The organism is Rheinheimera pacifica (genome assembly GCF_024809855.1).
GTDB classification, from domain to species: Bacteria; Pseudomonadota; Gammaproteobacteria; order Enterobacterales; family Alteromonadaceae; genus Alishewanella; species Alishewanella pacifica_A.
Window position 1 is genome coordinate 115,174 of the sequence record NZ_JANUEM010000005.1, and the last position, 56,033, is coordinate 171,206.

Here is a 56,033-nt window from a genome sequence, read left to right on the forward strand (position 1 = left end):
CAGCAGATCCGCGCCGTGAAGGCAGTGTGGCAGGTAAATAAGGCAGAAATTTATGAGTGATATTACCCAACAAATTACGCAGGGCGTATTGCAGCTTAGCCTGAACCGGCCACACAAAAAGAATGCCCTTAGCCAGCAAATGTACCGTGATCTTAACCAGGCTTTAATGCAGGCTGCAACTGATCCTGCAGTTAAGGTGGTACTACTGCAGGGCAGTGCTGATTGCTTTAGTGCCGGTAATGATCTGCAGGATTTTATTGGCGCAGGCGAGTTAAACAGCCAGCACCCGACAGTACAATTCTTGTATATTCTGGCCCAGTTTTCCAAACCGGTAGTGGCTGCAGTTGCCGGTCTGGCCATTGGTATTGGTACTACAGTGTTACTGCATTGCGATTTAGTCTATGCCGCTGACAGCGCCCATTTTCAGTTGCCGTTTACCCAGTTGGGGTTATGCCCGGAAGCCGGTTCCAGCGTGCTGTTACCTAACCTGGCCGGGTATCAGCGCGCGGCACAATATTTATTACTGGGGGAGGCTTTTGGTGCAACCGAAGCCGTACAGATAGGGCTGGTTAATCAGGTGGTAACTAATACTGAAGTGGCGGCGCTGGCGCTGGAAAAAGCAGTTAAGCTGGCGGCGTTACCAGCCGATGCAGTGCAAAGCAGCAAAGCGTTGTTAAAACGTAATACACTGCCGCTAACGCTGGAAACTATTGCCACAGAACTGGTGCAGTTTCAGCGGTTACTAAACACCAATGAAAGCCAGCAGCGCATCAGTGCCTTTTTTAAGCGTTAGCCGGAATAAGTTTAGCGGGCACTGCTGCTAAACTTATCCACCTGAACAGTTTTTACTACCCAGCGGCTATTGTGTTTAACAATTTCGACAACTCTGAGTTCATCAACCTGTTTCCCATCGTGTGGGCCGGTAAGCAAAATGGCAATTTTAGCTTCATTTTCATATTGTTCACGCAGGTTGCCACCACTGCGGTTAACCCTGACTTCAACGGAATCAAATGACATATTCATCAGGGTACGGCTAACCTGACGTACAGAGCCGTATGACTCCATCAGGGCGGCGTATTCAGGTGTGCTTAGCTGCTTGGCTTTTTCCAGATCTTTTTCGTTATACAGCGCATTAAAAAACTGGGTGGCAATGTATTCCGGTGTGCCCCATTGGGCGTTTACCTGGGGGGGGCTTTCGCTACAGGCAACCAGTAACAGCAAAAGTGGCAGTATCCAGCGTAGCTTCATCTGTGGCTTCCGGTAAAAAATAAGCGCTCAGTGTGGCTCTTTTTTCTCCGCCTGTAAAGAAAAGGGCTGCAAAAGCAGCCCTTAATACGGTGCATCATGTTGATTACGCTTGCAATTCCTGCTCGGTAAACACGCTGGCAAACAATGGGCTGGTTAAATAGCGCTCGGCAGCGCTGGCCAGGATCACGACAATATTTTTACCGGCATTTTCCGGCTTTGCCGCCAGACGCTGCGCGGCTACCAGTGCTGCACCCGATGAAATACCGGCCAGAATACCTTCTTCACGCATTAAGCGCAGTGCGCCGGCGATGGCTTCGTCGCTGGTAACGCGTTCAACTTCATCTACCTGGGTTAAATCGAGGTTGCCCGGAATAAAGCCAGCGCCAATACCCTGAATTTTATGCGGGCCGGGCTTTAACTCTTCACCGGCTTTTGCCTGAGTGATCACCGGCGATTCTGCCGGCTCCACTGCCACCGTTAATAACGGTAACTTCTTCTCGTCTTTCAGGTAGCGGCTAACACCGGTAATGGTGCCACCTGTGCCTACACCGGCAACAAAAATATCAACCTTGCCGTCTAAATCATTAAAAATTTCCGGCCCGGTGGTGTCAAAGTGAATTTGCGGGTTAGCCGGGTTTTCAAACTGACCCAGAATTAAATATTTATCCGGGTTAGATGCCTGAATTTCTTTAGCTTTTTCAATAGCACCTTTCATGCCCTTCGGGCCTTCGGTAAGCACCAGGTTGGCACCTAAAGCTTTTAGCAGCTTACGCCGTTCCAGGCTCATGGTGGCAGGCATGGTCAGGGTTAATTTATAGCCACGGCTGGCAGCAACAAAGGCCAGGGCAATACCGGTATTACCAGAGGTAGGCTCGACAATTTCTTTATCAGCCGTTAAGGTGCCTTTTTTCTCGGCGTCCCAAATTAATGCGGCGCCTAAGCGGCACTTTACGCTAAAGCTGGGGTTGCGTGCTTCAATTTTAGCGTACACATTCGCGCCGCCTTCAATAGTCCGGTTTAGTTTGACCAGCGGGGTGCGGCCGATAGACAATGAGTTGTCTGCATAGACGTTTGCCATAAAAAAACTCCGTTTACGATAAATTGGTTATAAGAATACGCCAGCGCGGCAAAAATTACAGTAGCTTTTGGCTATAAGATATTACGTTTCACCACAAGCCTGTCAGGTTGTAAAAAGAGCAGGTTTGAACACTAAACATAGAGGGTAGTAATGGCCTTTGTAAGCACCGACAACTATATCGTGTCTGATGAACTAGCATTGGCGGTAAACGCCGCCGTAACGCTGGAAAAACCTTTGCTGATAAAAGGTGAGCCGGGCACCGGTAAAACCCGGTTGGCCGAAGAGCTTTCAGCAAGCTTAGGCACCGAGCTTATTCAGTGGCATATCAAGTCAACCACCAAGGCACAGCACGGCCTGTATGAATACGACGCGGTGTCCCGCCTGCGTGACAGCCAGTTGGGCAGCGACAAGGTGCACGATATTAATAACTATATCCGCCCCGGCAAACTGTGGCAGGCTTTCACTGCCGCTAAGCGACCGGTGCTGCTGATTGATGAAATAGATAAAGCCGATATTGAGTTTCCCAATGACTTGCTGCACGAGCTGGATAGGATGGCGTTTTACGTGCACGAAACCGGCGAGCAGATAAGCGCTGTGCAGCGGCCGATAGTGATTATTACCTCAAATAATGAAAAAGAACTGCCGGATGCCTTTTTACGCCGCTGTTTTTTCCACTATATCCGTTTTCCGGATGCCGATACCCTGCGTGCTATTGTTGCCGTGCATTACCCGCAAATCCAACAACAGTTGTTAAGCGTGGCGCTGGAGGCGTTTTTTGAGCTGCGCGAGCTGCCTGGTTTAAAGAAAAAGCCATCAACATCGGAGTTGCTCGACTGGTTGAAGCTGCTGCTGGCCGAAGATATTCCGGCAGAAGTATTAACCGACAAACAGCAGAAGGGCGGTTTAATGCCGATGTTTGGTGCTTTGCTTAAAAACGAGCAGGATGTAGCGCTGGTTGAAAAACTGGCGTTTTTGGCGAAGAGACCGGGACGATAAAAGTGACTTACTTTGAGTTACCGGCGAAGGATCAGAAGCTTGTTCCGGTCGGCGCAGAGTGTCTGAGCCCTGCCGCAGGCAGCAGGGCGAGTTGCTGCGACGAGCCGGGGCAAGGTTGTGGGCCGCAGCCTGCGGCAAACGAGTTTCCAGTCTCACCCAGCAGCATGAGTAAGCCCAATTTATATGAGCAAGCAGTATGCTAATTGACTTCTTTTTTACGCTGCGCAAATACGGCTTAAAAACCAGCATTACCGAACTGCTGGACCTACTTAATGCACTGAAACAGCAGGTAATCTTCGCCGACACTGAAGCTTTTTACCAGTTAGCACGGCTTTGCCTGGTAAAAGATGAAACCCAGTACGATAAATTCGATCGTGCTTTTGCCGATTACTTCGGGGGTATTGCTGAAGTAGATATCGCGGCCAGTATCCCAGCTGAGTGGCTGGTGCCGGAGGTGCTGCGTAAACTTAGCGACGAAGATAAAGCCAAACTGCAAGCCTTGGGAGGGTTGGACAACCTGCTTAAAACCCTGCGTGAACGCCTGGCCGAGCAGCAAAAAAAGCATAGCGGTGGCAATAAATGGATTGGTACCGGCGGTACCTCACCTTTTGGGGCTTACGGCTATAACCCTGAAGGTGTACGCATAGGCCAGCAGGGCAGTGGGGCACGCCGTGCGGTAAAGGTGTGGGATAAACGTGAATTTAAGGATTTAGACACCGACGTTGAGCTAAATAACCGCAGTATAAAACTGGCATTAAAGCAGTTGCGTAAATTTGCCCGCAGCGGCGCAGAAACCGAGCTGGATTTACACGGTACTATTCAGGCAACGTCTGAGCAGGCCGGTTGGCTGGATTTACGCTTTATGCGCGAGCGGCATAATGCTATTAAACTGTTGGTGTTTTTTGATGTAGGCGGCTCAATGGACGACTATATCGACCAATGCCAGAAACTGTTTGCTGCGGTAAAAAGCGAGTTTAAACATCTGGAGTTTTTCTACTTTCATAACTGCGTGTATGAGGGCGTGTGGCGTAACAACAAACGCCGTTATACCGAGCAGATAAAAGTGGACGATATTATTCACACCTACGGTAGCGACTACAAACTGATCTTCGTTGGTGATGCCACTATGGGCCCTTATGAAATAGAGTATCCGGGCGGCAGTGTTGAGCATTTTAACGGACTACCCGGCAAAGTATGGTTGCAGCGGTTATTAACACAATACCCCAAAGCCGTGTGGCTAAACCCACAGCCACTGCAGTGGTGGGGGCACTACTATTCGATTGGCATTATTGAGCAGATTATGCAAAAACGCATGTATGCGCTAACGCTGGATGGCTTGGCTGCGGCAATAAAACAGTTGGTGTAAGCCGCAGGGCTTAATTGCAGCAACCAACAGCTTGCTGTAATTTGTATACCAAGAAAAATAACGATATGGTTATTGCATGTTTGAAACCCTGACCCAGATTGGTTTACCCATAGCGCTGATATTGATTATGGCCGGTGTTGGCTTAAGCTTAACACCGGCAGATTTTCAGCGGGTGCTTCGCCAACCGCGCGGTTTTTTGCTGGGCGCCTTTGCCCAAATGCTGTTGTTGCCGCTGGCTGCGGTGGCGATTATCGCGCTGTTTAAGCTGGAAGGTGAATTGGCAATAGGCTTATTTATTCTGGCCCTGTGCCCCGGAGGCACCACGTCAAACTTATACAGCTATTTATCGAAGGCGGATGTTGGCTTGTCGGTGTCGTTAACAGCGGTAATTGGTTTTATTGCTCCTATTACTATTCCGTTGCTGGGTGCCTGGGCGATAGGTTATTACAGTGATGCCGAATCAGTACTTAGCCTGCCGGTGCTAAGTACCTGGTTTAAGCTGATGATCATTACTGTATTGCCGGTGTTACTGGGGATGGCGCTGCGGGCGAAATGGCCAGTGTTTGCCTGCAGGGCAGAGCCGCTGATCAGCAAGTTTTCTGTACTGGTGCTGGCACTTTTGATTGTGTCTATTGCACTGGATTTAGGCGATGCGCTGTGGGTTTATCTGGCTAAAGCTGGCCCGGCCGCGCTAACGCTAAACCTGCTGACCATGCTACTGGGATATCTGCTGGGTAATTACCTGTTGCACAGTGAAGCTCAGGCGCGCACGATTTGCCTGGAAGTAGGGTTGCAAAACGGCACTTTAGCCCTGCTGGTAACCACTGGCGTTTTACAAAACCAGCCTATGTCGGTGGCACCCAGTGTGTACAGTTTACTGATGTTTGTTAGTGCCACCTTGTTTACCTTGCTGGTGCTGCGTAAAGACAAACTGGCTGCTCCGGCAAATACCACTGGCTAGTATCTGCCAGTGGTTGCCAGGTATGGCAGAGCTGCTTAGTGTAGAAACTCTTCAATACTTTCATCGATATCAGTCATATTTTCCATTCTTACGTACAGGGCCGACAAATTCAGGTGCAGGCTGTGTACCAGTTTGGCAGGAAAATCATCAAAAATGCCTTGCTCAATTTTGGCTTCGTTATCCAGCATATATTGGGCAATAAGAATGCTGCTGGCATATCCTGATGGCTCTTCCTGAGCTCCCGGCTGCTCCTGCCAGCGAATAGCCGTAACGATATCTTGTGGGAAGTGCCAGTAATCGGCCAGTTCACTGCCGGCTTTGGCAAAATCAAAACCTAGTAATTGTTGCTCCAGCCGGGAACGGTTTTCACCTTTGGCTACCCGTTTATCTATTAAAATGGCTTCTTCGGGCTTTACTAAGTGAATAAGATACTCACCAATGGCATGTAGTAAGCCACAGGTATAGGCCACTTCCGGGTCTGTTTTAAGCGATTTAGCCAGCCACTTGCAGCGGTTAGCCACTTTAAACGACTTTAGCCAGAAAGCTTTTATATTAAAGCCTTCGGGCGCTTTTAAGGTTGAGACAAAACCTACAGATAGCACCAGGGTGCGTAGCGAGTCTATACCCAGCACTATTACTGCATCTTTTATTGAACCGACTTTACGGTGGCCGCCATAGCGCACCGAATTAGCTATCCGCAGTACTTTGGCAGATAAGGCCTGATCGCTGCTTAAAATTACCGCTATGCGGTCACTGTTTACTTTTTCGTTACTAAAACTGGCAATCAGCTCTTGTACTACTTTAGGGATGCCAGGTAAATTTGTCGCTTTTTCAATCAGTAGCTTCATAGTCGTGCTCTTGTTTATACCGGTTCAAAATTATTTAGTGTATTGCAACATAACCATAGCTCAGCTATTGCACCTTGTGGTTGTTTTATATCTGAAATAATGTGGACAGGTATAAAAAGCAGAGTAACTGGACAGCCTGCAGTGCTGGCTTTATATTGGCTGTTACCAGATGTAACTGTTTAGCTGTAAGGACAGTACGTGAGCAGACAAAGCCAGAATATTAATTGCGCCAAAGATTTACAAAGCCTGTTTGCAGCCCAGCCAATTTTTGATCGCAATAAACAACGCTATGCCGTTGAATTGCTGTATCGCAGTGACACCGGTGTTACTGCGCTTGAAGTGGGTGATGTAAAAGCTACCACTGAATTGCTGTATAACCTGTGCTGCGGCATTACCGAGCAAATTGAGCAATACCGCGCCCCCGTGTTTATCAACGTTTGTGCACGATTTTTGTTATCGCGCAGTTTCCTGCCGCTTGACCCCTCACAAGTGGTTATTGAGTTGATTGAGCGTATTGAGCCCACCCCGGAATTTATTGCTGCGGTTGCCAGTTTTAAGCAGCAGGGCTTTCGTTTCGCCCTGGACGATTTTGAGTTCAGCGAGCCCTGGCTACCCTTGCTGGAGCTGGCAGATATTATCAAGATAGATGTACTTAACAGCAGCCTGGCTGAGATAGAGCGTTATAAAGCGCAGTACAGCAGGCCTGGGCTGATTTGGCTGGCAGAAAAGGTTGAAACTGAACAACAGTTCACGGCCTTTAAAGCATTGGGCTGCGAGTTGTTTCAGGGCTACTTTTTAGCCAAGCCTTTATTGATCGCCGGTAAAAAAATTGAACCCAGCGTGCTGCGGCTGGCAGAAATTATTGCTTGTCTGTTTGCTGATGAGCCAAACATTAATCAGTTGGTTTTATTGCTGCAGGACGAACCGGCAATAGTGATGGGCATGCTGAAAATTGTGAACAGCCCTTTGTACCGTAAAACCCGCGAAGTGAGCTCGGTAAAAGAAATGGTAACCCGGCTAGGGCTGGAGTTGGCCCGCAAATGGGTGCTGATGTATGCCGTCCTTAACAATACTGCACCAACAGCAGCAATAACGGTATTAACCCGTGCATATACCGCACAGCGTATTGCCAAACTGTGGCAGCTTAGTAACGAGCAATGCCATCAGTATTTTCTCGCCGCGCTGATTTCCGGCTCCGATATGTTGTTTGGTGTGGAGTCAGAGCGCTTTTTGCAGCATTTAAATATTAACCCGGATATAAAACAGGCTATCAGCTGCAACAGCGGACGTATGGCAGAGGCATTGACCATAGTGTGTAATATCGAGCGTGGTTACGCGTTAAAATTAGCCGCCAGTGCTGCTGAGCTACCTTATATCAGTTGTTATAACCAGGAACTTGCCGATGTACAAAAACGGCTGGCGCCAGTGTTGTAATAGGTTTTCTGATAGCGAAGGCTTTTGGCCATTGATAATGCCTGCGTGAACCACTGACAGTGGCTAATACTACAAAGTGCCTGTATTGGGATCCGATATGAAAGCAATTGCAATCGTTAAATATTTATTCACCTTGGTTGGCTTCGCTATGCTGGCGGGTGCTCTTTTTGCCTACAACAACACCAGCTCATTTTTAAAAGAAGCCGTAATGGCAGACGGCACTGTTATTGAGCTGCTAGCGTCCCGCTCTGATAATTCAATTACCTATCGGCCGGTAGTTCAGTTTCTGTCTGAACAAGGCCAGCTAATTGAATTTGTGTCATCCACTGGTAGCAACCCTGCCAGTTATTCTCAAGGTGATCAGGTAAAGGTGTTGTATCTGCCAACGCGGCCGTCAGATGCCAAAATTAATGGCTTCTTTTCACTATGGGGCGTGGCAATTATTTTAGCCGGTATCGGTGCGGTGTTTTTTCTGACAGGCGCTGGCATTATTGTTTTTGTCAGGCTAAAAAGCCGACAGGATGAAATGCTAAAAACCAGTGGCGTGGCGATAGAAACCCAGTACCAGAGTGTTGAGCAGAATACGGCCTTGTCGGTAAATGGCAAACATCCGTTTCGGGTGTTAACGCAATGGCAAAACCCGGCTACGTCTGATATTCATATCTTTAAAAGTAACAACTTGTGGTTTGACCCGTCCGCTTATATCAAGCAGGAAACGATCAGAGTATTTATCGCTAAAGGCAACCCGGTAAAATACTACGTCGATTTATCGTTTCTGCCAAAGCTGAAATAGGAGGCAACATGCGGCGGCTTATTTGTTTACTGTGACCCGTCCTAAATAAAGTTGACACTTTCCAGCTTCTTTTTGGAGAGTGTAATGAAAACAAGTACTGCCTGTATGTGCATCTGCGGATGTCAGCCGCACCAGCGGCGATATGCAATACCGTTTTGGTCAACCCGGCAAAATAACCACAAAAATTTATATTCGGGCGGTGAGGTAACATGCAAATAGCGCTTAACAACGAGAAAGAACATCTTTCAAAAGTATTCAGCAAGTTATCTGCGATAAACCAGGAAATTTGCAATATTGAATTTGAAGATTGTCACTTTCAGGATTGCAACTTTACCGACACTACCTTCAAACAATGCCGCTTTATTGAATGCACCTTCAGCTGCTGTAATTTAAGCGTGATAAAGGTTACTCAAAGTCAGTTTACTGATGTCGTGTTTGAAGAGTGCAAATTGGTTGGTGTTGATTGGACACGGGCCGCATGGCCGCGATTAGTTTTTTCAGTGTCACTCAAGTTCAATAAATGCATTATTAATGATTCATCTTTTTTTGGCCTTAGCCTGGACGAAGTAGTTATTGAAGAATGCAAAGCGCATGATGTTGATTTCAGGGATGGCAGGTTCTGCCGGGCAGTTTTCACCTATACCGATTTCAGCAATAGTTTATTTGGCAAAACGGATCTGTCTGGTGCTGATTTCTCTGAAGCCACTAATTACGATATTGATATCTTTAACAACAAAATAAGCAAAGCAAAATTCAGCCGCGATGAAGCTGTCAGGCTGCTAAACAGTGTAGATATTGAGTTGGTTTATTAGCAGAATACTTAAAAGGCTCGTTGTCAGGCATAGGCCACCCAGCCTCTGAATCCTAATCCAATATAAAAGGTGCTGATGTTTGAAAAACCGGCCTTTCGCATCAGCGCTTCATCTTGGGCCGGCGAGAGAATCGGCAATTGCTTGCCAATTGCAACTGCTGAGGCTTTTGCCTGTTCAGCAGCAATACCAGATAAAATAGCAAATTCAGCACATCGGGACAGCCATAAATTACGTTCTGCACTGTGTTGAGAAATACTGTAATGCACGGCAACAAGCGCGCCACCGGGCTTTAAGCGCGTATGAATTTCACAAAGTGTTCTGTAGCGTTCAGCTTCGTTGGTAAAGTGCAGTGTCAGTAGGCAAGACGCCGCATCAAATGGCCCCATGGGCGCAGCATCAATAAAGCCATGATGCAGCTGCACACGCGACATCAGCGATCCCAGATTTGTTCTTGCCATATCGAGCATTTCTGCTGAGGGATCAACGCCATCAAATGTCCAATTGGGAAATAACCGGGCGAAGACATTAAGTTCCATGCCGCCGCCCGCACCAACAACTAAAACATGGCCGTTAGTACGTGCGCGTTCAGCCAGCAGTAGAGCTGCCATGCGATGTATGTCATGCAATCCGGGAACACGCCGGATGGCGTTTTCTGCATAGCCGGCAATGGCCTTCTGATCTGAAAAAGATGACATGCTGTAACTCCTGACACCCATTAAAGGGTTGATAATAGTTTTCTAAATGACTGTTCAAACAGAAGATGCGATGAGAATATGACGCAAATCTATTTCTCAAACATGCTAACGTAACAAACATGGTTACATAAAATGCCAATTACTGCAATTCATGTAACTTTTAAAATTTCTTGATGGTGAAAATAGGGTTACTGCTACGCTGTTGGAGAGAAGAATGTTAATCAGGGCAGAGCAGAATCTGAGAAGGGGAGAATATGCAACCAAATAACTGGGACAACTATGGGTGGTAAAACCGCTGTTGCTGCGTTAAAAGGCCGTAAAAATTGAAGTTAGTGCTATTACCCGGAATGGATGGAACCGGAATATTATTTGACCCGCTGCTGGCAAATATTCAGAGCGTGGAGGTAGTGGTTTTACCCTTACCCAATGAAGGTGAGCAAGATTATAAATCTCTGGCAGAGTACATATTAAAACGTCTTCCGGATGAAGACTTTATTCTCGTTGCCGAGTCATTCTCCGGTGGTATTGCCGCATTCCTATCACAGCTGCCAGTACCGCATTTAAAAGGTATCATCTTCGTTGCTTCGTTCTTATCGGCGCCGAAAAAGTTGCTGGCGCACTTTGCCTCGTTGTTACCAATACGCCAATTAGCCCATTTGCCGCTGTCCGGCATTGTCTACAGGCTACTCTTTCTGGGGAAAGACGCTGGCAATAAAGAAATTGAATTGTTCAGACGCGCTATAGATGCTGTTCCAGCTCGCGCTGTTAAATTAAGGCTTAAAGTCATCGGCCAGGCAAAATATAACGGCTTTAAGTCTGTCGTTCCGGCGGTATATATTTGTGCTGCAAATGATATGTTGGTAAACCCGCAGAAAAGGTTGGAATTTGTTCAGGCATATAGCGACATTACATTTGCACAGCTTGAAGGCCCTCATTTTATTCTTCAGGCTAAACCCAAAGAGGCTGCGACAGCCATTATAGAGGCTGTATGCCTTTTAACCGGCAAAGTAACAAAAGCCTGATAACAACCGCAGCTTTGAGCGTTAAGGACCGCTGCGATAAGAACAGTGTCAAAAAAGGAGCAATGAATGTCAGAAGTATTGTTTTTCCCAGTTATCGAAACTGATCGGTTAACATTGAAACCTTTAGTATCCGATGATTCTGCCTGCTTACTGGAAATATTTTCTGATCCTGAGGTAATGAAGTACTGGAATACTGCACCCTGGTCTGACATTCACGATGCTTATCGTTTCGTAGATAACAGCAACGCTGCAATGCAGCGTCAAGAATCACTGGTGCTTGGCGTATATCTTAAGTCTACCGCTGAGTTGGTTGGCAAATGTATGTTGTTTAGTTATGACAAAGAATCGAAGCGGGCTGAAATTGGTTTTGGTTTAAGCCGGGCCTGTTGGGGTAAGGGCTATATTACTGAGGCTGGTGAAGCACTAATTCAATATGGCTTCAATTCTCTGGGCCTTCGCCGGATTGAGGCTGAAATAGACCCGGATAACCAATCCTCAGCAAAAGCATTAGAAAAGCTCGGGTTCTGCCAAGAGGGCTTACTGAGGCAGCGCTGGGAAATCAATGGTATTGTTTCTGATTCAGCACTATTTGGAAGGTTGGCCAGTGATCCTTCACCACAGCATATCAAAGCCATGCACACCTCAAACGCCAATGCAGTGTAAGCAGGCTATGACAGTGATTACGTTTCAACCTGCTAAGGATTTAGCAAAGGCTGCAGAGTTAACCCTTACCAATATGCGTTCATATTACGCACAGTACTCGGTAGAGTGGGATAAGGCGCAAATCGAGGAAATGACTCAGGAGTTGATTAACTGGGACATTTTAATGGCTGGTAAGGTGGTAGGCGTTATCAGATTATCTTTTGACAGTGAGGGCTGCTACCTGCGGGATTTGCAAGTGGATCAACAGTTTCAAAACCGCGGCATTGGTGCTGTAGCATTGGCAGAGGTTGAACGGTTAGCCAATGCCTCTGACGCCCGTTTGCTTAGATTAAGAGTGTTTAAAAACAGCCCGGCTGTACAGCTTTACCAACGCCACGGCTTTAGCGTAAATGACGAGGACGAGCGATTTTACTATATGCAGCGTAGCGTTTGCTGATAGCTGGTTTAATACGCCATGTGCTTAACCAGGAGAACATTTTTTGATAAACATCGAAACCAACCGTTCCGTGGCACTACTGCAGTCGGATATTCGTTGCTTTTACCATTTTGCAGTTAGCTGCAAACCCATACCATTTAAACCAGCTGTTGGAGTTAGCTGCACACCATAAAACGGTTCGGCGAACCAGTAGCTTGCGGCTATGCCGATCAATGCGCCAGCTAGTACATCGCTGGTGTCGTGATGATCATTGTTTACCCGGCTATAGCCGACATAGGTTGCCAGCGCATACGCCGGGGCGCCGTATTTCCAGCCGTAGCGGCGCTGCACAAAGGCTGCGCCCTGAAACGCCATAGAGGTATGGCCCGAAGGAAAGGCGTCATTGTCTGAGCCGTCTGGGCGGTTTTTATGGATAGCTGTTTTCAGCGCGTAAGTAGCGGCTATCGTACTGGCAAAGCTGTAGTAAAACTGTGTGCTGCCCTCGTCGTCGGCAAAATATTGCGTCATGCCCCAGGCTGCAGCAGGCAGGGCCACGCGCAATACATCGGCTGCGGTATCTTCGGTGCTGGCACTGGCATGTTGCAGCGGTAACAGGCTTAACAGTGCAGCGGTTGCCAGGCGGCAAAAATAGTTATTCATTGTACGTCCATTATACGTTGTTGCTTACAATTCCAGATACTGCGGCCAGCCGAGTAGCGGGTTAGTTAAACCTTGTTTGCCTTCAAAAGCATCAAGCTTTTCCGGCGAAGCGTCGGTTTGTGCCATGGCTTTATAGTCTTTAGCAAATTTTAACGTTCGTAGCAGTGCCGGAATAAAATGCTGGCCTAAGTCAGTTCGTATTGCGTCGGCATTGGCGGCGGGTAGCTCTGCCAGAGTGGCTTCGGTTTGTAGCTGGAAAAAGGTGTCATTAAACCAGTGCGGTTGCAGCTCAATGCTGCGGATGCGCTTTTTTAAATCCTGCCGTACTTTATCGCCACCGGTGAGGGCCCGGTAAAATACCACTTCAGCCAGTACTTCTTCCAGGCTGAAATGCTCAAATTCGTCAAAATGGCTGCGGGCATAAAACTGTTGCTGCAGTAACTGCATTGACTGAGTGCGCCGGTGCTCTTTCAGCGCCTGCTGGTACTGCGCCCAGCCGTTCCATTCTTCGGCATCTGGCGGTGTGGAAATACTTTGCAGCAGTTGTTCTTCTACATCGCCGTACAGCGAGTTTTTACCGGTTTTTTTGCTGACGGTGCTTAGCATGCTCCAGCCTTTTTGAAACGGCTTGACCACGCCCTCCGGCGCCAGTAACAGTGTTAGGGCTCGCTGTGGGTCGTTATCGCTAAGTTCCTGCAAGCCTAAGCTTACCACGCCGATAATGTCGTGCGCGGCCTGTTCAAGCAGGTGCATTTTGTACTTATTGTAGAATTTGTCGGCAAACTTTAAGCTCATCAGCACGGCTTTACTTTTAATTTGCTGCAACTCTGCAGAGCTGAGTTTATCGTCGGCTTGCGCCTTATCCAGTACCTGAGTTAAAAACGGGCCAAAACTGCTATCGCGTAGCATTAACTGCATGACGTTATTCCTTAGTCGAGAAAGCTAAACATGTCGTCTACTTCGGCGTATTCGTCTGTGGCCTGGTTTTTCTCTTTTGCCTGCATTACCAGCTCGGTAGCAAATTTACTGATAATACCTTCCCAGCCGGAGTTTTCGTTACGAATAAGCGCTTTAATGGCTTGCTCTACCTGCGGTGCTAACTGGCGTATTAAGGCCAGTAAACTGCGTGGATCGTCAAAACCCAGGCCGTGTGCGTCTTCGCTTATTTGCCGCTCGGTGTAGCTGAGCGCTTCTTCTAAATCTTCCTCTTCTTCGTGCAGGGTGTCGGCGTAAAAGTCTTCATCGGCAAATTGTTCGCCGCGGTAAATTTCAATAAACGGAATAGATAAATAAAACAGCCCGGCAGGGTCTTCTGCTATGCATTCTAAAATAGCGGTTTGTTTGTCTTCGTTATCCTGAGTGCGGATTAAATACGTTAAAAAATCAAAGGTATGCTGCTTGAGTTCTTCAGCATTGTTTTTGATTTTTTCTTCCCAGTACAACGGCTGCTGGCAAACGATATCGCGAATACGCTCGGGCGTCATCAGCTCAGAAATAATAGAAGGGAACGAAATATCATGTTCGCTGTTAATTTGGGTAAGCGTAACAATATCTATATTTTCAATCACTTCTACCAGTTGCTCGTCGCTCATGGTGTTGGCAATCAACTCAAATTTTTTGCTGGCTTGCTTAGGCTCTACTACTGCCAGTTGTTTTATTTCAGCTACGGCAATCTCAATTAAGTTGGTCGTCATTAAGGTTTTTCTCCGTTAAAGCGAATATCATCGTACTGATCGTCGTAACCTTCTTCGTCGCTGTCATCGTCATCACTACCGTAATCGTCACTGTCGTAGTCGTTGTGGTAGTTGTCAGTTTCTTCGTCATCAGTGTCGTAGTTTGGATCTTCGTTGTAGGTTTCGCTGCCATTACGGCGCTTGGCGGTGATTTGGCCACCTTCAAGTAAAAACAGCACGGCACAGGCTTCAATTAACTGGGCTTCAGAATATGCACGAATGGCTTTTACCAGTTCAACATCGGCGTTATTAAAGGCAACTGAGGTTTTAAACTCGTCCCAGAGCGGGGCTGTACTGCTATTTAGCCATTGCTGCCAGCGCGTTTTGGCCGCTGGTGGAAACTTAACCCGACCGTACAATGCTACCGGTAAATACTCAGGCACGGATTCAAGCATTTGTGGATCAGCCAGTAAAATGGCTTTCATCTTTGCAGTAAATTGCTCCAGCGCTTTGGGTGTGTCCGGATCCATATAGGATTCAATATTTTCCAGCGCATCAGTTTGCAGGACGCGAATACGCGCCATATTCAGTTTGTTTGCCATAACCTGTTCACGACCATGATGTTTTATGAATAGTACTGATCCCACAGCTCCTGCATGGCAGCGGCGGGGTCGGTAACAATAACGTTGTTAAAGTCTTTGATAAAAGCAGCTTTTTGTTTTGGATCCGATAACACCTCATAAGCGGCTTTTACCCGTTGCAACTGGGCTGCAGCCTGATCTTTTTCATCGTCGGTCAGGCCATGTAGTTTGTCCGGGTGGTACTTATTGGCGAAGCGCTTATAGGCTTTTTTAATATCGTCATCGCTGGCATTGGTTTTTACGCCAAGTACGCGAAAGTGGTTAATCATAAGAGTTCCTGCACAAGCAAAGCGGTATCGTATAGGTTGTCTGTCAACAACGATAAGATGGGTTAACAAACAGCCGGTAATAATAGCAGAACGGTGTCACTTCACCTAGTGCTGTGCCGTAGCGATTTTGTCATAACGTGGCAACAGCCAGGCCGTTGTGGCCCGGCTGATTAAAAGGCTTAACACTCGATAATATTTACTGCCAAACCACCGCGTGAGGTTTCTTTGTACTTGGTTTGCATATCTTTACCGGTATCCCACATGGTTTTAATAACCTTATCCAGTGATACTTTCTGATCGCCGCTGCCCCGCAGTGCCAGTCTGGAGGCGTTAATAGCTTTAACCGAGCCCATGGCGTTGCGTTCAATGCAGGGGACCTGCACCAAACCACCTACCGGATCGCAGGTTAGCCCGAGGTTATGCTCCATACCAATTTCGGCGGCGTTTTCTACATGCGAAGGAGTACCGCCCTGAATTTCTGTCAGTGCTGCGGCCGCCATCGAGCAGGCAACACCCACTTCACCCTGACAACCAACTTCGGCGCCGGAGATAGAAGCGTTTTTCTTATACAAAATGCCGATAGCGGCTGCAGTTAACAGATATTGCACGGCAATATCCGGCGTGACCGGCTGAATAAACTTGTCGTAGTACATTAATACGGCAGGAATAATTCCAGCTGCACCGTTAGTTGGGGCGGTAACTACACGGCCGCCAGCGGCGTTTTCTTCATTAACCGCCAGTGCGAACAGGTTTACCCAATCCATTACCTGCAACGGATCGCTGCTTTTTTCTGCCATCAGTTTTTTATACAGCGCCGGAGCGCGGCGTTTGACTTTTAAACCACCGGGTAATATGCCCTCGGTTTTAATGCCACGTTCAATACAGGCGCGCATCGTCAGCCAGATATTGTTCAGCTCGTCGGTTATTTGCGCCGGGCTGCGTAATACTTTTTCATTTTCCAGCATTAAACCGGCAATCGACAAGCCGTGCTCTTTACACAGCGCCAACAGCTCTGCGCCCGATTCAAACGGAAAGGGAGGTGGGTTGTCAGAGGCAAACTGGCTGGCAGCTTCTTTTTCTTTGGCAAAATCTTCAGCTTTAACAATAAAACCGCCACCGATAGAGAAATATACATCGCTTAGCACGATGTTTTTATCTTTATCATAGGCAATCAGCTCCATGCCATTGGAGTGCTCTTTTAAAGTTTTACGCCGGTGAAATACTATGGCACCTTCGCGCGGAAAGCTGACCGGTTTTACCTTGGCCAGACGAATTTGCTGTTCATCGTTCACTTGCTTTAACAGGCCAGGTACGGCGTCAGGGTCAATGGTTTCCGGCAGGTAACCTGCCAGGCCTAAAATAACGGCTTTGCCGGTGCCGTGGCCAATGCCGGTTTGGCCCAATGAGCCAAACAGTTCTACTTTTACGCCGGTAACGCTGTCAAGCAGGTTATTGCTGGTTAAATCGTCGGTAAATTTTTTCGCTGCCCGCATCGGGCCTACAGTATGTGAACTGGACGGCCCTATGCCGATACTGAACATGTCAAATGCGCTGATAATCATAATTTATTCTGTTTGGTCGTTATCAAAGTTGCACCATTGTAGCCCAAGCGGCGCGGTTCTGTAAGTCAGTTAGTAACTGGTCAGCGCTTATTACAGATGAGAAAAACTAATAGGTATTGATTGCCTGATTTACATGTAACGCCCTAAGCGCTGCTTAGTATGCAAAAAGCTTGTTGCTTTGTGTTTTTGCGCAAACTATATTCATTATTGTTATTTTTGAATATCTGAGGTGTGCTATGGCAACTACCAGCTTGAGCTTGGGCGAGCACTGGGAATTGTTTATTAAGAATGAAGTCTCCAGTGGCCGATACGGCTCTGCCAGCGAAGTGGTGCGCGATGCATTGAGGACACTGGAGGAGCGTAAAAGTAAACTGGAAGCCTTGCGGGCGCATTTAGCTGAAGGTGCAAAGCAAGCTGACAGTGGCGACTTCGTTGAAAACTTCAGTATGGATGCGCTTATTCAGCAACTGGATAGTAGCGCTTAATGGTGCAATCAAAGCAAAAAACTTACCGCGTTACGCTTCGTGTCAGAGATGATTTGATAAATATTGCGCGCTATACAGAGAACCTATGGGGCAAAAAGCAACGTGATATCTATTTAAAACTTCTCGGAAAACGTTTTGCCTGGCTTGCCGAAAACCCTTTACTTGGTAAACACCGTACTGATATCCGGCAGGGGTACTACAGTTTTCCGCAAGGTCAGCACGTGATTTTTTATTTGGTGGGTCAAAATGTTATCGATATTATCGGTGTGCTGCACCAACAGATGGATGTTGTTGGTTACTTTAACGCGCCTTTATAAAGGCTATGCTATAACAGCTAAGCTAACTGTAAACACAACCGATGCAAGATTGCTGCTGTAGCGCCCCAGATAAACTTATCCTGATAGGGCATGGCATGCAGTTGCTGTACTTTACCACGCAGGGGCAGGCTGAACTGATGGCGGTTTTCCTGCTGCAAAAAATGCGTTAACGGCACTTCAAAAATGCCAGCCACTTCATCTGCCTGTAATAGCCAGTTGCGCTGTGGTGGCAGTAAACCAACCCACGGCACTATGGTAAAACCAGTACTGGTGCTTTGCGGTGGCAGGCGGCCAAGTAGTTCCACTGCATCAGGTGCTAAACCTATTTCCTCGTGCGCTTCGCGCAAGGCGGCGGTACAGCTGCTTTCGCCGGATTCTATCCGGCCACCCGGAAAGCTGATTTGACCGGGATGATGGCGTAAATGCAGCGCGCGTTGGGTAAACAGTACATGCAGCTTGTCACCGTAATCAATAATGGGGATCAGCACTGCGGCTTGCTGTTTATCACTATGCAGTATCGCCCCGGCTTTGGCGGCCGTTTGCAGTAAAAAACGCTGGCGAAACTCTGCAGCAAGCACCTTTATTGCCCCTTAGCTGCCAGTACCGGCAGAATTTTGTTCAGTTTATCTAAAGTTTCCTGATATTCGCTGTTAGCTTCCGAGTCGGCCACTATGCCGCCACCGGCCTGGCAATGAATTTGCCCTTCGCTGCAAATCAGCGTGCGAATAGCAATATTGGTATCCATATCACCGCTGCTGTTAATATAGCCAATAGCGCCGCAGTACACTGAGCGGCGCTGTGGCTCTAACTGCTCAATAATTTCCATGGCCCGCACCTTAGGTGCACCGGTAATTGAGCCACCCGGGAAGGCGCCTCGCAGCAAATCGCAGGCGCTGAATTCTGGCGCCAGAGTGCCGGTTACGGTGCTGACCAAATGATGCACCGCCGGAAAGCTTTCAATGGCAAATAATTGCGGCACGGCAACCGAGCCCGGCAGACAGACTTTGCCTAAATCGTTACGTAGTAAGTCTACTATCATCACATTTTCGGCGCGATCTTTGGCGGAGTTTCGCAGATTATCGGCTTCTACTTCATCTGTCAGCGGGCAGATACCACGTGGCCGTGTGCCTTTAATCGGTTTGGTTTCAACTTTGTTTGCGTGTAGCTGTAAAAAACGCTCCGGTGAGATACTCAGCACGGCACCCTGCGGCAGGCGGATAAAGGCAGAAAAGGGCGCCGCATTTTTATCGCGCAGTTTAAGGTAAGCCTGCCATTCATCGCCGCTATAACCGGCGCTAAAGCGCTGTGTCAGGTTAATTTGATAGCAATCACCACTTAGCAGATATTGCTGCACTTGATTAAAACGGGCCACGTAACCAGCCTTATCCATATTGGCTTGCCAGTTACCGTTTAAACTAAATGGCGTTGATGCCGGTAGCTTGTGTTGCAGCCTGGCATGCAGCTTCTGCCAGCCGGCTTCGGCCTCGCCGTAATAATCGACATACCATAACTGCTTTAGTTGTTTATCGAGGATTAGCGCCCGGGGATAAAAGCCCACTGCCATATCCGGCAGGCTGATGTCTGCTTCTGCGGTGGCGGGCAGCTTCTCAATATAGCGGCCTAAATCGTAGCCAAAGTAGCCCATAGCACCGCCAACAAAGGGCAGGTTGCTAATTGCAGCTTCAGGGAAATAGCGTTTTAACGCACAGTTCAGCACGGTAAACGGGTTTTCGTTGTAAGTATGAGCACCGTGCTCATCGGTGAGTATGCTTTGCCCGGCTTTGGCTTCCAGAGTTGCCAGTGGTTCTGCCACTAAAATGTCATAGCGGCTGTTTACGTGCTCTGGCGCGGCTGAGTCCAGCAACATTGCCCAGGGCTGCTGGGCAAAGTGGCAGAAAAAGCTTAGCAAGTTGTCCGGCGTATCACCGTAAATTTGAGGCGGAATAAGGTACTGCTGCATGAATGGGGCTAGCCGCTGTTTCTGATGCGCGCTATCATACCAGCACCCGCTAAAATAGTTAAACATGGCGCTGCCAGAGGCGCCAGAGGACAGGTAAAACAACATGACGGTTATTCGCCAGCAAGACTTTATCGACAGCATCGAAGATGCGCTGCAGTACATCTCTTATTATCATCCGCTGGATTTTATCAAAGCGCTGGAAGTGGCCTACCACAAAGAGCAAAACCAGGCGGCGAAAGATGCCATAGCGCAAATTTTAATTAACTCGCGCATGTCGGCCGAAGGCCACCGGCCTATTTGCCAAGACACCGGCATTGTGACCTGCTTTGTTAAAATTGGTATGGATGTAAAGTGGGATAAAACCGATATGACAGTACAGCAGATGGTGGATGAAGGTACCCGTCGTGCTTACTTAAACCCGGACAACCCGTTACGCGCTTCTATTGTGGCAGACCCGGCCGGTGGCCGTAAAAATACCAAAGACAATACGCCCTCTGTAGTACACATTGATTTGGTGGCTGGCCATCATGTTGAAGTGATGATTGCCGCCAAAGGCGGTGGCTCGGAAAATAAAACCAAGATGGCGATGTTAAACCCGTCTGATTCTATTGTTGACTGGGTGCTGGAAACCTTACCGAAAATGGGGGCAGGCTGGTGCCCGCCGGGTATGCTGGGTATTGGTATTGGCGGCACAGCAGAAAAAGCTGCTGTACTGGCTAAAGAAGCCTTAATGGAGCCGGTGGATATTCAGGAACTTATCGCTAAAGGTGCAGAAACAGCCGATGAAAAGCTGCGCCTGGAGCTGTACGAAAAAGTAAATAAACTGGGCATTGGTGCTCAGGGCCTGGGTGGTTTAACTACGGTAGTTGATGTAAAAATTAATAGTGTACCAACCCATGCCGCAAGTTTGCCGGTAGTGATGATCCCTAACTGTGCCGCTACGCGCCATGTGCATTTTCATTTAGACGGCAGCGGCCCGGCTGATATTACACCACCAAAACTGGAAGACTGGCCGCAGGTAACCTGGGAGCTTGGCGCTAATGTACGCCGGGTAAACCTGGATACGGTAACGCCACAGGAAGTACAGACCTGGCAAGCCGGTGAAACGGTGCTGTTAAGCGGCAAAATGCTGACCGGACGCGATGCGGCACATAAACGCATTGCCGATATGCTAAATAAAAGCGAAGCATTGCCTGATGGCGTTGACTTTAAAAACCGTTTTATTTATTACGTTGGCCCGGTAGATGCGGTGGGCGATGAAGTAGTAGGCCCGGCCGGCCCGACTACTGCCACGCGGATGGATAAATTTACTGACATGATGCTGTCGCAAACCGGCCTGCTTGGCATGATTGGTAAATCAGAGCGCGGTGATAAAACGGTGGCCAGTATAAAACAGCACAAAGCGGTGTATTTAATGGCAGTGGGCGGTGCAGCCTACCTGGTATCTAAAGCAATTAAAAAATCCCGTGTGGTGGCTTTTGCCGATTTAGGCATGGAAGCCATTTACGAGTTTGATGTACAGGATATGCCGGTAACGGTAGCGGTAGACTCCAATGGTAATAACGTGCATCAGCAGGGCCCGGCCATCTGGAAAGTAAATATTCAACAAATGGACAAAGTATAATTGCGCCAGGGCTGTAGCATTGCTGCGGCCTTATTTTTTTCAGCTATAACAAAAAAATCCAGGGAATACGCATGAAAAAGACCTTACTTACGCTGGCACTGTTAGCAACAGGCAGTGCACTGGCTAAAGCTCCGCTGACGGTGGAGCATTTAAACCAGTTTAATAAACTGCATGATGTGGTGCTGTCACCCGATGGCCGCTTTTTGGTTTACGGCCAAACCAACGGTGGTTTTAGCCCGGCAGATACTTCCAGCGACTTATACCTGATGGATTTATCCAATCTGAATAAACTGACCCGTTTAACCCAGAGCGCCGGGCGTGAAAGCCAGCTGCAGTGGGCGAATGATGGCCAGAGTATCTATTTTATTGCTAACCGTAGTGGTACTAACCAGGTGTGGCAGTTGCCACTATATGGCGGTGAGGCAATGCAAATTACAGATTTACCGCTGCCGGTAGAAGGTTTTAAAGTTTCTGCAAATAATAAACACCTGGCACTGGCATTGTCGGTAAAGCCGGGTTGTCAGAACCTGCAATGTTCGCTGGATGCTAAAGCGGCGGATGCCGCGAAGAAAGACACTGCCATGGCGTTTGATCAGTTAATGGTACGCCATTGGGACAGCTGGTTAACACCGTACCGCAGTCATTTGCATATTGCAGAGCTTGGTAAGGGTACTGTGAAAAATGCAACTAACCTGATGGGTGAATGGAATACTGATATCGCTGGTATGAACGAAGTTGCTTTTACCCCGGATAACGAAAACCTGGTATTTAGCGCTAAAATCCCGGCTGAAGATCAGGCCTGGCATACCAACTACGACATCTTTAAAGTGGCGGTAGGCGGTGGTGAAAAGCAAAATATGACAGCCGAAAACCCAGCCTGGGATGCGCAGCCATCGTTTTCAAATGACGGCCGTTTTATGGCCTACAAAGCCATGAGTAAGCCACAGGCTGAAGCCGATAAATTCAGTTTAATTTTGCTGGATATGGTAACCGGGCAGCGTAATGAACTGGCACCGGAGTTTGATCGCTCAATCAGTGATTACAAATTCGGCCCGGATAACCGTACTATTTATGTCACTACTCAGGATGTAGGCCAATACAGCATTTACGCCATTAACACCAGTTTTGGTGATGTGCGCAAAGTGTATGGCGACGGCACAGCCGGTGCATTGAACGTAGCCAGTGACAAAATTGTGTTTACTAACCATAAACTGGACATGCCGCCTGAGGTGTTCCAACTGAGCCCGGATGGTGGCAGCTTAACGCAACTGACGGATATTAACGCCAATTGGCGCAAAGAGGTGCAGTTCGGCGACTATGAACAATTCAGCTTTAAAGGCGCAGACGACGCTACGGTATATGGCTATCTGGTAAAACCGTGGAATTTTGATGCGAAGAAAAAATACCCGATGGCGTTTTTAGTACACGGCGGGCCGCAGGGCAGTTTTGGTAATATGTTTAACGAGCGCTGGAATGCGCAAATGTACGCTGCCAAAGGCTATGCGGTGGTGATGGTAGACTTTCATGGTTCTACCGGTTATGGCCAGGCGTTTACCGATTCGATCAGTCGTGACTGGGGTGGTAAGCCACTGGAAGATCTGAAAAAAGGTTTTGACTATATAGTTCAGGCTCAGCCATGGATTGACGCTAACCGCGCCTGTGCGCTGGGAGCGTCTTACGGTGGCTATATGATGAACTGGATTGCCGGTAACTGGCCAACCGGGTTTAAATGCCTGGTAAACCATGCTGGTTTGTATGATATGCCAAGCTTTTACGGCAGCACGGAAGAACTGTGGTTTCCGGAGTTTGATTTAGGCGGCCCGGCTTGGCAGACAGAATCAGACTACCAAAAGTTTAACCCGGCGGCATTAGCTGATAAGTGGCAAACACCTATGCTGGTTATTCATGGCTTAAAAGATTACCGCGTACCTTATGCACAGGGATTAGGCGCTTTTACTAACCTGCAGCGTAAAGGTATCGACTCGCGCCTGGTGATTTTTCCGGATGAAAATCACTGGATCTTAAATAAAGATAACCGCGTGCGCTGGTATAACGAAGTGTTTCAATGGCTGGACAAGTACACTAAGGGGTAATGTATTCAGCTTTTGCGGCAGTAGTATTTACCGGTGGTATGCAAATATTACCCGCACCCGGTATTTACCCTGCCGCTTTAGCCGTGGTAATAAACCCTGATATATGGCTCAATATCAGCAGTATAAGCGTTTATTTACCACGGCGAAAATGTGTTGGTACAACTGTTGCGTAGTTAATACCAGCTGCACTTCTGCAGCACAGTTTATTTAACAACTGAAGGAGATTTGACATGAAAAAACATATCAATTCTGCGCTGGTATTAGCTTTATCACTGGTGTCTGCTTCGGCATTGGCTGCCGACAGCAAGTTTAATGAAATTGATCAGGACAATAATGGTTCAATTTCTAAAACAGAGTTTGAAAGACATATCGGCGATCGTTTTTTTGGCAAGATGGACCGCAACAGTGATGGCATGATTGATGAAAGCGAGTTTAGCGGTACCCGTTTTGGTAGCAAACTAGCCGATTTTGATCGCGATGGTGACAGCCGTTTAACTCAGGCCGAGTTATACAATGGCTTGTTTGAAAAATTCGATACCAACCGTGACATGGTACTGGACAAAGAAGAGTGGAAAAAAGTTCAGGGCGCTGGCATCGTTGCGAAATAACACTATGATGGTGCGCCTGAGCAGGCCAGCTTCTCAGGCGTTTTCGCTATTTTACTTCCTTCCTGTGCGATACCTTTCTTATTCTGTTGTGCTATAAAGCTGCTGTAATAAACCCAACTCCAATACCAGGGTCAGCTATGAACTTTTCACAATGCCGTGATTACTGCCTGATGCAACTTCAAAGCATCGAGGACTTTCCGTTTGGTCCGGATCTCTACGTTTATAAAGTGGCCGGTAAAATTTTTGCAATCTTAGCTGAACAGCAAAGTGTCGGGCGGGTAAATCTGAAATGTGATCCGGCAGAAGCTTTGATGCTACGCGATATTTTTCCGGCCATTACGCCCGGTTACCATATGAACAAACAGCATTGGAACACCGTACTGCTTGATGGCAGCGTACCCGAAAATGAAATAAGACGGCAGATTGAGAACTCGTATCAGTTAGTGATTAACAGCCTGCCGAAAGCAAAAAGGCCGATGTTAAGCTCAACCTGAATTTAGTGAGGCAATTTCTGAACTTTAGCCATAGTGCTGAGCCTTACGGCAGAGTCTGAATGTTTTGCGCGGAGTGCTAAATGCCAGTTTTCTTTGTGTTGTCCCATCACTTAAAATTAACCTTGTTATTGCTGCTGTGGTTATTGCCGCTGCGCAGTATGGCAGACACATTCAGTGATAAATTGGTGGCTGCTGCGCTTGAACGCACCGAGCATAAGGTGCGCTATGATGGCCGCTATATGCGCATTGCTTATCCTAATGGTGACGTACCGGCTGATATGGGGGTTTGCACCGATGTAGTGATCCGCAGTTACCGTGCACTGGATATCGATTTACAGCAATTAGTGCACGAGGATATGCGTGATAACTTTACGTTATATCCATCGAAACGAATTTGGGGTTTAACCAGGCCGGACAGTAATATTGATCATCGCCGTGTGCCGAATTTACAAGCATTTTTCAGCCGTCACGGTGAAAGTTTAGCGGTAAGCCAGCAGGGTAGTCATTACCAACCCGGAGATCTGGTTACCTGGATGTTACCGGGTAATTTGCCGCACATAGGCATAGTGGTGGATAAAACCTCTACCGACGGCCAACGGCCATTAATTGTGCATAATATCGGTGCCGGGCCGGTACTGGCTGATATGCTGTTTGATTACAGCATTACCGGCCATTACCGCTTTATGCCTGGTGCAGGTTCTCAGTAGCTTTACGTCATTTCTGTGGCAATTTGCTGTAAGCTGGCAGCCAGTTGGGCAGGCTCTTGCGCTCCGGAGATCAGGTAGCGGTTATTGATAATAAATGCCGGTACCGATGAAATACCGGCCTGCTGATATTGAGCAATATCTTCAGTTACGCTATCGCTATAATCATTACCGGCCAAAATACGCTCAGCCTGAGCTTTATCCAAGCCGGCCTGTTTGGCGCAGTTAGCCAATACTGTTGCGTCAGATACATCTTTGGCTTCACCAAAATAAGCTTCGAATAATGCCAGCTTCATAGCGGTGGCCTTGTTCTGTGTGGCGGCCCATTTGACCAGCCGGTGACCATCAAAAGTATTACAGGTATAGCGTTGCTGCATTTTGCTGAAGTTAAGTCCTAAATCAGCAGCTATTTGCATCATATTGGCCTGGGCTGCGCGCATTTCATCTTCGCTACGGCCATACTTGCGGCTAAGCGCCGGTAAGATGGGCTCCTGAACGGCGTTTTTATCCGGGTTTAGTTCAAACGCATGCCACTCCAACTCAATTTGTAGCTGCGGTACAGTTAATAGCGCTTGTTGCAGTCTGGCATAGCCTATTGCGCACCAGGGGCAGGCAATATCTGATACCAGATCAATTTTCAGTGTTGTCATTCGGTTGTTGCCCCGGGCGTTAAGGCCAGTAAATAATTTACCAGATCATTAAACTGTTGCTGCGACGATACTGCACTGATATTAACCAGATATTTATCATTAATAATAAAACTGGGAACTGAGCGCACAGCGGCTTGCTCAATAGCCTGATCAAAATCGGCCACCATAGCGGTAACCGGCATACTATCGAAATTAGCGTCAAACTGCCGGGCGGTTACTCCGGCTTTGCTAAACAGGGCTTGCAGCGCGGCTCTGTCTGCCGGTGGCTGGCGCTGCTGATGAATTTGGGTAAACAGTAATGGGGTAAATTGTTCGTCAACGTTCAGTGATACAGCCATGGCATGAGCGCGTTGTACTGCAGGTGCCATTTTACCGCCGTGAAAAGATACCGGTATTTTTTGTACCTTGATACCGGTAGGCAAAGCCTGTTTTAGTTCTGCAACTATGGGTTCAAAGTTATAGCAAAACGGGCAGTAATAAGAGAAAAATTCTACTACCTTGCTATTGGTACTTTGAGCTGTATTAAGCACCTGATAGTGCTCACCTTCGTTAAATGTGTCGTTGGCATTAGCAAAACTGGCACTGAGTAGCAGGGTAAAAGCAAAAAATAGTTGTTTCATCATGTATCCAAAGCAGTAAATAATACTAAAACGCTATCACAGCAACGGCTGACAACCAAGCCAGGCTGCTACAAAAGTGCAGTTAATTAAGCTTAGTGGCAAGATAGTCTACCAATACCCGTACCTTAGCAGATAAATGCCGGTTTTGCGGGTATATCGCCCAGATACCGTCATCCGGCTGGCGTAGCTGATTCAGTACAGCCAGCAGTTCACCGCTCTGTAATTTATCGTTCACGTAGTAATCTGGCAACTGCACCAGCCCGAGGCCTTTTAGTGCTGCATCCATTAATGCTACGCCGCTGTTACAGACTATACGGCCCTGTGGTTTAAACTGTGCCAATTTGCCCTGTTGCATAAAACGCCATTGTGCCACGGTACCGGTTAAGCACTGGTGCTGTACAAGATCAGCCAGGCCTTGTGGTGTACCGTACTTAGCTAAATAGGCCGGTGAAGCAACGACATACTGAGTGCGGCTGGCCAGTTTACGGGCTATAAGGCTGGAGCTTTCCAGTGTGCCGAGTCTGATGGCTAAGTCAAAGCCGCCCTGAATTAAATCCAGCTTGTTATTGGTTAGCTGTAAGTCCAGCTCTGTGTCGGGATATTGCTGCATAAAGTTATGCAGCAACGGTGCTATACGGGTTTCGCCGTAAAATACCGGCGCGGTAAGTTTAATCTGGCCGCGCGGGGTGGCTTTTAAGTTAGCCAGAGTGCGGTTGGCTTCTTCTAAACTGGCAACTAAGTGCCGGCAATGTTGTAAATAAAGTAAGCCTTCTTCGGTTAAGCTCACGCTGCGCGTACTGCGATACAGCAGTTTTATTGCCAGAGTAGCTTCAAGTTCAGCAATATTACGGCTTACCTGGGCTACAGAAATGCCCAGTTGCTTTGCTGCTTTGGTAAAGCTTTGCAGTTCTGCTACTGCAACAAATTCGCTAATGCCAATCCACTGTTTCAATTAAACCTGCCTCTTCTAAATCAACTGTCGTTAAATCGGCTTCGGCGAAGAAAGGCTGCTTATGTTACAACACCCGCCTTGGCTCGCCACAGCAACTATGTCGGGCTATCCTGCCCGACACCAGAGGCCAGCTGAAGCTGTTCAAATTCGTTCCAGACGAATTTGTCGCCAGCCTACGGCAGGGCTCAGACACTCTGTGGCGACCAAAACGGGGTTCTAACCGCAGCCTTTTGCCTGTTAGGTTTTGCATATATGAAAAACTGATTTGCATTTTAGTTTTATTCATACTGATATGGCAAAAATAAAAATCAGGTTACACTTGCTGGTAACAGATTTTTGCCTGTGCAAACAACAAAAAGGATAACTTGATGCAAATGATCAAAACACGCGCCGCGGTAGCCTGGGGCCCGGGCCAACCATTATCGATTGAAGAAGTGGACTTAATGCCGCCGCAAAAAGGCGAAGTGTTGGTAAAAATTATTGCCACCGGCGTATGCCACACCGATGCTTTTACCTTATCGGGTGAAGACCCTGAGGGCATATTCCCGGCTATATTGGGCCATGAAGGTGGCGGCATAGTTGAAGCTGTGGGCGAGGGCGTAACCTCGGTTGCGGTGGGCGATCATGTGATTCCGCTTTACACACCAGAGTGCGGTAAATGTAAGTTCTGTTTATCTGGCAAAACAAACCTGTGCCAGGCGATTCGTGCTACCCAGGGCAAAGGCTTAATGCCGGATGGTACCACGCGCTTTTCTAAAGACGGCAAGCCGATTTATCACTATATGGGTACTTCTACTTTTTCTGAGTACACAGTACTGCCGGAAATTTCGCTGGCTAAAATTAATAAAGCCGCGCCGCTGGAAAAAGTGTGTTTGCTGGGCTGCGGCGTAACTACCGGTATGGGCGCAGTAATGAACACTGCCAAAGTAAAAGAGGGCGATACGGTTGCGGTATTTGGCCTGGGTGGTATTGGTTTATCGGCTATTATTGGCGCTGTTATGGCCAAAGCCAGCCGCATTATTGCTATAGATATTAATGAGAGTAAGTTTGATATTGCGACAAAACTCGGTGCCACTGACGTTATTAACCCGAAAAAGTTTGATAAGCCTATTCAGGATGTGATCGTTGAAATGACCGATGGCGGGGTAGATTTCTCGTTTGAGTGTATCGGTAACGTTAATGTGATGCGCTCGGCATTGGAGTGCTGCCATAAAGGCTGGGGTGAGTCGGTGATTATCGGTGTTGCAGGTGCCGGCCAGGAAATTTCGACCCGGCCATTTCAACTGGTTACCGGCCGTGTTTGGCGCGGCACCGCTTTTGGCGGCGTAAAAGGCCGCACTGAGCTGCCAGATTATGTAGAGCGCTATTTAAACGGTGAGTTCGAGCTGGATACTTTTATTACCCACACCATGCCGTTGGAACAAATTAACGAAGCCTTTGATTTGATGCATGAGGGTAAGTCTATCCGCACGGTGATTCATTTTTAATATTAAGCAAATGTAATTGATGGACGGATTAGAACCCCGTTTTGGTCGCCACAGAGTGTCTGAGCCCTGCCGTAGGCAGTAGGGCGAGTTGCTGTGGCGAGCCAGGGCGGGTGTTGTAATCTGTCCCTACTCAACACTATGGGCAGGCTATGACAACTTCAGCAATAACCAAAGTCAGCGAACAGCTTTGTTTTGGTGGCAAACAAATTCGTTTTACCCATACATCCACCGTGCTGAGCTGCGATATGCAATTCTCGGTGTTTTTACCGCCGCAGGCAGAAACACAGGCTGTACCTGCGCTGTATTGGCTATCGGGTTTAACTTGTACTGACGAAAACTTCTCGGCCAAAGCCGGCGCACAACGTGTTGCGGCTGAGCTGGGTATAGCGCTGATAATACCCGACACCAGCCCGCGCGGCGATGGCGTGCCGGACGATGCAGATGGTGCTTACGATTTTGGCTTGGGTGCCGGATTTTACGTTAATGCCACGCGCGAGCCATTCGTTAAACATTACCGTATGTACGACTATATTGTCAGTGAATTACCGCAATTGGTTGAAGCTGAACTGCCGTTATCGGCCAAACGTGCTATTAGTGGCCATTCGATGGGCGGGCATGGCGCTTTAGTGATAGGCCTGCGTAACCCGCAGCGTTATAGCAGTATGTCGGCATTTTCACCCATTTGTAATCCGGTAAATTGCCCCTGGGGTATTAAAGCTTTTAATGGCTATTTGGGCGAAGATGAAAGCCAATGGCAGCAATATGATGCATCCTTGCTGCTAAGTGGCGCGAAAAATCCGCTGCCGCTATTGGTTGATCAGGGTACGGCAGATAACTTTTACCCTGAGCAACTGCGTACTGAAAGCTTAATTGCTGCGGCTAAGCAAAGCGGCGCACAAGCAGATATTCGTATGCGGGCAGGTTATGACCATAGCTACTACTTTATCGCCAGCTTTATTGAACAGCATTTACAGTTTCATGCACGATATTTGTGCAGTTAAAACGCTTTGCTGCAACACCCGCCTTGGCTCGCCACAGCAACTCGCCCTACTGCCTACGGCAGGGCTCAGACACTCTGTGGCGACCAAAACGGGGTTCCAGCCCGCGTTTGTGAGCTAAGGCGTATTGTCAAAAGCTGGTTTTGTTTCACCAGATACTGGCATAATCGGTTAAGTTTGCTGTATTGGTCCGCACAAAGGAGAGCTGTATGAGCTACGATAACGACAATATTTTTGCCAAAATTCTGCGCGGTGAAATCCCCAGCTTTAAAGTGTACGAAGATGACTACACCCTGGCTTTTATGGATATTATGCCGCAGGCCGACGGCCATACGCTGGTGATCCCCAAATTTGCTGCCGAAACTCTGCTGGATATTCCAGCCGACGAGCTGACACATACGATGACCACAGTGCAAAAAGTGATGTCGGCGCTTAAATCTACGCTCGGAGTAGAAGGTGTCGTTTTGATGCAGTTAAATGGCAGCGCTGCGGGGCAAACCGTACCGCACCTGCATTTTCACTTAATTCCGGAGCATTTAAGTAAATTATCCGGCCATGGTGCGGCAATGGGGGATATGGAAAAAATAAAAGCACTGGCAGATAAAATCAGCCAGGCACTCTGATTTTATCAATAGCTATATAGTAAGGGCGGCAATTTGCCGCCTTGCTTAAACACTTCGTTGCAGTAAATCCCATTTGTTGCCATAAAGGTCTTCAAACACTACTACGGTAGCATAAGGTTCTTGTCGTGGTGCTTCGAGAAATACCACACCTGCAGTCTGCATAGCATGGTAATCTCGCCAGAAATCATCGGTTTGTAAAAATAGCCATACCCGGCCACCGGCCTGCTCACCCACGGCTGACAGCTGCTTTTCGTTAGTGGCTTTGGCCAACAGCAAGGCGGTGCCACTGTTGTTTTTCGGCGCCACCTGTACCCAGCGTTTACCTGCGCCAAGGTTGGTATCCTCCAGTAAATCAAAGCCCAATTTTCGGGTGTAAAAGGCTATAGCCTCGTCATAGTCGGTTACCAGTAAAGCTACGTTTGAAATTGCTGCCATAATTATCTCTGCCAGAGCAAAATGCCGATCCTGCCTGTCGGTACACAGCAAAACAAGCCACAAAGGCAGATTTTAACTTGAGATCATGCGCTTTTGTGCTTAAGGTAGCCGCCAATATCTTTGCCCGATGTACCGCAACAAGGTTTGCCGTTTATGCGATTCGTCTCTTCACTGCTTTTTTCTGCAACGCTACTGGTCGGCTGTGCTTTAGCACCGGCATCAGCACCAGAGACAGGTTTAACCTTAAGCCTGATCCATATTAACGACACTCATTCGCAATTTGATGCCAGCCCGGCCAGCGTGAAAGATGCCTCCGGTAAGCCGGTTTATACCTATATTGGCGGCCACCCGCGCTTGTTAACCAAAGCGCAGCAGCTACGTATGCAGGCTGCGCAAGATGATGTACCCGCTCTGTTTTTGCATGGTGGTGATGCGTTTAAAGGCAGTGCTTATTTTGAGTTGTTTGAGCAACGCATTAACATCGATGTATTAAACCGGATGAATATCGACGCTATGGCACTGGGCAACCATGAGTTTGATATAGGTTTAACCAAGCTAGCCGACTTTGTTGATAAGGTTAATTTCCCTATTCTGGCCGCTAATATTGATACTGCTGCCGAACCGCTGCTGGCTGACAGCCAGAACCTGAAACCATACAGTTTATTTGTGCTTAATAAAAACCAATTAACGCCGGTAAGCAGCGTTGCTGATGCAGCAGGGCGGGCCGTAGTAGCGGTATTTGGCCTGGCGCTGGAGGATATGCGTGCTATAGCCCCTGATACCGGTGCTGTGGTGTTTAACAATGAAATACAAAGCGCCCAGCACACCGTAGATGCTTTAACGGCGCAAGGCGTGCAGCATATTATTGCACTGACCCATTTAGGCTATCAGCGTGACTTAGCGCTGGCCAGTGCCGTTAATGGCATAGATGCCATAGTGGGCGGCCATTCACACAGCTTGTTAGGCGATTTTCGCCACTGGTATTTAGGGGCACAGCGGCCTTATGCCGAAACAGTAACTAACCCGGATGGTAAAGGCCAAACCTGTGTAGTGCAGGCTGGCCAGTTTGCACAGGCCGTAGGCCAGGCCAGGCTTAAATTTAACCTGGCAGGCCAATTGATAAGCTGCACCGGGCAGAATACTTTACTGGCAAGCACAGATTATTTTAGCTCTGCACTGCGCGATAAACCAAGCCGTTTTAGCGCAGCTCAACAAGCTAAGACCGAGCGCTATATTGCCAGCCTGCCGCGTACGGCTATTGTGCAGGAAGATACCGCGTTGCGCACTTTGCTGGATAGCCAATACTTACCGGCTGTGCAGCAAGCCTATGGCAGCGTAATCAATGCCACTGAAGCTGAAGTTCCTCACGTGCGCCTGCCAGGCTCGGCAGGCAGCGATAGTCATGGCTCTGTGCTGGCCGGACATATTGCTGATGGCATGCTGGCATATGTTAATCAGAGTGCCTTGCAAAGCCTGCTCCAGCGGCCGGTGCAACTGGCATTAATTGGTGCCGGTAATATTCGCGCGCCGTTAGCTGCAGGCGAAATACGTGAGGGCAATATTCGTTTAGAAGTACTACCGTTTGACAGCCCGCTTAGCGTGCTTGGTATTAGTGGTGCAGATTTACGGGCTTTACTAACCGATATTATCAGCCAGTCTGTTGCGCCCGGCGCCCATACCGGTAAGTATCCATACGTGGCGGGTATACGCTATGTGGCAAAGCAAACCGGGCCTGATACCGCAGAGTTAAGTGTACTGGATATAAAGCAGGAAGGTGTTTGGCAAGCGGTTAGCGCACGGCAGCAATACACCATGGTAACGACCAGCTATCTGGCCGATGGCAACGACGGTTGGCAAGTGTTGCAGCAATTGCAGGCAACACAGAGCGACCGGCAGGATATAATATTGCACCACAACCAGCCCCGGTTGTATCCGGTGGCAAGGGTTGAGGCCACGCAAGACAGCAGCGGGGCGCAGTCGTTTAGTGCCCGTTATCGCAATGGCGGCGTATTGCCATGTAAAACCGAAGAAGTAGATTGCAAAGTCGCTGCACAGGCCTTTATTGATTATCTGAAAGCCAACCCGCAGTTATGGCAGCAAAAGCGTGAGCCAACGGTAACGTTGCTAAAATAACGAAAATGGGGCAGCTTTGCTGACTCTGCCTAGAGCAGTTAGAAATCCGTGTAGGTAGATTATCAGACATTATCTTCTGCCTCTTACTCCACGATTTTGGCTTATATCGTAAGCTGCGCCAGCGATTCCTTTACCAAATCGGTCCATTGTATGCGCCGCAACGAATCCCGCTGCCAATGCTGCGTACAATATTTTCATATCTATTTGCTTCAGAGCGACACTGCTAGATGCATGCCTTATATACCTCAAGATGCACATATTTAGATTTACGGAAAAGTCTCTACGTACCAAACACATACAACGATAAAGAGAATACCAGACAACATTAGCCACAGAGCCAGGGTTTTGTCTTTGGCTGTGGCAAGCTCTTTGAGCAGATAAGGATCAATTAGCATGGTATTTTTTCCCCAAAACGAAGCTGGCAATACCAGCTTCATTGCATACGTCACAACACGCCAACCAGGGCCATCCCAATCACTAATAGTGTCTTTGTTTAATACTTTTAATTTTTTCTCCAATGGCCTCATGCTAATTTGCGCAAATATCAGCCAAGAGAGAAAAAAGTTAATCATAAACGCAAACATTATAATGGTCGCAATGAACATAATATCGTCAGGTGTAGCGGTTGAAATCATCTCCTGCCTCTGGATGAAAAGGTTGAACTTTTATCGTAAATTACGCCAGCACCGGTTTTGGCTGCGGAATTAACATACTTAGCTGAGTAATAACCGGCAGCTAGTGCTGTTAAGCCGGCTCCAGCTAAAATTACCCACCCAGCTGGCGTCCATCCCAATGCTATACCAACTTTTGTCATTGCAGCTGCAGTTGATGCAAAAGCAATTTGTGCTGTATAAGCGCCTGCGGCAGTACTAGCGCCAAAGCCAGTAATTTCCTGTACTGCAACTCTATGATAATCCTGTCCCTGCTGTTTAGCATCTGCTACGTTATAGGCTCGGATTCCTGCATCAAGCAGGATTACACTATTTCCCAAATATGTTGCTCGTGTAGACATATTTCTTAATATCTTCACGTCGGCTGATTTGGTTACTTCAAGTTTGGCAACTGTAGATTGATTTAACCGGCCAGAACGGGCAATGTTAGTTCCTCTATTTACATTTGCTACTGCACCTCGTGCTCTGGGAGACTTAAAATTGGTTAGATGCCGTTGGAGTTGATATTCAAATGTTTGCTGCAGTTTTGCGTGCTGGATTCTAGCTAACTGTTCCAGCCTCAATATTTCAGCTCTGCCAGCGCCACTTTTTCTTGCGTCATATATCTGCAGTAAAATTTTTTCATACTTTGACATGCTTTCCATTAAGCCATTTCTGCTTGATGCAAGAGTACCTGCTAAGGCCCCACTTAACGTTATGCCATCTTCTTTCAGGTATGGATAAATATGCTCATCGTACATTGCCGCCAGCGCAAGAGTATTATCTGAACCAATACTTTCTACTGTATGGCCGATAATTTCACGCTGTTGCAGCGGAATAGTGCACATTTGGCTATAAAAGTCGTGAGTATCAGCCTGGCCTGCGTTTAACATATATGGCTGATAAGGCAGAAGAATATCATCAACAATACTTTTGTTATTGCGATAAAACTGCTGCTGCCAGTCTTTATTTGCAAACGCAGAATTGGCGAATAAAGAACTGGTATGTTGCGGGTGGGTATTAAGAAGAATCTCAGCCATGACAATGTCCTTATCGGTAAATTATGCCGATTTTAAAACGTTGTTATAGCTGCAGCAATATTTATTTACATTTAATTATCTATATATTGCAAAATTAATCACGTTAGCGTTTAAATTTTGTTTCTAAAATAACCGACGAATTAGTGCGCTCTACACCGTCTAAATTACCAATATCGTCCAGAATGTGGCTGAGTTGCTCGGTGCTTTGTGCCTGCACTATAGCGATAAGATCGTACTCTCCGCTAATGGCATACAGTGCTGAAACCTGAGCAATTTGCTTTAGCTCAACATTGGTTTTGGCAGTAAGCTTTTGCCGCACTTTAATACTGACATGCGCTGATACCAGCGACGCCAGATAATCCTCACCGTAATCTACCGAGTAGCCTTTAATTACACCGCTTTGCTCCAGTTTGGCAATGCGGGTTTGCACGGTAGAGCGGGATAAATCCAGCATCCGGGCTAAGTCAGAAATGCTGGCGCGGGCATTGTGCTTCAGCACAGCTAATAGTTTTTCATCTTCCTTGCTTATCATTTTGCTAACCTTTTCCGTTGAATTGCAATTTAAGCTTGTTAAATTGTCGATAATGGTACTGCAATGTGGCAGTGGTGGGCAATATAATAGAGTTAAATTTATCCGAGCCTGTCAGCGTTTTTCTTTATAAAGGCAGGCCATTGCAACAGACAAAAGTGAGGTAGTTATGCAGGTTTCAAGAAGCGTATTCGATGATGTGATGGTACCAAACTATGCCCCGTCTAAGATTATTCCGGTAAAAGGTGAGGGTTCACGCGTTTGGGACCAAAACGGTACAGAATTTATCGACTTTGCCGGTGGTATCGCTGTTAATTGTCTTGGCCATTGTCACCCTGCGTTGGTAACGGCGTTAAAAACACAGGCTGATAAACTGTGGCACCTATCTAACGTAATGACTAACGAGCCTGCGCTGTTGCTGGCCCAGGCACTGGTTGACGCGACCTTTGCTGAAAAAGTGTATTTTGCCAACTCTGGCGCTGAAGCCAACGAAGCCGCACTGAAACTGGCCCGCCGCTATGCCAAAGATAAATACGGCGAGCAGAAAAACCAGATTATCTCTTTTAAGCAGGGCTTTCATGGCCGTACTTTCTTTACCGTTACTGTGGGCGGCCAGAGTGCTTATTCAGATGGTTTTGGCCCTAAGCCAGAAGCCATAGTGCATGGTGAATTTAATAACCTTGATAGCGTAAAAGCACTGATTAACGCTGACACCTGTGCAGTAATGGTAGAGCCGGTACAAGGTGAGGGTGGTGTAATGCCCGCCACCGCTGAATTTATTAAAGGCGTGCGTGAGCTGTGTGATGCAAACAATGCATTACTTATTTTTGATGAAGTGCAAACCGGCGTTGGCCGTACCGGTGAGCTGTATGCCTATATGGGTTATGGCGTAACACCAGACATTCTGACAACAGCCAAAGCGCTGGGTGGTGGTTTCCCTATTGGCGCTATGTTAACTACTACTGATATTGCCAGGCACTTAGTGGTGGGTACGCACGGCTCTACTTATGGTGGTAACCCGCTGGCTTGTGCTGTTGCTTTAGCCGCGGTCAACACTGTCAACACACCTGCAGTGCTGGCGGGTGTTAAAGCTAAAGCACAATTATTTCAGGATGGCCTGAAAAAAATTAACGACAAATACCATGTATTTAGTGAAGTACGTAGTGCAGGTTTATTAATTGGTGCCGTGTTAAACAGCGATTATGCCGGTAAATCACGTGATTTTATGCTGGCAGCAGCGGAGCAGGGCCTGATGGCATTGGTTGCCGGTACCAGCGTGGTACGTTTTGCGCCGTCGCTGATCATTCCTGATGCTGACATTACCGAAGGCTTAGCCCGCTTTGAGCAGGCTGTAGCTCATGTAGTGAAGGGGTAAATCATGTTAGTTATCCGGCCGATAACGGCAGCTGATTTTGCAGCGCTGAAAAACATCGCTATAGAATCCGGTGCCGGTTTTACCTCGTTGCCGGTAAACGATGAGCGGCTAAAGCAGAAAATTGCGCATGCTGAGCACAGCTTTGCGGCAGAAGTGAGTGCACCTGGCGATCAGGGGTATCTGTTTGTGCTGGAAGATACTCAAAGCGGTGAAATTGTGGGTACTACCGGTATAGAGGCTGCGGTGGGCACCAGCACGCCGCTGTATCATTTTCAGCAGAACACCGTTATTCACCATAGTGCTGAGTTAAATGTGTTTAACCAGCTAAAAACACTGACACTGTGCAACGATTACACCGGCGCTTCTGAAATTTGCACGCTGTTTTTGCGAGAAAGCTACCGGCGTAACCATGCCGGGCGCTTTTTATCCAAAGTGCGGTTTTTGTTTATGGCCGAATATCCGCAACGCTTTAGTGACAGGGTAATAGCAGAAATGCGCGGCGCTGCCGACAGCGATGGCCAGCCGCCATTTTGGCATTGGTTACAAAAACTGTTTTTAACCATTGATTTTCCAACAGCGGACCATTTAATTGGGATTGGCAAAAAAGCCTTTATTGCCGAGCTGATGCCGCGTCATCCGATTTATGTTGGCTTACTGCCGCAGGCTGCTCAGGATGTTATCGGCCAGGTGCATCAAAACACCAAGCCCGCGCTTAACATGCTGGAAAATGAGGGTTTTGCTCACCGAGGTTATATCGATTTATTCGACGCTGGCCCAACGGTAGAAGCTCGGTTAAGCCAGATCAAATCGGTTGCAGCCAGTAAAAAAGTCAGGGTTAAAATTGCTGAGGTTCAGGGCGGACAAACGCTGGCAGTAGCGAACACAGCACTGCAACAGTTCAGGGCTAGTTTTGGTAAGAATGCAAAGTTTGATGCAGATCAGCAGTTGCTACTGCTAAGCGCAGAATTTGCCGATACACTGCAACTGCACGATGGCGATATGGCAAGATTTATAGTGTTAGATAAGGCCTGAGGGCCAGACAAGTAATAACTGGTAAATGTTAAGGCGGAATAAATATGCATACTGATGTAAAAGCGTTGTTTGCCAACCTGTGGCAAGACTATGTAGCCGTGACTCCTTCTGCCAAAAAAGTACACCAGTTGCTGGGTAGCTCGCAGCAGGATGACGTAATTAACGATCATATTGCGCTGCGTACTTTTAATCTGGAAAAAGTCGGGCTGGAAAAACTGGCGGCACACTTTAAAGCATTGGGCTATGAAGAGTGTGGCGAGTATCATTTTGAAGCAAAAAAACTGTATGCCAAGCATTATGAGCATGCAGATCGCAGCTTACCCAAAGTGTTTATCTCTGAACTGCTGTTAGATAAATGCTCGGCTTACCTGCGCGATACTATTACCGCGCTGGTTGAACAAATTCCGGCTGATGCAGTAACAGCAGATAGCTTTTTATACAGTGGTACTCACTGGCAGGTAAGCCAGGCTACCTACGAAAAACTGCTGGCAGAAAGCGAGTACGCGGCCTGGGTTTCGGCCTGGGGTTACCGGGCTAACCACTTCACAGTAAGTGTGAATGACTTACAAAGCTTTAGCACCTTAGAGCAGGTAAACCAGACATTAAAAGACGAAGGCTTTTTACTGAATACCTCAGGAGGCGAAATTAAAGGCACGCCACAAGTGTATTTAGAGCAATCATCTACACTGGCCGATTTGCACCCGGTACAATTCAGCGATGCTGTTGCCACTATTCCAAGCTGTTTTTATGAGTTTGCCCGACGTTATCCAATGACAAACGGTTTACTCTATACCGGCTTTGTTGCAGCGTCTGCAGATAAAATTTTCGAAAGCACCAACGCCCGCTAAGTTTTGCTACGTAATTGAAGCCGGTATTTGCCGGCTTCTTGCGTTATCACCCGGATAATAATACGTTAGGTAATACTATGTATTCGGCTAACGTTTTAACCGGGATAACAATAATGAGAAAAGTCAGTACGCTGCTGTTTGCTTTAGGTTTTGTCTGTGGCGAAGCATTAGCGGCACAGTTAGATAAAGTAACGGTGGCGCTACAGCACCCGGCTAATGGCAGCATTGTTCATATACCAGAGCGGCAGCAGTTACTGGTGTCAGGGTTTAGCCAGTTTGCCCGCTGGTTGTCGGTAGTTGATTTAACAGACTACAAAGCGCAGTTATTGCCTATACCGTCGGATGCGCAATTTTTTAATAAAGCCATTCTGGCCGGTGACAGCAAACCTCAGCTGGTATTTCTGGGATTGGGGGGTATTAGCCGGTTAAATGCGGACAATACTGCGGCTGAACGGCTTGTTAGCAGCACATCATTGTACCGGGTGTTGGATCAAAACCGGCTGCGCGAGGCTAACTTTGTGGTCGAGCTTGGCTCGGGTTTAACTGATTTTATTATTGCTGATTTCCAGCACACACATTTATACCGCCAGCAGGCGGATGGCAGTTTTAATCATTATCCGCTGGCTATTCCGGCTCTGATGCAAAGCTGGCGTGCCAGCCCCGATTACAACCCGCGTAAGCCCTATTTAGCTGATGTAAATCAGGACGGCAAAACGGATCTGGTGTTTGTCTGGCAGGGCAAGTTTCAGGCGTTTTTGCAGCAAGCTGATGGCAGTTTTGCCACTGAACCTGTAACAATGAATTGGCCGGTGGCACTGTCTACCGAGCAGGAAGCGGACCAACGCAACGATGCCGGACGTAGCTACAGCGGGCAGAATATCGATACATTGCGTGATATTACTGACATAGATGGTGATGGCATCGCAGATCTGGTGATTAACCGCGAACAACTGGCCGATGCACTGGAGCGTAATAACAGCTTTCGTATTCACTTTGGTAGTGTCACTGAGCAGGGCTTAAGCTTCAATGCCGAGCCGGATACATTTATCACCACCGATACTTCACCGATAGATGTCGTGATTGACGATTTTAACGGCGATGGTCGCAAAGATTTTTATATTCCCAGCACTCACTTTGGTGTAGGTACTCTGGTTCGGGTATTGCTGCGTGGCAGTGCTAATCTGGATATCGATTTTTATTTATTAAATGAGCAGCGCCAATACAGTGCCAAAGCTGATTTTCGTCAGCAGGCAACTATCGATGTCAGCATTGGTAATTTCCGCTATGACATGCCGTTGTTTCAGGTGGCTAACTTCAACGGAGATGGTTTTAAGTCATTGTTGGTAGGGGATGGCCGCGAACAACTGCGATTATATCAGCATGATGATAAACGGCTGTTCAGCCGGCGCAGTGAAAGATTAAAAGTAGATTTGCCACGCGATGCCAGCAAAGTGCGTGTGATGGATCTTACCGGTAATGGCAAAGATGACCTGGTATTACCTTTTGATTCCCAGGATAAAGAAGGCTTACGTAACCAGCTGCATTTTTTGCTGAAACGCTAGGGCTTATTCTACGTTTGTTGTTTAGAGTAGCCCCGGCCATATGCCGGGGCTGCATGTTTTAACGTGGTTCAAACTCGAATAACTGCCGTTTGCGCTCACGCAGGCCAATTTCGTTCATGCTGTTGGCGTCAAATAAGCGGCCATTCACCATGGTATGACTAACCCGGTCACTCACGCGGATATCATCCAGCGGGTTGCCGTCTATTACAATTAAGTCGGCCAGTTTACCGGCTTCAATCGAACCTAACTGATGGTCCATACCAAAGGTTTTCGCCGGGTTGATAGTAGCGGTTTTCAGCGCCTCCAACGGGCTCATACCGCCCTGGGCAAACATCCATATTTCCCAGTGTGCACCTAAACCTTCACGCTGGCCGTGAGCACCTATATTGGTTACTACACCAATATCGCTTAGCTCTTTAGCGGTTTTTACCACATTAAAATGGTTGTAGTGGTTATCCGGGGCCGTAGGGCGGCGCATACTGCGTGGCGCCAGCTGATCCATCGGTACGTAGCTGCGCATTTTCGGGTGTTTCCACACTTCGGTTTTGTCGTACCAGTAGTTTTCACCCCAGATACCACCATAGGCCACTACCAGCGTAGGGGTGTAGGCGGTTTTGCTGGCCTGCCACAATTGTTTAATATCGTCATACACTTTTGCTGCCGGTAGTGCGTGTTCAACAGTAGTGTGGCCATCGACAATCATGGTCAGGTTATGCTGCATTAACGAGCCGCCTTCGGGCACTACCATCATATTGAGCTCGCGGGCGGCCTGAATAACCTGCTGGCGCTGATTACGCCGGGGCTGGTTGTAGCTTTTTACGCTGAATGCTCCGGCTTTTTGCAGGCGCTCTAAATGGAATTTAGCATCATCCAGGCTGTCGATATGCGAGGTGTAACCGGCACCTTCTGCACCGTACAAAATTGTGCCGGTAGAGAAAATCCGTGGCCCGGCAATAATACCAGCCTGCTGCATTTCGCTGGCGGAAAAAACTTCGCGGGTATCGTTAGACGGGTCATGAATAGCCGTAACGCCAAAAGCGAGTGAGGCATAGTTCTGCCAGTTTTGCTGCGGGATGATCTGGTTGCTACCCTGTGAGCTGTGGGCGTGGGCGTCAAACAGGCCTGGCATAATGGTTTTACCGCTGATATCAAATACTTTTGCGCTGGTTGGTACGGCCACGTCACTGCGTTTGCCAACGGCTTTTATCTTATTGTTTTCTACCAGTACTACACCATCCTGGATCACTTCATCGCCGTTCATGGTAATCACCTGGCCGCCAACAAAAGCTACGCTGCCACGCGGTATATCTGTTGGTGCGGTAAAGCCGAGGTTAATACCATTTTTTGCGGCAAAGTCGGTTTTGTCATTAAAATCAAACAAGCCTTCAATGCTGGCATGATACAACTCTGGCCCCAGGCTCCAGTAAATATGCCGGCTGTTGCCACTCCAACTGATATATTCACCGGCGCGCACCGACAGTTGCTTTACCGGAAACTGCTTATCTGTACCGCTGATATCAATGGCTTTGCCGCGTTCAGTAAAAGGCGTAACGAAAACTTTAAAGCGATCGGCAAAAGCCAGGTATTTGCCATCCGGCGACAGTTTAAATTCAGTGCCAAACTTGGCCGTGTACAACGTTTGCTGGGTATGTTTGGTTAAATCTATGCGGATAAGGCTGGGCGCGCTGCCATAATCCATAGCATAAACAGTGTTATTGTCGGCGCCGAACATAGGTGCGCGGCCATTACGGCTGATACGCTCTGCTGCGCCGCCTTTGCTGCTGATCTTATATAAGCCGGTGTTTAACGACCATTGGCGTGGCAGCAGGCTGCCGGCACCGGTTTTACGGTATATAACCGTTTTGCCATCCGGGCTGAATACCGGTTCTACATATTTACCCGGTTCGCTTGTAAGTTTACTGATGCGGCCATTACGCAGGTTAATAATATTTACCGCACCCTGGCTGTTGTCGTTCCAGCTAACATATACCAGCTCTTTACCGTCGCGGGAAAATTGCGGGTAATATTCAAAGTCGGTACTTTGTTTTGTCAGGCGACGGGGTTTAGGGTTATTTATATCAGTAATGTACAACTGGCCTAACGCAGTGAATACGGCCTGTTGGCCATCCGGTGATACCTGAATAAAGCGCAGCATTTTGGTGTTGAACTGATCTTTATCCAGATCTTGTTTTACCCGTACTGCAGTTTGTATTTGCTTGCTTGTGGTCAGGTTAAACGCAATAGTTTGGGTTTGTTTATTGGCAATGTTCAGCTTTTTAATCTCGCCACCGGCCCAAAATACCAAAGCTTTATTATCGGGTGTCCAGCTAAGCGTAGGGTAAACACCATGAATAGCCCAGGTTTCCTGCATATCCCTGTCCAGGCCGTCATACAGCTTAATATGTTCGCCACTTTGTAAATCATATAAAAACAGCGTGCTTTGAAAATCTACCCGGCGGATATAAGCCAGGTATTTGCCGTCCGGTGATGGTGTAGGGCGGATAGCGCCACCAGCGCCGTCCAGCACTACTTCCCACTTGCCGGTTTCGCGTTCAAAACGTTTTATTTTATATATACCGCTTTCAGAGTCTTTACTGTAATGGAAGGTTTTACCCGGCGTATCATCCTGTGAGAAATAAATGTACTTGCCGTCAGGGGAAAATGCCGGTTCGCCTAAGTCTTTCTGGTCGTTGGCTCTTTCTGTCAGCATAATGCCGTTGCCGCCGGTTTTATGGTATTGCCATATTTCACCGGCGCCCAGCGAGCGGCTGGCAGTAAAGTGTTTACGTGCCACAATAAATTCGCCGTCCGGGCTCCAGGCCGGGCTGTTTAACAGCCGGAATGTTTCGCTGGTTACCGCCCGCGGCTCGCTGCCATCGGCATTCATAATCCAGATGTTATCACCACCGCCTTCATCACTGGTGTAGGCAATATGTTTGCCATCCGGGCTAAAGGCTGGCTGCATTTGCCAGCCAATATCTTTGGTCAGCTGTGTGGCTTTGCCACCGGTTATTGGCATAGTGTAAATATCACCCAGCAGGTCAAAGGCAATTGTTTTGCCATCCGGGCTTACCGCAACATTCATCCAACTGCCTTGCGACACGTTAATATCCACGGTTTCAAACTGGCCTTGCGGCGCGTTAACGTCCCAGGCAGGGGCTTTGTCCGGTGCATTTTCTGCCTGCAGGGTAAAGCTGCCGATGGCCAGCGCCAGCAAGGTAGGGGTAAAAGTTCTCATACAGGTTCCTGTCAGTTGTATTGCTATTTTTGTTGTTGAGGCGTTTTACCAACAGGGTGACATAAAGCAGCTGCGGGGTTAAGTTTTTCGCTTTGATATTGCGCTAAAAACCGGCATTACAGAGATAAAATGTGCCGCAACATATTGCGACAAATTAACCTTATGTAATTTAATCTGGTAAGTGGCTTGTTGCTGTTGATATTATTGCACACTGAGTTACTGAAATAACACACTGGTGGCCGGTTCTGTACGGTTGCTGTACGGCACTTTTACTATTTTATTTGAGCAAATACCCCGATGTTTATTGTTGATCAATTAATTATGCTGGCGGCGATATTAATTTTACTGGGTATTTTATCCAGTAAGTTGTCGGCCCGGCTTGGCCTGCCTATGCTGGTGCTGTTTTTACTGGTGGGTATGCTAGCCGGGGAAGATGGTCTGGGCCGTGTCGCTTTTGACAGCCCACAGGCGGCACATGCGCTGGGTACTCTGGCTCTGGCGCTGATCTTGTTTGATGGAGGCCTGCAAACCCCGGTGCAGTCGATTAAACAGGTTTGGAAACCTGCTTCTTTGCTGGCTACGCTTGGCGTGTTTACTACCGCTTTGGTTACCGGCGTTGCTGCCAGCTATATTTTGCAAATTTCAATGCTTGAAGGCTTATTGCTGGGCGCTATTGTTGGTTCTACTGATGCTGCGGCAGTATTCTCTTTACTGCGAAATGCCGGTATTAATCTGAACAGCCGGCTTAAATCGACGCTGGAAATTGAGAGTGCGTCGAACGACCCTATGGCGATATTCCTTACCGTAGGGCTATTAGAAATTTTGATGAACGACTTAAAGCCCGGTATTGGCCTACTGCAATTGTTTGTATTGCAGATGGGATTGGGCGCGGTGGTTGGCCTGGCCGTTGGCTATGGTATTGTCAGTATTATCAATCGTATTCATTTGCAGGCCAATGGCCTTTACCCGGTGATGGTAACGGCTTCGGGCCTGCTAGCCTTTGGCGTGGCAGCTAACCTTGGCGGCAGCGGTTTTCTAGCCGTATTTATTTGCGGTGTGATGGTTGGCAATGCACGCTTTGTGTTTCAGCGTACTACCTTTTTGTTTCATGACGGCCTGGCCTGGCTTAGTCAAATTACCATGTTTGTGATGTTAGGCTTGCTGATCTCGCCAAGTTCATTGCTGGAAGTATGGTGGCAGGGTTTATTAATTGCCGCAGTGCTGGTGTTTGTTGCCAGGCCGGTAGCGGTAATACCTGTACTTAAATGTTTTGGTTTTAACAACCGCGAAACGGCACTGGTATCCTGGGTGGGGTTACGCGGTTCGGTACCTATTATTCTGGCCATATTCCCGCTGATGTTTGGCCTTGCCAGTGCTGAACTGATTTTTAATGTGGTGTTTTTCGTGGTGTTGATCTCAGCCACCCTGCAGGGTTCTACCTTACCCTGGGTAGCGCGTAAGCTTAATCTGATAGAGCAATTACCACCGAAAGCACCGGCAACACTGGAAATCACTTCACTTGGTGAAGTGGATGCTGAAATTGTCGAATATACCTTATCGGACGATTCGCGCGCGGTAAATCGCCGTTTGGCAAGGATGGCATTGCCTGAGGGCGCAGTAGTGGCGATGATAGCTCGTGGTGAGAAGGTGATCCCGCCCCGCGGCTCAACAGTATTGCAAGCCCGCGATCATTTGTTTGTCGTGATGAAAAATGATTATAAAACCAGCGTTGAGCAGGTATTTGCCGATAAAGGTTTCGAGCCTGACAAACCTGTGGCGGAGCTAAGGTTAAAAGGCACCAGTACATTAAGCGACATTGACTGGTGCTTTGCCCTTAATCTTACAGAGTTACACCGCGATATTTCACTTGAACAGCTATGTAAAAATGAATTAGCAGGCAATGTAGCAGAGCGGCAGCAATTTACGCTTGGCCCGTACCGGTTTGAAGTGGCGGAAATGGTAGGCGAGCGGATAACAACAGTGCTGCTGCATCAGGACCCTGTTGCTGCGGTAAATCAGGCGCCGGTAGCTTAAATGCAAAGCCAGGTTAACATTAACGGCAGCATTGCATGATTGAATCACCCTGTGTGGCCGCTTGCCGGCTTAACAGCGACAAGCTTTGTGTTGGCTGTTACCGTCATATAACTGAAATAGTTGACTGGAACAAGCGTACAGATGAGCAGAATGCCGCTATATTACAGAAGGTTGCAATACGAAAACAGGATGCTGTGTTACACCCCCGGCCAGGGGGTGAAACCACAGCGATAACACAGGCTGAGTGGCAGGCTGCAAAGCAGCAAACGCGCATAGCTTAAGGATTTAGTATGCCAGACTGGCAATTAATTTTTGACGTCAGGCCCTTTGCCTGGACGGAGTTAGGTACGGCGCTACTGTGTGGTTTTATTATCGGCCTGGAGCGGCAACTGCGTGGTAAACCGGCAGGTATTCGTACCTCTATCCTGATTGTAATGGGCACCTATGTGTTTATTGCCGCTTCAATGTCGATTAACACCAATATGACTGATCCGTCCCGTATTATTGGCCAGGTAATTACCGGCGTGGGGTTTCTGGGGGCCGGTGTTATGCTGGCCCGCGATGGTATGGTGCTGGGCGTTACATCGGCCGCTACTATCTGGATGTTAGCCGCTATTGGTGTGTGTATTGGTATCGGCCAGGATTTAGTGGCGATTAAGTTATCAGTACTGGTGATTATAGTGCTGGCAGGTATAAATATGCTGGAAAATTCATCTTCAGCTATGCGCCGTGGGGTGCACCGCACTTACAATGAATGGCTTATCCGCACCAATGGCAGCTTATTTAGCCGGCGTAAAGATGATACTCAGCCCGGGCTGCGTCAGGATATTGATGAGCCGCACTAAGCTGCCGTCCCTGGCAGCATGGCAGGTTTAACTGCTGAGTTTTAAGCCAATTAACCCGGCCAGGATCAACATAATGCTTAGCACCCGTGGCAGGTTAACCGGATCATTAAACAAGATAATACCGGCAATAACCGTACCTACAGCGCCGATGCCTGTCCATACGGCGTAGGCTGTACCCACCGGCAAATGGCGCATGGCCAGACCTAATAAACTGATACTGATCAGCATAGCAACCAAAGTAAATACCGATGGCCAGAGTCTGGTAAAACCCATACTGTATTTCAGCCCAAGCGCCCAGCCAATCTCAAACAGGCCAGCCAGAGAAAGTAAAAACCATGACATAGTGGTAATACCAAAGCAGGTGGGGTCGTCCCCGTTACAGATGCGCTGGCGGGTCGTCCCGTCAGGCTAAGTGGAAAGCAAATTATAGCAAAGCCAGGTGCTAAGCCAAGTACTATAGAAAAACAAAGGCGCCAATCTGGCGCCTTTGTTAAAAATAATCAGCTTATTAGCTGGCGCTACGTTCTTTGATAGTAGCGATAATTGGTGAAGCACCAAAACCGTTGCTTGCTGCCCATTCTGCATCACCTGATGATGCAACCAGGCTGCCTGGTAACTGGCTAAGAATAAAGCCTGCAGTATCAGCAGCATTGTGCTTGATAGCGTGGCGAACCAGTGGTAAACCGTCACATACGATACCATCGTATACTGCACGTAAACGTAAACGGTTATCTGCTAAGGTTTTACGCAGGTTGTTTTTGTTGTCTGCTGCAACATAAGAGCAGATTGATTGTGCCAGCTGGTCGTTAGCTGCAACTGGAGTGCTGATAAATGAAGTGGCGGCGATAACAGTAGCTAAGGTGATTAATTTTGCTTTCATAGTCGTGCTCCAAAATGAGTTATTTCACAATCTTTAATTAAGCAGCTTCAGTCATTTGAAGTGCTTATCGCGAAAGGACATGCAGCATGTCGAGTAACTCTGACAGAGCAGAATAAACATCGCATTTGCGACGGCAGCCCAGCTATCGTAGATGCCATTACCTGACAAACCTTAGACCTGAAGCTTTGCGTGTACTTCCTTTCGGAAGACTTGCCTTTCGAGCGAGCGCATTCTAATGAGCGCTCGTTTTTTATGCAAGCTTAATTTGCGCTGGATCAATATTATTTTTTAAATAAACCATATTAGCGTTATGCTGCAGTTATTGTGCAGCCGGGTAATAATGTTAGCCTGGTTACTTATACAAAAGGGGTAAAGCAGCATGATAGTCACGTTTAAATCCAAAGCCAGCGGCGATTTGATTTACTTTAAAGATGTAGCGCTGAAATTATTAACCCTGATGGGCCGCGACGAAAAAGTGCCATCGGCATTATTCGCCGAAGATGTCGCAACAGCATTAACACAACTACAGCAGGGCTTAGCTGCAATAGCCGACACCGAGCGGGAAAAAGCCGCACAAGCTGAAGAGGCTACAGGTAACGGGCAAAGCGGGGCAGGCAAAGCTTATGTCAGCCTGAATATAAGGGCGATGCCGTTAGTGGAAATGCTGCAAAAAGCTACAAAAAAGCAATGCCCGGTGCAGTGGGAATAACATCCGCTTAGTGCTCTGTTTGGGCTTGTTTTGGTAATTGTACTGTTACTTCAAGCCCCGGCGGCTGATTACGCAAACTAATACTACCGCCATGTGCTTCGGCAATATCACGGCATAATGTCAGGCCAATACCGGAACCTTGTGGCTTATTGGTATAAAACGGTACCAGCGCATGTTGCAATACCTCTTCTGTCATACCGCCACCGCCATCCTGCATGATCAGTAATAGCTTATCCGGCGTTTGTTTTATTTGCAGTGAGATATGCTCAGGGTTGCTGCCGCTTTCGTGGGCATTTTTCAGTAAGTTCAGCAATAGTTGGGTTAATTGTTGCGGATCGGCTTGCCAGCTTTGGTCTGGCAGTTCTCCTTCCAGTTCAAATTCGTACTGATCCTGCAGTTGGTTTATCAGCCTGGGCCAGTTAATGCTGCTGCACTGTGGTGGCGGCAATTTGGCAAACTGAATATAAGCCTGCACAAACTGATTAAGTTGCTGGCAACGCTCACTGATGGTGTCAAACAATTGCCCCAGCGTGGCATTATGTTGCTGCTGTGCCAACTGGCTGCCGGAAAATGCCAGTGACGATAGCGGCGCCAGGGTGTTATTTAATTCATGGCCGATTACCCGTAATAGTTTTTTCCAGGCATTTAGCTCCTCACGCTGAATTTCACGGGTAAGGGGTTTTAGCAAATACAGCCAGTGTTGTTTCTGGTTAAGCTGAAACTGGCTGACAGACAAATGCCATACCGCTTGTTCGGTATTTTCCAGCCGGATCAGGCCTTGTTGGCGGTTTTGTAGTGCTAATGCCAGCTCAGGCTGAATGCCGGTAACGGCAAACAGCTTGCTGCCATCAAAGGCTTTACCGTTGTTAAGCAGCAACCGCGCTGCCGGGTTACTCATTAATACGGTATCAATGGCATCGGTTAGCAGCAGTGCTGTCGGGCTACTTTGTAAAACGGTATCAAGCAGTAACTCACGCTGATACAAGGTAGCGCGTTCGGCCCGCAGTTGGGCCGACATTGTATTTAAGCTGCCAGCCAGACTACTGAGTTCATAAATTTTTAGCTGGTTAGCGCTGGTATTAAAACTACCATCCTGCAGGTTTTGTGCATGCAGGTTAAGCGCCTGAATTTCCAGCATTAATGGTTTTAAAGCCTGCTGGAGCAACAGCGCCAAAGCCACAACGCCTATGCAGATCACTAAAGTAACAGTAGTGTTGGCAGTAAAGAAAGCATACTGTATTGCCAGCAGTAATACAGCAATAAGCAGACATAGTCCATTTAACCGGCTACGGGTGCTTAACTTTGTTAAACGCGGCAGATAAAAACGCTGCTTAGGGGGCATCAATACCGTAGTACTCCATTCGCCGGTATAACGCCTGGCGGCTGATACCAAGCTGTTTAGCCGCACGCGATACTACACCGCCAGCTTGTGCCAGCGCCTGCTGCAATTGTGCCTGATCGATGTCATCCAGTGCTCTTTTACCAGCCTGGGCAAGCTGTGGTATGCCCAGATCGCTGCTTTGAATGTCATCAGTGCTGCTTAGCAGCAGGGCCCGCTGGCAAACGTTTTGCAGCTCGCGCACATTGCCGGGCCAGGGGTATTGCTGCAGTAATTGTTCGGCAGCGGCAGTTAGGGCTTTTTTCCCGGCAAGAAAATAACGTGCCAGTGGCAGTATGTCTTCCGGCCGTTGATGTAAAGCCGGCAATGCCAGTTGCACCACATTAACCCGATAATATAAATCCTGCCGAAACTCGCCGCGTGTTATTGCGCCGGTTAAATCGCTGTTGGTGGCGCTGATTAGCCGTACATCCACTTTGCGCGTTTGGCTGGAGCCTAAGCGCTCAAACTCACCGGTTTGCAGTACCCGCAGCAGTTTGGCCTGGCCTGCCAGTGATAAATTGCCTATTTCATCCAGAAACAAACTGCCGCCATCGGCTGCTTCAAAGCGGCCAATACGGGTTTTGCTGGCACCACTATACGCACCGGCTTCAGCACCAAATAGCTCAGCTTCCATTAAATCGGCGGGCAGGGCGCCCATATTCACTTTAATAAAGGGCTTATTTTTACGCTCTGAATTGGCATGTAATACATTAGCTATACCCTCTTTACCGGCACCGTTCGGCCCGGTGATTAGCACAGCCGCTGACGAGGGGGCTAATTGCAGTGTCATTTGCAATAGTTGCTGCATCTGGCTGCTGGCAAAGACCAGGCCGCATAAGTCTTTACCGGCAAAGGCTGCAGTGCGATCACGTTCTGCACGTTGTTGCTGCTCGGTTAGTTGCTTGAGTTTAAGGGCATTGGCTACGGTAAGCAGTAAACGCTGATCGTCCCAGGGTTTGGCGATATAGTCGGTGGCACCGGCTTTTACCAGCTCTACCACCATTTCTAACTGGGTCCAGGCGGTCATCAATACGATGGGTATTGCCGGGTAATGCTCGCGCAGTTGATAAAACAAGGCTTTGCCCTGAGCGCCCTGCATTTCACCGGCGCTAAAGTTCATATCCTGCAGTATCAAGTCAATGCTGTGCTGGCTGGCGTTATGCTGGCTAAGCAACTGCCAGGCTTGCTCAGGTGTATTGGCACAAAACACCTGATAGCCCTGCAACGCAAACAGCGTTTGCAGGGCCTGGCAGATTGGCTGATTGTCATCAATAACCAATAATTTCAGCATAAATTATAAGGCTTTAGTAGCAGTGGCCGGTGATATCCGGGTGGCAATAGCCGCAGGATACCATGTTGCCACAGTGACACAAAGCAACAAGATAGCGCAGGTTGCCACCGGTAACCACCAGCTCAGCGGCGGAATGCTAATCACCTGTGACAACAGCTGATTTAACACTACTGCACAGCCCACACCGGCGATCGCACCCAAGCCGGTACTTAACCAGTTTTCACTGAGCAGTTCGGTGAAAATACGCCGTTTACTGGCACCAAGTGCACGTTTAATACCAATTTCCTGCTGGTGCTTTAAGGTATGAAAATACGCATTGCTGTAGCTGGAGATCATACTTACCAGCAACATCAGCACACTGAGTAAACTCAGTAAGCTGGCTAAACCAAACTCATTGCTATACAAACGTTGCAATTGCTCCTGCAGGGTACGAACAGAGAAAATTTCAATGTTGCTATCTACCCGTTGCAGCACCTGGGGCAATGCCTGGCGGACTGCCTCTACATTGTCTGCTGTGGTGCGTATCAGCAGGACGTAGCCCCAGTCGGCGTTCCAAAGCGGCGCTACCTGAACAGAGTTAAAATTAATTTCAACTTCATTACGTTTACGCTGGCCGTAGAAATCTGCTACTACAGCGGCTACCGGGCCACGGTTTAGTTGCCGGCCGATAGCCGGTTCACTGCCAAATACTTTATTGGCCAGGCTTTTGGTCATCACTACCGGTGATGGCGCTATGCCGTCTATGGAAATTTCACTCTGTGGTAGCTCACCGGCCAGTACCGATAACTGTAAGACGGTAAAAAAATCTGCCGATACATTATAAAGCGGCACGCCGTTGGCCTTACTTAACTCTTCGCGATCAGGGTCATGTATATTACCGTTACTACCGCCTTCATGTAGCGGGCCCTGATTCGCATAAGCCACTGCAACTACGCCAGGTATGGCTCGCACGGCTTCTAACTGGCGAACCAGTAAATCACCCAGTGCCGGGTACTGCCGTAGTGATACACTGGTGGGCTTTAGCTGTACCTGTAATGTTTGCTGCAATGGTAGCCCGGTAGGTTGTTGCAGTTTCTGCCGGGTTTGCTGCGCCAACAACATGCTGTTGAGTAACAGGGCGAAGGTCATGGCCAGTTGTATTAGCAGTAAAGCTGTTACCATTTTACGCCGGAGCAATGATTTAAACAGTAAATGTAGTGGCATCAGAATTACTCCTTCAGTTGCTTGTTCAATGAGCCAAAAGAGGCGCGTAATGACGGATATAGCGTAACCAGATAGCTACACAGCAGGGTCAGTGCAGCAAGCGCCAGCATTAGCTGCAGATCCCAGCTGGCAAATAAACTGTTGGCTGGCCACAGGTAGTTCATTAGTTTAATGCCACCATAGGCAATAATTGCAGCACCCGTGAGTGTAAAAGTACTCATCAGCCCCATATCGACCAGCAACTGCACTTGCAACTGGCTGCGGTTAGCGCCTAAAGCCCGGCGCAGGCTAAATTCATACTGGTTACTCAGGTAACGGTTTAGCGATAAATGGCTGGCATTAAACACACAGACCAGTAAAAACAGCAGGGTGACGATAGCAAAGGCTTTAATATCGCCGGATTCGCCATCGAAATAGCTGACAATATCACGCATCATAACTAACTGATTGGCTTCAGCGCTGGGATGGCGGCCGGCCGCTTTTTCATCGGCTACCAGATTAGCCATAAACTGGCGGTAGGCATTTTGTTGCGCCAACGTGTCCAGTTGTACCCAGTACTGTAGTTGGTGTATGGCTTTGGTACGGCCGTCTGTGGCAAGTTTGCGGTAATCTGCATCTTCAAAAGTAGATGAATTAGTGTTTGATAAATAGTTATAGTCGTAGCCGCTTTCCAGTGGCAGGTAGATATCTTCTGTCGGGTTGAGGTAATTACGGTTGAACGCATCATAGAGTCTGGGCAGCATTTGCCACTGATCCAGCACACCAATAACAGTAAACAGCCGATCATCAAGCAGCACTTGTTGCCCTGTTACGTTGGTACGGCCAAACAGTTTCTCTGCGGTGGCTTTGCTTAGCAGCACTTCATCACGTGCCTGGTTATCCGGCCAGATGCTACCGTGCAGCATAGGGACATCAAACATGCTGAAAAAATCGCGTTGCGTAATACGCACATTTACCGGCGTAGGAGCTTGTTCTGAATTAAGCCGCAGATATCCACCGGCACTGTACATTGCCGCTTTTGCGCTGGGGATATCGCTGGCATTCAGTTTGGCGATATTACTGTAGCTCAGTACCGATGGTGGTTTACAGTTACTGCACTGATAAGGTACCAGCAGCATCATCGGGAAAAACAGCTTGTCGCTTTTAGCTGGCAGCGGATCGCTGTTGATCCGGTAGTAAAACGTGGCATTACTAAAAAATACCCCCAGCCCCAGGCTTAAGATTAATACTGTCAGCATATAAGGTAGCGGCGCCCGTTTGACGCTGAACCAGCTGACTTTGAGGTAGTAAAATAGCTGTTCCATAAAATGTCCTTACGCAGTGTGCTGTGCCAGTGGGTCATACAGGGTAGAGTCGTGCAACTGACCGTCGATGATCTGAATATTACGCCCGGCACGCCGTGCCTGATCCGGGTCGTGGGTTACCATTAAAATAGTGCAGCCTTGCCGGTTTATTTGTTCCAGCAGCTCCATTACCTGGCGTGCCATTAACGAGTCGAGGTTACCGGTAGGTTCGTCGGCCAGTAAAATACGCGGCTCACCGGCGATAGCGCGGGCAATAGCTACCCGCTGCTGTTGGCCACCGGACAGTTGCCCCGGCAGGTAGTCGCGCCGGGCATGCAGGCCTACCAGTTCCAGCGCCTGCTCAATACGCTGTTTGCGCGCGGCAGCATTTAAACCACGGTAGCGCAGTGGCAGCTCGATATTGTCGTATATGCTGAAATCTTTAATTAAATTAAAGCTTTGAAAGATAAAGCCGATCTTTTCATTGCGCAGTTTAGACAACGCAGCATCTGACAGGCCCTTTACCGATTTACCGTCAAGCTGGTAATCACCGCTGTCAAAGCTTTCCAGCGTGCCTAAAATGTTCAGCAAGGTAGACTTACCCGATCCCGACGGCCCGGTAAGGGCGGCAAATTCGCCTTCATTCACCTGCAGGTTAACGTCGCGCAGGGCATGGGTTTCAATTAATTCGGTGCGAAAAATTTTGCCTAGGTTAGTTAGTGTTATCATCTGTTATTCCTATATCTGATCCGTTGTATTGTTAATTCAGGTTTACCCGGTTTTGATCTTTAAAGTCAGCTAAATTGGAAATGACCCATTGCTCGCCTTCAGTAGCACCGCTGAGTATTTCTACCCATTGCACCGACAGGGCACCTAATTCAACCGGCTTACGTACGGCCTGGTTATTGACCACCTGATAGGCCTGGCGGCCACCACCTGAGCTGATAAAGTCGCCACGGGCAATTTTCAGGACATTTTCTTTATGCTCCAGTATTACCCGTGCGGTTAAGCGCTGGCTTTGACGCAATTGCCGGCTGTCGGCCTGGCTAAAACGCACCCGTGCACTAACCTGGTTGTTACGTACTTCCGGCGCAATATAGCTGATGGCACCGCTTAACTGCTGGTTGCCTAAATCAACTTCTACCTGCTGGCCGGGCAATAAATCGCGGGCATAGCTTTCCGGTACGGCAAGTTCAGCTTCGTACTGGCTTAAATCAATAACGGTTAACAGCGCCTGGCCCGGCAACACATGGCTTTGTTGCTCTACCAGCCAGTTTCCCAACTGGCCGGTTACCGGCGCGGTAATATTTAATGCGCTAACTTTACGTTCCAGTTCGTTTACTACCAGTTGCTGGCGGTGAATATCCTGCTGCCGTGAGCTCAACTCAAAGCTCAGCTTGTCTTTTGCCAGCTCAACCTTGCGCTTGGCGTGATCAAACTCCAGGTCAGCTTTAGTGAGATTGTCGGTAGCAATATCAAAGTCCAGTTTGCGAATGACGCCAAGCTCAATCGACTGGGTGGCCCGTTGCAATTCGCGCCTGGCCGCCAGCAAATTTACCTGAGCGGCGTTCATTACCTGTTCCATATCCAGCTGTTGTTCACGCGCATCTAACTGCGCACGTTCAGCTTCACTTTTCATACCCGCCAGTACGGCCTGCTGTTGCTGTAAATCGTTTTGCAGTGCCGGGCTGGTAATGGTTGCCAGCAGATCGCCCAGAGTTACCGCTTCGCCTGGCTGTTTAAATAACTGCACCTGGCCGGTTTCCTGGCTGTACAGGGTTGGGGCATTGGCCGCTACAATACGGCCCTGCACAGCGATATCGCGCACTAAATCACCGCGTTGCACACTGGCAAACTGCATTTGGTTGCGTGGTAAAACTAAACTGGCGCTTTCACCAACCGATTGAAAAAACGCCACCGCCAGTACCAAAGTGGTACCGGTGATGGCAACGGCTGGGAGAAACCGGCGCAGCGCGCTTTTAGGCGGGCGCTGAATAATATTGTCTTGTTGTGCTGTACCCTGGATCATCGTTGCAGTGCTCTTGTCTGTTAGCAATGCTGTGATATAGCAGCTTTAATGCCAATATTTAACTTATTGAATAGTAATAACTTATTGTTTCGTGTGTGGCGTTTTGCAGTGTCCGCGGACAATTGTTGTGTCCGCAGTAACGTTGCGGACAACAGTTGCCAAAACAATTGCTTAACGTAGAATCGGGAGGCAGATAATAATAAAACATGAGACTAAAATGGATTTACAAGCCCGGCAGTGTGACAACTGCCATACCAGCTTACAAGGTGATTTTTGCCATCAGTGTGGCCAGGAAAAGAAAAGCTACATTCGTAATGTCAGTGGTGTGGTAACCGAGTTTTTCGGTGAGTTTAGTAACTGGGATACCCGTGTATGGCGCACACTGGTGCCGCTATGGTTCCGGCCCGGCTACTTAAGCCGCCGCTATGTGCAGGGCCACCGGGTGCCGTATGTGCCGCCATTGCGGTTATATTTATTTACCTCAATTATTGCTTTTTTGCTGTTTGCCCAGCTAATGCCAGAATCTGTGGTTACGGTAAATCCGGCAAACGCTAATGCTCCGCTTGCTATTGATGGTGTTACAGCACAGCAGGCAGAAAATATTAGCGGCCTGCTCAGCGGCATTAACGAAGGCGTAAAAAAGCAGGGGCCGACTGATAGCGATCTGATGTTTTTATCCGATGATAACAAAGACATCTTTTACAGCAAACTGGATGCCATTATTGCCAACCCAAAACTGGCAATAAATAAATTCTTCAGCCTGGCACCGCAAATGATGTTTATGC

Annotated in this window: 59 protein-coding genes and 1 riboswitch (2 of these 60 only partly in view); of the genes, 31 read left to right on the forward strand and 28 right to left on the reverse strand. The window is 48.1% G+C overall.

What is annotated here, in order from left to right; all coding sequences use genetic code 11:
- Both ggt and M2404_RS09145 read left to right on the forward strand, forming a co-directional pair.
- Positions 1–41, forward strand: partial view of a gamma-glutamyltransferase gene (ggt, locus tag M2404_RS09140; protein WP_259239420.1) — the end only. The gene continues 1,708 nt to the left of window position 1, outside the view; 41 of the gene's 1,749 nt are visible here — the last part of the coding sequence; its start codon lies beyond the left edge, outside the window; it ends in the stop codon at positions 39–41.
- Positions 42–52: 11 nt separating this feature from the next.
- Positions 53–793 (forward strand): enoyl-CoA hydratase, encoded by a 741-nt coding sequence (locus M2404_RS09145; protein ID WP_259239421.1) that lies wholly within the window; start codon positions 53–55, stop codon positions 791–793.
- Positions 794–804: 11 nt separating this feature from the next.
- On the opposite strand, the gene M2404_RS09150 is transcribed toward M2404_RS09145, so the two are convergent.
- Entirely contained in the window at positions 805–1,248 is a 444-nt protein-coding gene (locus tag M2404_RS09150; protein WP_259239422.1) for a hypothetical protein, read from the reverse strand.
- Positions 1,249–1,351: 103 nt separating this feature from the next.
- On the reverse strand, positions 1,352–2,326 hold the full coding sequence (cysK, locus tag M2404_RS09155; protein WP_259239423.1) for a cysteine synthase A: 975 nt from the start codon (positions 2,324–2,326) through the stop codon (positions 1,352–1,354).
- Between the two features lie 150 nt (positions 2,327–2,476).
- Here cysK and M2404_RS09160 point away from each other — a divergent pair, with 150 nt between their 5' ends.
- From M2404_RS09160 to M2404_RS09170, 3 genes are all read left to right on the forward strand, one after another.
- The gene (locus M2404_RS09160; RefSeq protein ID WP_259239424.1) at positions 2,477–3,322 is read left to right on the forward strand and encodes an AAA family ATPase; all 846 of its coding nucleotides are present in this window, start codon (positions 2,477–2,479) and stop codon (positions 3,320–3,322) included.
- Positions 3,323–3,518: 196 nt separating this feature from the next.
- Positions 3,519–4,688, forward strand: coding sequence for a vWA domain-containing protein (locus tag M2404_RS09165; protein ID WP_259239425.1), 1,170 nt, complete (start codon positions 3,519–3,521; stop codon positions 4,686–4,688).
- A gap of 76 nt (positions 4,689–4,764) precedes the next feature.
- Positions 4,765–5,649 (forward strand): bile acid:sodium symporter family protein, encoded by an 885-nt coding sequence (locus M2404_RS09170; protein ID WP_259239426.1) that lies wholly within the window; start codon positions 4,765–4,767, stop codon positions 5,647–5,649.
- Positions 5,650–5,684: 35 nt separating this feature from the next.
- On the opposite strand, the gene M2404_RS09175 is transcribed toward M2404_RS09170, so the two are convergent.
- Positions 5,685–6,497, reverse strand: a complete 813-nt coding sequence (locus M2404_RS09175) for an HDOD domain-containing protein (protein WP_259239427.1) — start codon at positions 6,495–6,497, stop codon at positions 5,685–5,687.
- A gap of 198 nt (positions 6,498–6,695) precedes the next feature.
- Here M2404_RS09175 and M2404_RS09180 point away from each other — a divergent pair, with 198 nt between their 5' ends.
- The 3 genes from M2404_RS09180 (at position 6,696) to M2404_RS09190 (ending at position 9,536) form a co-directional block, all read left to right on the forward strand.
- A complete protein-coding gene (locus M2404_RS09180) occupies positions 6,696–7,931 on the forward strand; it encodes an EAL and HDOD domain-containing protein (protein ID WP_259239428.1) in 1,236 nt (411 codons plus the stop codon).
- A gap of 97 nt (positions 7,932–8,028) precedes the next feature.
- Positions 8,029–8,724 carry a DUF3592 domain-containing protein gene (locus M2404_RS09185; RefSeq protein ID WP_259239429.1) on the forward strand — a complete coding sequence of 232 codons (696 nt, stop codon included), beginning with the start codon at positions 8,029–8,031 and terminating at the stop codon, positions 8,722–8,724.
- A 209-nt stretch (positions 8,725–8,933) separates the two neighbouring features.
- Positions 8,934–9,536: a pentapeptide repeat-containing protein gene (locus tag M2404_RS09190; RefSeq protein WP_259239430.1), complete on the forward strand. Its 603-nt coding sequence runs from the start codon at positions 8,934–8,936 to the stop codon at positions 9,534–9,536.
- 23 nt (positions 9,537–9,559) lie between these two features.
- Here M2404_RS09190 and M2404_RS09195 read toward each other — a convergent pair whose 3' ends face one another.
- Positions 9,560–10,231, reverse strand: coding sequence for a class I SAM-dependent methyltransferase (locus M2404_RS09195; protein ID WP_259239431.1), 672 nt, complete (start codon positions 10,229–10,231; stop codon positions 9,560–9,562).
- A gap of 323 nt (positions 10,232–10,554) precedes the next feature.
- Between M2404_RS09195 and M2404_RS09200 the strand changes: the two genes are divergently transcribed.
- The 3 genes from M2404_RS09200 (at position 10,555) to M2404_RS09210 (ending at position 12,352) form a co-directional block, all read left to right on the forward strand.
- Entirely contained in the window at positions 10,555–11,253 is a 699-nt protein-coding gene (locus tag M2404_RS09200) for an alpha/beta fold hydrolase (RefSeq protein ID WP_259239432.1), read from the forward strand.
- A gap of 66 nt (positions 11,254–11,319) precedes the next feature.
- Positions 11,320–11,916 carry a GNAT family N-acetyltransferase gene (locus tag M2404_RS09205; protein WP_259239433.1) on the forward strand — a complete coding sequence of 199 codons (597 nt, stop codon included), beginning with the start codon at positions 11,320–11,322 and terminating at the stop codon, positions 11,914–11,916.
- A 7-nt stretch (positions 11,917–11,923) separates the two neighbouring features.
- Positions 11,924–12,352: a GNAT family N-acetyltransferase gene (locus M2404_RS09210; protein ID WP_259239434.1), complete on the forward strand. Its 429-nt coding sequence runs from the start codon at positions 11,924–11,926 to the stop codon at positions 12,350–12,352.
- A gap of 102 nt (positions 12,353–12,454) precedes the next feature.
- Here the strand turns inward: M2404_RS09210 and M2404_RS09215 are convergent, their stop codons facing one another.
- The 6 genes from M2404_RS09215 to M2404_RS09240 all read right to left on the reverse strand — a co-directional run bounded on the left by M2404_RS09215 (position 12,455) and on the right by M2404_RS09240 (position 17,136).
- A complete protein-coding gene (locus M2404_RS09215) occupies positions 12,455–12,991 on the reverse strand; it encodes a phosphatase PAP2 family protein (RefSeq protein ID WP_259239435.1) in 537 nt (178 codons plus the stop codon).
- 24 nt (positions 12,992–13,015) lie between these two features.
- Positions 13,016–13,909 (reverse strand): cold adaptation protein AtcC, encoded by an 894-nt coding sequence (atcC, locus tag M2404_RS09220; RefSeq protein ID WP_259239436.1) that lies wholly within the window; start codon positions 13,907–13,909, stop codon positions 13,016–13,018.
- Between the two features lie 11 nt (positions 13,910–13,920).
- Positions 13,921–14,685, reverse strand: coding sequence for a cold adaptation protein AtcB (gene atcB / locus M2404_RS09225; protein WP_259239437.1), 765 nt, complete (start codon positions 14,683–14,685; stop codon positions 13,921–13,923).
- A complete protein-coding gene (gene atcA / locus M2404_RS09230) occupies positions 14,685–15,266 on the reverse strand; it encodes a cold adaptation protein AtcA (protein WP_259239438.1) in 582 nt (193 codons plus the stop codon). The genes atcB and atcA overlap by 1 nt, the downstream gene beginning before the upstream one ends.
- A 23-nt stretch (positions 15,267–15,289) precedes the next feature.
- Positions 15,290–15,574, reverse strand: coding sequence for a cold adaptation protein ActJcold adaptation protein ActJ (atcJ, locus tag M2404_RS09235; protein WP_215398532.1), 285 nt, complete (start codon positions 15,572–15,574; stop codon positions 15,290–15,292).
- 179 nt (positions 15,575–15,753) lie between these two features.
- Positions 15,754–17,136 (reverse strand): L-serine ammonia-lyase, encoded by a 1,383-nt coding sequence (locus tag M2404_RS09240; RefSeq protein WP_310503077.1) that lies wholly within the window; start codon positions 17,134–17,136, stop codon positions 15,754–15,756.
- Positions 17,137–17,372: 236 nt separating this feature from the next.
- Between M2404_RS09240 and M2404_RS09245 the strand changes: the two genes are divergently transcribed.
- Both M2404_RS09245 and M2404_RS09250 read left to right on the forward strand, forming a co-directional pair.
- Positions 17,373–17,621, forward strand: a complete 249-nt coding sequence (locus M2404_RS09245) for a type II toxin-antitoxin system ParD family antitoxin (RefSeq protein WP_259239439.1) — start codon at positions 17,373–17,375, stop codon at positions 17,619–17,621.
- Positions 17,621–17,938, forward strand: coding sequence for a type II toxin-antitoxin system RelE/ParE family toxin (locus tag M2404_RS09250; protein ID WP_259239440.1), 318 nt, complete (start codon positions 17,621–17,623; stop codon positions 17,936–17,938). Before M2404_RS09245 ends, M2404_RS09250 begins: the two co-directional genes overlap by 1 nt.
- 17 nt (positions 17,939–17,955) lie before the next feature.
- On the opposite strand, the gene M2404_RS09255 is transcribed toward M2404_RS09250, so the two are convergent.
- Positions 17,956–18,516 (reverse strand): CoA pyrophosphatase, encoded by a 561-nt coding sequence (locus tag M2404_RS09255; protein WP_259239441.1) that lies wholly within the window; start codon positions 18,514–18,516, stop codon positions 17,956–17,958.
- A 2-nt stretch (positions 18,517–18,518) separates the two neighbouring features.
- Entirely contained in the window at positions 18,519–19,898 is a 1,380-nt protein-coding gene (pabB, locus tag M2404_RS09260) for an aminodeoxychorismate synthase component I (RefSeq protein WP_259239442.1), read from the reverse strand.
- A gap of 103 nt (positions 19,899–20,001) precedes the next feature.
- Here pabB and M2404_RS09265 point away from each other — a divergent pair, with 103 nt between their 5' ends.
- From M2404_RS09265 to M2404_RS09285, 5 genes are all read left to right on the forward strand, one after another.
- A complete protein-coding gene (locus M2404_RS09265; protein ID WP_259239443.1) occupies positions 20,002–21,522 on the forward strand; it encodes a fumarate hydratase in 1,521 nt (506 codons plus the stop codon).
- Positions 21,523–21,593: 71 nt separating this feature from the next.
- A complete protein-coding gene (locus tag M2404_RS09270) occupies positions 21,594–23,615 on the forward strand; it encodes a S9 family peptidase (protein WP_259239444.1) in 2,022 nt (673 codons plus the stop codon).
- 230 nt (positions 23,616–23,845) lie between these two features.
- Positions 23,846–24,223: an EF-hand domain-containing protein gene (locus M2404_RS09275; protein ID WP_259239445.1), complete on the forward strand. Its 378-nt coding sequence runs from the start codon at positions 23,846–23,848 to the stop codon at positions 24,221–24,223.
- Positions 24,224–24,360: 137 nt separating this feature from the next.
- Positions 24,361–24,717 carry an MmcQ/YjbR family DNA-binding protein gene (locus M2404_RS09280; RefSeq protein WP_259239446.1) on the forward strand — a complete coding sequence of 119 codons (357 nt, stop codon included), beginning with the start codon at positions 24,361–24,363 and terminating at the stop codon, positions 24,715–24,717.
- An 80-nt stretch (positions 24,718–24,797) separates the two neighbouring features.
- On the forward strand, positions 24,798–25,424 hold the full coding sequence (locus M2404_RS09285) for a DUF1287 domain-containing protein (RefSeq protein WP_259239447.1): 627 nt from the start codon (positions 24,798–24,800) through the stop codon (positions 25,422–25,424).
- 2 nt (positions 25,425–25,426) lie between these two features.
- Here M2404_RS09285 and M2404_RS09290 read toward each other — a convergent pair whose 3' ends face one another.
- From M2404_RS09290 to M2404_RS09300, 3 genes are all read right to left on the reverse strand, one after another.
- On the reverse strand, positions 25,427–26,071 hold the full coding sequence (locus M2404_RS09290; RefSeq protein WP_259239448.1) for a DsbA family oxidoreductase: 645 nt from the start codon (positions 26,069–26,071) through the stop codon (positions 25,427–25,429).
- Positions 26,068–26,694 (reverse strand): thiol:disulfide interchange protein DsbA/DsbL, encoded by a 627-nt coding sequence (locus tag M2404_RS09295; RefSeq protein WP_259239449.1) that lies wholly within the window; start codon positions 26,692–26,694, stop codon positions 26,068–26,070. The genes M2404_RS09290 and M2404_RS09295 overlap by 4 nt, the downstream gene beginning before the upstream one ends.
- A 79-nt stretch (positions 26,695–26,773) precedes the next feature.
- Positions 26,774–27,643, reverse strand: a complete 870-nt coding sequence (locus M2404_RS09300) for a LysR family transcriptional regulator (protein ID WP_259239450.1) — start codon at positions 27,641–27,643, stop codon at positions 26,774–26,776.
- Positions 27,644–28,020: 377 nt separating this feature from the next.
- Between M2404_RS09300 and M2404_RS09305 the strand changes: the two genes are divergently transcribed.
- From M2404_RS09305 to M2404_RS09315, 3 genes are all read left to right on the forward strand, one after another.
- Positions 28,021–29,130, forward strand: coding sequence for an S-(hydroxymethyl)glutathione dehydrogenase/class III alcohol dehydrogenase (locus tag M2404_RS09305; RefSeq protein ID WP_473091810.1), 1,110 nt, complete (start codon positions 28,021–28,023; stop codon positions 29,128–29,130).
- Positions 29,131–29,279: 149 nt separating this feature from the next.
- Complete coding sequence (fghA, locus tag M2404_RS09310; protein WP_259239451.1) at positions 29,280–30,131, forward strand: S-formylglutathione hydrolase; 852 nt, start codon at positions 29,280–29,282, stop codon at positions 30,129–30,131.
- A 206-nt stretch (positions 30,132–30,337) separates the two neighbouring features.
- Positions 30,338–30,751, forward strand: coding sequence for an HIT family protein (locus tag M2404_RS09315; RefSeq protein ID WP_259239452.1), 414 nt, complete (start codon positions 30,338–30,340; stop codon positions 30,749–30,751).
- 45 nt (positions 30,752–30,796) lie between these two features.
- Here M2404_RS09315 and M2404_RS09320 read toward each other — a convergent pair whose 3' ends face one another.
- Positions 30,797–31,186, reverse strand: coding sequence for a VOC family protein (locus M2404_RS09320; protein ID WP_259239453.1), 390 nt, complete (start codon positions 31,184–31,186; stop codon positions 30,797–30,799).
- Positions 31,187–31,339: 153 nt separating this feature from the next.
- On the opposite strand from M2404_RS09320, the gene M2404_RS09325 reads away from it, so the two are divergent.
- Positions 31,340–33,319, forward strand: a complete 1,980-nt coding sequence (locus M2404_RS09325) for a bifunctional metallophosphatase/5'-nucleotidase (protein WP_259239454.1) — start codon at positions 31,340–31,342, stop codon at positions 33,317–33,319.
- Between the two features lie 266 nt (positions 33,320–33,585).
- On the opposite strand, the gene M2404_RS09330 is transcribed toward M2404_RS09325, so the two are convergent.
- From M2404_RS09330 to M2404_RS09340, 3 genes are all read right to left on the reverse strand, one after another.
- Complete coding sequence (locus M2404_RS09330; RefSeq protein ID WP_259239455.1) at positions 33,586–33,954, reverse strand: hypothetical protein; 369 nt, start codon at positions 33,952–33,954, stop codon at positions 33,586–33,588.
- Positions 33,951–35,009, reverse strand: coding sequence for a hypothetical protein (locus tag M2404_RS09335; RefSeq protein ID WP_259239456.1), 1,059 nt, complete (start codon positions 35,007–35,009; stop codon positions 33,951–33,953). The genes M2404_RS09330 and M2404_RS09335 overlap by 4 nt, the downstream gene beginning before the upstream one ends.
- A 103-nt stretch (positions 35,010–35,112) precedes the next feature.
- Positions 35,113–35,643 (reverse strand): Lrp/AsnC family transcriptional regulator, encoded by a 531-nt coding sequence (locus tag M2404_RS09340; RefSeq protein WP_473091811.1) that lies wholly within the window; start codon positions 35,641–35,643, stop codon positions 35,113–35,115.
- Between the two features lie 64 nt (positions 35,644–35,707).
- Here M2404_RS09340 and M2404_RS09345 point away from each other — a divergent pair, with 64 nt between their 5' ends.
- The 4 genes from M2404_RS09345 (at position 35,708) to M2404_RS09360 (ending at position 40,355) form a co-directional block, all read left to right on the forward strand.
- Positions 35,708–36,913 (forward strand): aspartate aminotransferase family protein, encoded by a 1,206-nt coding sequence (locus M2404_RS09345; RefSeq protein ID WP_259239457.1) that lies wholly within the window; start codon positions 35,708–35,710, stop codon positions 36,911–36,913.
- A 3-nt stretch (positions 36,914–36,916) separates the two neighbouring features.
- Complete coding sequence (gene astA, locus M2404_RS09350) at positions 36,917–37,945, forward strand: arginine N-succinyltransferase (RefSeq protein ID WP_259239458.1); 1,029 nt, start codon at positions 36,917–36,919, stop codon at positions 37,943–37,945.
- Between the two features lie 44 nt (positions 37,946–37,989).
- On the forward strand, positions 37,990–38,793 hold the full coding sequence (locus M2404_RS09355) for a DUF1338 domain-containing protein (protein ID WP_259239459.1): 804 nt from the start codon (positions 37,990–37,992) through the stop codon (positions 38,791–38,793).
- Positions 38,794–38,906: 113 nt separating this feature from the next.
- On the forward strand, positions 38,907–40,355 hold the full coding sequence (locus M2404_RS09360) for an FG-GAP repeat domain-containing protein (protein ID WP_259239460.1): 1,449 nt from the start codon (positions 38,907–38,909) through the stop codon (positions 40,353–40,355).
- Positions 40,356–40,413: 58 nt separating this feature from the next.
- Here the strand turns inward: M2404_RS09360 and M2404_RS09365 are convergent, their stop codons facing one another.
- Positions 40,414–43,593 (reverse strand): amidohydrolase family protein, encoded by a 3,180-nt coding sequence (locus M2404_RS09365; protein WP_259239461.1) that lies wholly within the window; start codon positions 43,591–43,593, stop codon positions 40,414–40,416.
- Between the two features lie 297 nt (positions 43,594–43,890).
- Between M2404_RS09365 and M2404_RS09370 the strand changes: the two genes are divergently transcribed.
- Genes M2404_RS09370 through M2404_RS09380 form a run of 3 tightly spaced genes read left to right on the forward strand, consistent with a single transcriptional unit; the run spans position 43,891 to position 46,472 of the window.
- Entirely contained in the window at positions 43,891–45,627 is a 1,737-nt protein-coding gene (locus tag M2404_RS09370; RefSeq protein ID WP_259239462.1) for a potassium/proton antiporter, read from the forward strand.
- 35 nt (positions 45,628–45,662) lie between these two features.
- Positions 45,663–45,908 (forward strand): DUF1289 domain-containing protein, encoded by a 246-nt coding sequence (locus M2404_RS09375; protein ID WP_259239463.1) that lies wholly within the window; start codon positions 45,663–45,665, stop codon positions 45,906–45,908.
- A gap of 9 nt (positions 45,909–45,917) precedes the next feature.
- On the forward strand, positions 45,918–46,472 hold the full coding sequence (locus M2404_RS09380; RefSeq protein ID WP_259239464.1) for an MgtC/SapB family protein: 555 nt from the start codon (positions 45,918–45,920) through the stop codon (positions 46,470–46,472).
- A 27-nt stretch (positions 46,473–46,499) separates the two neighbouring features.
- On the opposite strand, the gene sugE is transcribed toward M2404_RS09380, so the two are convergent.
- Both sugE and M2404_RS09390 read right to left on the reverse strand, forming a co-directional pair.
- Entirely contained in the window at positions 46,500–46,814 is a 315-nt protein-coding gene (gene sugE, locus M2404_RS09385; RefSeq protein WP_259239465.1) for a quaternary ammonium compound efflux SMR transporter SugE, read from the reverse strand.
- Positions 46,815–46,980: 166 nt separating this feature from the next.
- Positions 46,981–47,352: a DUF3718 domain-containing protein gene (locus tag M2404_RS09390; RefSeq protein WP_215398558.1), complete on the reverse strand. Its 372-nt coding sequence runs from the start codon at positions 47,350–47,352 to the stop codon at positions 46,981–46,983.
- 129 nt (positions 47,353–47,481) lie between these two features.
- A riboswitch (cyclic di-GMP riboswitch) is annotated at positions 47,482–47,577 on the reverse strand.
- Between the two features lie 154 nt (positions 47,578–47,731).
- Between M2404_RS09390 and M2404_RS09395 the strand changes: the two genes are divergently transcribed.
- Complete coding sequence (locus M2404_RS09395; RefSeq protein ID WP_259239466.1) at positions 47,732–48,061, forward strand: DUF1840 domain-containing protein; 330 nt, start codon at positions 47,732–47,734, stop codon at positions 48,059–48,061.
- Between the two features lie 7 nt (positions 48,062–48,068).
- On the opposite strand, the gene M2404_RS09400 is transcribed toward M2404_RS09395, so the two are convergent.
- From M2404_RS09400 to M2404_RS09425, 6 genes are read right to left on the reverse strand one after another with little or no spacing between them, the layout of a single operon-like run.
- A complete protein-coding gene (locus M2404_RS09400; protein ID WP_259239467.1) occupies positions 48,069–49,469 on the reverse strand; it encodes a sensor histidine kinase in 1,401 nt (466 codons plus the stop codon).
- Positions 49,393–50,733 (reverse strand): sigma-54-dependent transcriptional regulator, encoded by a 1,341-nt coding sequence (locus M2404_RS09405; protein ID WP_259239468.1) that lies wholly within the window; start codon positions 50,731–50,733, stop codon positions 49,393–49,395. Before M2404_RS09405 ends, M2404_RS09400 begins: the two co-directional genes overlap by 77 nt.
- Positions 50,734–50,736: 3 nt before the next feature.
- A complete protein-coding gene (locus M2404_RS09410) occupies positions 50,737–51,936 on the reverse strand; it encodes an FtsX-like permease family protein (protein ID WP_259239469.1) in 1,200 nt (399 codons plus the stop codon).
- A 5-nt stretch (positions 51,937–51,941) separates the two neighbouring features.
- Positions 51,942–53,240, reverse strand: coding sequence for an ABC transporter permease (locus M2404_RS09415; protein ID WP_259239470.1), 1,299 nt, complete (start codon positions 53,238–53,240; stop codon positions 51,942–51,944).
- Between the two features lie 9 nt (positions 53,241–53,249).
- A complete protein-coding gene (locus tag M2404_RS09420; RefSeq protein WP_259239471.1) occupies positions 53,250–53,948 on the reverse strand; it encodes an ABC transporter ATP-binding protein in 699 nt (232 codons plus the stop codon).
- Positions 53,949–53,979: 31 nt separating this feature from the next.
- Positions 53,980–55,248 (reverse strand): efflux RND transporter periplasmic adaptor subunit, encoded by a 1,269-nt coding sequence (locus M2404_RS09425; protein WP_259239472.1) that lies wholly within the window; start codon positions 55,246–55,248, stop codon positions 53,980–53,982.
- Positions 55,249–55,465: 217 nt separating this feature from the next.
- Here M2404_RS09425 and M2404_RS09430 point away from each other — a divergent pair, with 217 nt between their 5' ends.
- On the forward strand, positions 55,466–56,033 hold the 5' portion of the coding sequence (locus tag M2404_RS09430) for a DUF3667 domain-containing protein (RefSeq protein ID WP_259239473.1). It continues 359 nt past the right edge of the window; 568 of the gene's 927 nt are visible here — the first part of the coding sequence; its start codon is at positions 55,466–55,468; its stop codon lies off the right edge, out of view.

Excerpts from the sequence above, each read along its gene's own strand:
- M2404_RS09145 (WP_259239421.1), top strand. The coding sequence starts at position 53 with ATGAGTGATATTACCCAACAAATTACGCAGGGCGTATTGCAGCTTAGC.
- M2404_RS09150 (WP_259239422.1), bottom strand. The coding sequence starts at position 1,248 with ATGAAGCTACGCTGGATACTGCCACTTTTGCTGTTACTGGTTGCCTGT.
- cysK (WP_259239423.1), bottom strand. The coding sequence starts at position 2,326 with ATGGCAAACGTCTATGCAGACAACTCATTGTCTATCGGCCGCACCCCG.
- M2404_RS09160 (WP_259239424.1), top strand. The coding sequence starts at position 2,477 with ATGGCCTTTGTAAGCACCGACAACTATATCGTGTCTGATGAACTAGCA.
- M2404_RS09165 (WP_259239425.1), top strand. The coding sequence starts at position 3,519 with ATGCTAATTGACTTCTTTTTTACGCTGCGCAAATACGGCTTAAAAACC.
- M2404_RS09170 (WP_259239426.1), top strand. The coding sequence starts at position 4,765 with ATGTTTGAAACCCTGACCCAGATTGGTTTACCCATAGCGCTGATATTG.
- M2404_RS09175 (WP_259239427.1), bottom strand. The coding sequence starts at position 6,497 with ATGAAGCTACTGATTGAAAAAGCGACAAATTTACCTGGCATCCCTAAA.
- M2404_RS09185 (WP_259239429.1), top strand. The coding sequence starts at position 8,029 with ATGAAAGCAATTGCAATCGTTAAATATTTATTCACCTTGGTTGGCTTC.
- M2404_RS09190 (WP_259239430.1), top strand. The coding sequence starts at position 8,934 with ATGCAAATAGCGCTTAACAACGAGAAAGAACATCTTTCAAAAGTATTC.
- M2404_RS09195 (WP_259239431.1), bottom strand. The coding sequence starts at position 10,231 with ATGTCATCTTTTTCAGATCAGAAGGCCATTGCCGGCTATGCAGAAAAC.
- M2404_RS09205 (WP_259239433.1), top strand. The coding sequence starts at position 11,320 with ATGTCAGAAGTATTGTTTTTCCCAGTTATCGAAACTGATCGGTTAACA.
- M2404_RS09210 (WP_259239434.1), top strand. The coding sequence starts at position 11,924 with ATGACAGTGATTACGTTTCAACCTGCTAAGGATTTAGCAAAGGCTGCA.
- M2404_RS09215 (WP_259239435.1), bottom strand. The coding sequence starts at position 12,991 with ATGAATAACTATTTTTGCCGCCTGGCAACCGCTGCACTGTTAAGCCTG.
- atcC (WP_259239436.1), bottom strand. The coding sequence starts at position 13,909 with ATGCAGTTAATGCTACGCGATAGCAGTTTTGGCCCGTTTTTAACTCAG.
- atcB (WP_259239437.1), bottom strand. The coding sequence starts at position 14,685 with ATGACGACCAACTTAATTGAGATTGCCGTAGCTGAAATAAAACAACTG.
- atcA (WP_259239438.1), bottom strand. The coding sequence starts at position 15,266 with ATGGCAAACAAACTGAATATGGCGCGTATTCGCGTCCTGCAAACTGAT.
- atcJ (WP_215398532.1), bottom strand. The coding sequence starts at position 15,574 with ATGATTAACCACTTTCGCGTACTTGGCGTAAAAACCAATGCCAGCGAT.
- M2404_RS09240 (WP_310503077.1), bottom strand. The coding sequence starts at position 17,136 with ATGATTATCAGCGCATTTGACATGTTCAGTATCGGCATAGGGCCGTCC.
- M2404_RS09245 (WP_259239439.1), top strand. The coding sequence starts at position 17,373 with ATGGCAACTACCAGCTTGAGCTTGGGCGAGCACTGGGAATTGTTTATT.
- M2404_RS09250 (WP_259239440.1), top strand. The coding sequence starts at position 17,621 with ATGGTGCAATCAAAGCAAAAAACTTACCGCGTTACGCTTCGTGTCAGA.
- pabB (WP_259239442.1), bottom strand. The coding sequence starts at position 19,898 with ATGCAGCAGTACCTTATTCCGCCTCAAATTTACGGTGATACGCCGGAC.
- M2404_RS09265 (WP_259239443.1), top strand. The coding sequence starts at position 20,002 with ATGACGGTTATTCGCCAGCAAGACTTTATCGACAGCATCGAAGATGCG.
- M2404_RS09270 (WP_259239444.1), top strand. The coding sequence starts at position 21,594 with ATGAAAAAGACCTTACTTACGCTGGCACTGTTAGCAACAGGCAGTGCA.
- M2404_RS09275 (WP_259239445.1), top strand. The coding sequence starts at position 23,846 with ATGAAAAAACATATCAATTCTGCGCTGGTATTAGCTTTATCACTGGTG.
- M2404_RS09280 (WP_259239446.1), top strand. The coding sequence starts at position 24,361 with ATGAACTTTTCACAATGCCGTGATTACTGCCTGATGCAACTTCAAAGC.
- M2404_RS09285 (WP_259239447.1), top strand. The coding sequence starts at position 24,798 with ATGCCAGTTTTCTTTGTGTTGTCCCATCACTTAAAATTAACCTTGTTA.
- M2404_RS09290 (WP_259239448.1), bottom strand. The coding sequence starts at position 26,071 with ATGACAACACTGAAAATTGATCTGGTATCAGATATTGCCTGCCCCTGG.
- M2404_RS09295 (WP_259239449.1), bottom strand. The coding sequence starts at position 26,694 with ATGATGAAACAACTATTTTTTGCTTTTACCCTGCTACTCAGTGCCAGT.
- fghA (WP_259239451.1), top strand. The coding sequence starts at position 29,280 with ATGACAACTTCAGCAATAACCAAAGTCAGCGAACAGCTTTGTTTTGGT.
- M2404_RS09315 (WP_259239452.1), top strand. The coding sequence starts at position 30,338 with ATGAGCTACGATAACGACAATATTTTTGCCAAAATTCTGCGCGGTGAA.
- M2404_RS09320 (WP_259239453.1), bottom strand. The coding sequence starts at position 31,186 with ATGGCAGCAATTTCAAACGTAGCTTTACTGGTAACCGACTATGACGAG.
- M2404_RS09325 (WP_259239454.1), top strand. The coding sequence starts at position 31,340 with ATGCGATTCGTCTCTTCACTGCTTTTTTCTGCAACGCTACTGGTCGGC.
- M2404_RS09330 (WP_259239455.1), bottom strand. The coding sequence starts at position 33,954 with ATGATTTCAACCGCTACACCTGACGATATTATGTTCATTGCGACCATT.
- M2404_RS09335 (WP_259239456.1), bottom strand. The coding sequence starts at position 35,009 with ATGGCTGAGATTCTTCTTAATACCCACCCGCAACATACCAGTTCTTTA.
- M2404_RS09345 (WP_259239457.1), top strand. The coding sequence starts at position 35,708 with ATGCAGGTTTCAAGAAGCGTATTCGATGATGTGATGGTACCAAACTAT.
- astA (WP_259239458.1), top strand. The coding sequence starts at position 36,917 with ATGTTAGTTATCCGGCCGATAACGGCAGCTGATTTTGCAGCGCTGAAA.
- M2404_RS09355 (WP_259239459.1), top strand. The coding sequence starts at position 37,990 with ATGCATACTGATGTAAAAGCGTTGTTTGCCAACCTGTGGCAAGACTAT.
- M2404_RS09360 (WP_259239460.1), top strand. The coding sequence starts at position 38,907 with ATGAGAAAAGTCAGTACGCTGCTGTTTGCTTTAGGTTTTGTCTGTGGC.
- M2404_RS09365 (WP_259239461.1), bottom strand. The coding sequence starts at position 43,593 with ATGAGAACTTTTACCCCTACCTTGCTGGCGCTGGCCATCGGCAGCTTT.
- M2404_RS09370 (WP_259239462.1), top strand. The coding sequence starts at position 43,891 with ATGTTTATTGTTGATCAATTAATTATGCTGGCGGCGATATTAATTTTA.
- M2404_RS09375 (WP_259239463.1), top strand. The coding sequence starts at position 45,663 with ATGATTGAATCACCCTGTGTGGCCGCTTGCCGGCTTAACAGCGACAAG.
- M2404_RS09380 (WP_259239464.1), top strand. The coding sequence starts at position 45,918 with ATGCCAGACTGGCAATTAATTTTTGACGTCAGGCCCTTTGCCTGGACG.
- sugE (WP_259239465.1), bottom strand. The coding sequence starts at position 46,814 with ATGTCATGGTTTTTACTTTCTCTGGCTGGCCTGTTTGAGATTGGCTGG.
- M2404_RS09390 (WP_215398558.1), bottom strand. The coding sequence starts at position 47,352 with ATGAAAGCAAAATTAATCACCTTAGCTACTGTTATCGCCGCCACTTCA.
- M2404_RS09395 (WP_259239466.1), top strand. The coding sequence starts at position 47,732 with ATGATAGTCACGTTTAAATCCAAAGCCAGCGGCGATTTGATTTACTTT.
- M2404_RS09405 (WP_259239468.1), bottom strand. The coding sequence starts at position 50,733 with ATGCTGAAATTATTGGTTATTGATGACAATCAGCCAATCTGCCAGGCC.
- M2404_RS09410 (WP_259239469.1), bottom strand. The coding sequence starts at position 51,936 with ATGCCACTACATTTACTGTTTAAATCATTGCTCCGGCGTAAAATGGTA.
- M2404_RS09415 (WP_259239470.1), bottom strand. The coding sequence starts at position 53,240 with ATGGAACAGCTATTTTACTACCTCAAAGTCAGCTGGTTCAGCGTCAAA.
- M2404_RS09420 (WP_259239471.1), bottom strand. The coding sequence starts at position 53,948 with ATGATAACACTAACTAACCTAGGCAAAATTTTTCGCACCGAATTAATT.
- M2404_RS09425 (WP_259239472.1), bottom strand. The coding sequence starts at position 55,248 with ATGATCCAGGGTACAGCACAACAAGACAATATTATTCAGCGCCCGCCT.